This is a genomic window from Pseudomonas imperatae (assembly GCF_057128625.1).
Genome location: NZ_JBSKHP010000013.1, coordinates 115,344 through 168,521 on the forward strand (window position 1 = coordinate 115,344; position 53,178 = coordinate 168,521).

General features: G+C 65.3%; 59 protein-coding genes and 1 riboswitch (1 of these 60 cut by a window edge). Of the genes, 36 read left to right on the top strand and 23 right to left on the bottom strand.

Annotation, left to right across the window (positions count from 1 at the left end; all coding sequences use genetic code 11):
- Window positions 1-154 precede the first annotated feature (154 nt).
- Both ACWKWX_RS17750 and hemH read left to right on the top strand, forming a co-directional pair.
- Entirely contained in the window at window positions 155-1,057 is a 903-nt protein-coding gene (locus ACWKWX_RS17750) for a TIGR01777 family oxidoreductase (protein ID WP_483828480.1), read from the top strand.
- Window positions 1,058-1,071: 14 nt separating this feature from the next.
- Window positions 1,072-2,094 (top strand): ferrochelatase, encoded by a 1,023-nt coding sequence (gene hemH / locus ACWKWX_RS17755; RefSeq protein ID WP_473005410.1) that lies wholly within the window; start codon window positions 1,072-1,074, stop codon window positions 2,092-2,094.
- Window positions 2,095-2,165: 71 nt separating this feature from the next.
- Here the strand turns inward: hemH and ACWKWX_RS17760 are convergent, their stop codons facing one another.
- Complete coding sequence (locus ACWKWX_RS17760) at window positions 2,166-3,428, bottom strand: uracil-xanthine permease family protein (protein WP_416422531.1); 1,263 nt, start codon at window positions 3,426-3,428, stop codon at window positions 2,166-2,168.
- Between the two features lie 2 nt (window positions 3,429-3,430).
- Window positions 3,431-4,069: a uracil phosphoribosyltransferase gene (upp, locus tag ACWKWX_RS17765; protein ID WP_416422532.1), complete on the bottom strand. Its 639-nt coding sequence runs from the start codon at window positions 4,067-4,069 to the stop codon at window positions 3,431-3,433.
- Window positions 4,070-4,233: 164 nt separating this feature from the next.
- On the opposite strand from upp, the gene ACWKWX_RS17770 reads away from it, so the two are divergent.
- The 3 genes from ACWKWX_RS17770 to ACWKWX_RS17780 all read left to right on the top strand — a co-directional run bounded on the left by ACWKWX_RS17770 (window position 4,234) and on the right by ACWKWX_RS17780 (window position 5,959).
- The gene (locus ACWKWX_RS17770) at window positions 4,234-4,791 is read left to right on the top strand and encodes a hypoxanthine-guanine phosphoribosyltransferase (RefSeq protein ID WP_416422533.1); all 558 of its coding nucleotides are present in this window, start codon (window positions 4,234-4,236) and stop codon (window positions 4,789-4,791) included.
- A 279-nt stretch (window positions 4,792-5,070) separates the two neighbouring features.
- Window positions 5,071-5,541, top strand: a complete 471-nt coding sequence (locus ACWKWX_RS17775) for a hypothetical protein (RefSeq protein ID WP_476295102.1) — start codon at window positions 5,071-5,073, stop codon at window positions 5,539-5,541.
- 130 nt (window positions 5,542-5,671) lie between these two features.
- A complete protein-coding gene (locus ACWKWX_RS17780) occupies window positions 5,672-5,959 on the top strand; it encodes a PA4642 family protein (RefSeq protein WP_476295100.1) in 288 nt (95 codons plus the stop codon).
- A gap of 54 nt (window positions 5,960-6,013) precedes the next feature.
- Here ACWKWX_RS17780 and mqo read toward each other — a convergent pair whose 3' ends face one another.
- Window positions 6,014-7,528, bottom strand: coding sequence for a malate dehydrogenase (quinone) (gene mqo, locus ACWKWX_RS17785; protein WP_416422536.1), 1,515 nt, complete (start codon window positions 7,526-7,528; stop codon window positions 6,014-6,016).
- Between the two features lie 778 nt (window positions 7,529-8,306).
- Here mqo and ACWKWX_RS17790 point away from each other — a divergent pair.
- Entirely contained in the window at window positions 8,307-8,891 is a 585-nt protein-coding gene (locus ACWKWX_RS17790) for a YajG family lipoprotein (RefSeq protein WP_416422537.1), read from the top strand.
- Window positions 8,892-8,957: 66 nt separating this feature from the next.
- Here ACWKWX_RS17790 and ACWKWX_RS17795 read toward each other — a convergent pair whose 3' ends face one another.
- Together ACWKWX_RS17795 and ACWKWX_RS17800 are read right to left on the bottom strand one after the other, a co-directional pair.
- Window positions 8,958-9,164, bottom strand: coding sequence for a hypothetical protein (locus ACWKWX_RS17795; RefSeq protein ID WP_416422538.1), 207 nt, complete (start codon window positions 9,162-9,164; stop codon window positions 8,958-8,960).
- 161 nt (window positions 9,165-9,325) lie between these two features.
- Entirely contained in the window at window positions 9,326-10,492 is a 1,167-nt protein-coding gene (locus ACWKWX_RS17800; protein ID WP_483828481.1) for a 1-acyl-sn-glycerol-3-phosphate acyltransferase, read from the bottom strand.
- 102 nt (window positions 10,493-10,594) lie between these two features.
- Here ACWKWX_RS17800 and ACWKWX_RS17805 point away from each other — a divergent pair, with 102 nt between their 5' ends.
- Genes ACWKWX_RS17805 through ACWKWX_RS17815 form a run of 3 tightly spaced genes read left to right on the top strand, consistent with a single transcriptional unit; the run spans window position 10,595 to window position 11,700 of the window.
- Window positions 10,595-10,783 (top strand): CPXCG motif-containing cysteine-rich protein, encoded by a 189-nt coding sequence (locus ACWKWX_RS17805; RefSeq protein WP_008371118.1) that lies wholly within the window; start codon window positions 10,595-10,597, stop codon window positions 10,781-10,783.
- Window positions 10,783-11,043 (top strand): putative signal transducing protein, encoded by a 261-nt coding sequence (locus tag ACWKWX_RS17810; RefSeq protein ID WP_416422540.1) that lies wholly within the window; start codon window positions 10,783-10,785, stop codon window positions 11,041-11,043. Before ACWKWX_RS17805 ends, ACWKWX_RS17810 begins: the two co-directional genes overlap by 1 nt.
- 36 nt (window positions 11,044-11,079) lie before the next feature.
- On the top strand, window positions 11,080-11,700 hold the full coding sequence (locus ACWKWX_RS17815; protein ID WP_483828482.1) for an SOS response-associated peptidase: 621 nt from the start codon (window positions 11,080-11,082) through the stop codon (window positions 11,698-11,700).
- A 60-nt stretch (window positions 11,701-11,760) separates the two neighbouring features.
- On the opposite strand, the gene ACWKWX_RS17820 is transcribed toward ACWKWX_RS17815, so the two are convergent.
- The 3 genes from ACWKWX_RS17820 to ACWKWX_RS17830 all read right to left on the bottom strand — a co-directional run bounded on the left by ACWKWX_RS17820 (window position 11,761) and on the right by ACWKWX_RS17830 (window position 14,614).
- The gene (locus ACWKWX_RS17820; RefSeq protein ID WP_027979127.1) at window positions 11,761-12,348 is read right to left on the bottom strand and encodes a TMEM165/GDT1 family protein; all 588 of its coding nucleotides are present in this window, start codon (window positions 12,346-12,348) and stop codon (window positions 11,761-11,763) included.
- Between the two features lie 89 nt (window positions 12,349-12,437).
- Window positions 12,438-12,560: riboswitch (yybP-ykoY riboswitch) on the bottom strand.
- Window positions 12,561-12,602: 42 nt separating this feature from the next.
- The gene (locus tag ACWKWX_RS17825; RefSeq protein ID WP_416422542.1) at window positions 12,603-13,598 is read right to left on the bottom strand and encodes a methyltransferase; all 996 of its coding nucleotides are present in this window, start codon (window positions 13,596-13,598) and stop codon (window positions 12,603-12,605) included.
- 50 nt (window positions 13,599-13,648) lie between these two features.
- Window positions 13,649-14,614, bottom strand: coding sequence for a 2-hydroxyacid dehydrogenase (locus tag ACWKWX_RS17830; RefSeq protein WP_483828483.1), 966 nt, complete (start codon window positions 14,612-14,614; stop codon window positions 13,649-13,651).
- Window positions 14,615-14,745: 131 nt separating this feature from the next.
- On the opposite strand from ACWKWX_RS17830, the gene ACWKWX_RS17835 reads away from it, so the two are divergent.
- The 8 genes from ACWKWX_RS17835 (at window position 14,746) to ACWKWX_RS17870 (ending at window position 23,460) form a co-directional block, all read left to right on the top strand.
- Window positions 14,746-16,035, top strand: coding sequence for an NAD(P)/FAD-dependent oxidoreductase (locus ACWKWX_RS17835; RefSeq protein ID WP_483828484.1), 1,290 nt, complete (start codon window positions 14,746-14,748; stop codon window positions 16,033-16,035).
- A gap of 12 nt (window positions 16,036-16,047) precedes the next feature.
- Window positions 16,048-16,605, top strand: coding sequence for a helix-turn-helix domain-containing protein (locus ACWKWX_RS17840; protein WP_473005413.1), 558 nt, complete (start codon window positions 16,048-16,050; stop codon window positions 16,603-16,605).
- Between the two features lie 21 nt (window positions 16,606-16,626).
- Window positions 16,627-17,973, top strand: coding sequence for a glutamine synthetase family protein (locus ACWKWX_RS17845; protein ID WP_483828485.1), 1,347 nt, complete (start codon window positions 16,627-16,629; stop codon window positions 17,971-17,973).
- Window positions 17,974-18,150: 177 nt separating this feature from the next.
- Window positions 18,151-18,780, top strand: a complete 630-nt coding sequence (locus ACWKWX_RS17850) for a LysE family translocator (RefSeq protein WP_483828486.1) — start codon at window positions 18,151-18,153, stop codon at window positions 18,778-18,780.
- Window positions 18,781-18,906: 126 nt separating this feature from the next.
- Window positions 18,907-20,589 carry a fatty acid--CoA ligase gene (locus ACWKWX_RS17855; RefSeq protein WP_473005415.1) on the top strand — a complete coding sequence of 561 codons (1,683 nt, stop codon included), beginning with the start codon at window positions 18,907-18,909 and terminating at the stop codon, window positions 20,587-20,589.
- A 126-nt stretch (window positions 20,590-20,715) separates the two neighbouring features.
- On the top strand, window positions 20,716-21,885 hold the full coding sequence (locus ACWKWX_RS17860) for a phospholipase effector Tle1 domain-containing protein (protein WP_483828487.1): 1,170 nt from the start codon (window positions 20,716-20,718) through the stop codon (window positions 21,883-21,885).
- Between the two features lie 139 nt (window positions 21,886-22,024).
- Window positions 22,025-22,669, top strand: a complete 645-nt coding sequence (locus ACWKWX_RS17865) for an MBL fold metallo-hydrolase (protein WP_416422550.1) — start codon at window positions 22,025-22,027, stop codon at window positions 22,667-22,669.
- Between the two features lie 104 nt (window positions 22,670-22,773).
- Complete coding sequence (locus ACWKWX_RS17870; RefSeq protein WP_416422551.1) at window positions 22,774-23,460, top strand: YiaD family glycine zipper/OmpA-like lipoprotein; 687 nt, start codon at window positions 22,774-22,776, stop codon at window positions 23,458-23,460.
- Window positions 23,461-23,562: 102 nt separating this feature from the next.
- Here ACWKWX_RS17870 and ACWKWX_RS17875 read toward each other — a convergent pair whose 3' ends face one another.
- From ACWKWX_RS17875 to ACWKWX_RS17885, 3 genes are read right to left on the bottom strand one after another with little or no spacing between them, the layout of a single operon-like run.
- Window positions 23,563-24,450: a 1-acylglycerol-3-phosphate O-acyltransferase, YihG family gene (locus ACWKWX_RS17875; protein ID WP_416422552.1), complete on the bottom strand. Its 888-nt coding sequence runs from the start codon at window positions 24,448-24,450 to the stop codon at window positions 23,563-23,565.
- The gene (pta, locus tag ACWKWX_RS17880) at window positions 24,447-26,558 is read right to left on the bottom strand and encodes a phosphate acetyltransferase (protein WP_416422553.1); all 2,112 of its coding nucleotides are present in this window, start codon (window positions 26,556-26,558) and stop codon (window positions 24,447-24,449) included. The genes ACWKWX_RS17875 and pta overlap by 4 nt, the downstream gene beginning before the upstream one ends.
- A 58-nt stretch (window positions 26,559-26,616) precedes the next feature.
- Window positions 26,617-26,832, bottom strand: coding sequence for a DUF3565 domain-containing protein (locus tag ACWKWX_RS17885; protein WP_483828488.1), 216 nt, complete (start codon window positions 26,830-26,832; stop codon window positions 26,617-26,619).
- Between the two features lie 91 nt (window positions 26,833-26,923).
- Between ACWKWX_RS17885 and ACWKWX_RS17890 the strand changes: the two genes are divergently transcribed.
- From ACWKWX_RS17890 to ACWKWX_RS17900, 3 genes are all read left to right on the top strand, one after another.
- Window positions 26,924-27,409, top strand: a complete 486-nt coding sequence (locus ACWKWX_RS17890) for an FKBP-type peptidyl-prolyl cis-trans isomerase (RefSeq protein ID WP_268145453.1) — start codon at window positions 26,924-26,926, stop codon at window positions 27,407-27,409.
- A gap of 156 nt (window positions 27,410-27,565) precedes the next feature.
- Window positions 27,566-28,048: a glutathione peroxidase gene (locus ACWKWX_RS17895; RefSeq protein WP_416422554.1), complete on the top strand. Its 483-nt coding sequence runs from the start codon at window positions 27,566-27,568 to the stop codon at window positions 28,046-28,048.
- Window positions 28,049-28,173: 125 nt separating this feature from the next.
- Window positions 28,174-29,277: an NADH:flavin oxidoreductase gene (locus ACWKWX_RS17900; RefSeq protein ID WP_483828489.1), complete on the top strand. Its 1,104-nt coding sequence runs from the start codon at window positions 28,174-28,176 to the stop codon at window positions 29,275-29,277.
- Here ACWKWX_RS17900 and ACWKWX_RS17905 read toward each other — a convergent pair.
- Window positions 29,246-30,448, bottom strand: a complete 1,203-nt coding sequence (locus ACWKWX_RS17905) for a glycosyltransferase family 4 protein (protein WP_483828490.1) — start codon at window positions 30,446-30,448, stop codon at window positions 29,246-29,248. The genes ACWKWX_RS17900 and ACWKWX_RS17905 overlap by 32 nt on opposite strands.
- A gap of 124 nt (window positions 30,449-30,572) precedes the next feature.
- Between ACWKWX_RS17905 and ACWKWX_RS17910 the strand changes: the two genes are divergently transcribed.
- Window positions 30,573-31,148: a hypothetical protein gene (locus tag ACWKWX_RS17910; RefSeq protein WP_416422557.1), complete on the top strand. Its 576-nt coding sequence runs from the start codon at window positions 30,573-30,575 to the stop codon at window positions 31,146-31,148.
- Window positions 31,149-31,228: 80 nt separating this feature from the next.
- Here the strand turns inward: ACWKWX_RS17910 and cysZ are convergent, their stop codons facing one another.
- Entirely contained in the window at window positions 31,229-31,957 is a 729-nt protein-coding gene (cysZ, locus tag ACWKWX_RS17915) for a sulfate transporter CysZ (RefSeq protein ID WP_416422558.1), read from the bottom strand.
- A 225-nt stretch (window positions 31,958-32,182) separates the two neighbouring features.
- Between cysZ and ACWKWX_RS17920 the strand changes: the two genes are divergently transcribed.
- Window positions 32,183-32,782, top strand: a complete 600-nt coding sequence (locus ACWKWX_RS17920) for a peroxiredoxin (protein ID WP_416422559.1) — start codon at window positions 32,183-32,185, stop codon at window positions 32,780-32,782.
- Window positions 32,783-32,904: 122 nt separating this feature from the next.
- Window positions 32,905-33,867: a thioredoxin-disulfide reductase gene (gene trxB / locus ACWKWX_RS17925; protein ID WP_416422560.1), complete on the top strand. Its 963-nt coding sequence runs from the start codon at window positions 32,905-32,907 to the stop codon at window positions 33,865-33,867.
- Window positions 33,868-34,032: 165 nt separating this feature from the next.
- Here trxB and ACWKWX_RS17930 read toward each other — a convergent pair whose 3' ends face one another.
- From ACWKWX_RS17930 to ACWKWX_RS17955, 6 genes are all read right to left on the bottom strand, one after another.
- Window positions 34,033-34,374, bottom strand: a complete 342-nt coding sequence (locus tag ACWKWX_RS17930) for a HopJ type III effector protein (protein ID WP_483828491.1) — start codon at window positions 34,372-34,374, stop codon at window positions 34,033-34,035.
- Window positions 34,367-34,663, bottom strand: a complete 297-nt coding sequence (locus tag ACWKWX_RS17935; RefSeq protein ID WP_416422562.1) for a DUF1244 domain-containing protein — start codon at window positions 34,661-34,663, stop codon at window positions 34,367-34,369. Before ACWKWX_RS17935 ends, ACWKWX_RS17930 begins: the two co-directional genes overlap by 8 nt.
- 14 nt (window positions 34,664-34,677) lie before the next feature.
- Window positions 34,678-35,049 carry a dihydroneopterin triphosphate 2'-epimerase gene (gene folX, locus ACWKWX_RS17940; protein WP_483828492.1) on the bottom strand — a complete coding sequence of 124 codons (372 nt, stop codon included), beginning with the start codon at window positions 35,047-35,049 and terminating at the stop codon, window positions 34,678-34,680.
- Window positions 35,049-35,609: a GTP cyclohydrolase I FolE gene (folE, locus tag ACWKWX_RS17945; protein WP_416422563.1), complete on the bottom strand. Its 561-nt coding sequence runs from the start codon at window positions 35,607-35,609 to the stop codon at window positions 35,049-35,051. Before folE ends, folX begins: the two co-directional genes overlap by 1 nt.
- 26 nt (window positions 35,610-35,635) lie before the next feature.
- Window positions 35,636-36,343, bottom strand: coding sequence for a dihydromonapterin reductase (gene folM / locus ACWKWX_RS17950; RefSeq protein ID WP_473005424.1), 708 nt, complete (start codon window positions 36,341-36,343; stop codon window positions 35,636-35,638).
- 141 nt (window positions 36,344-36,484) lie between these two features.
- Complete coding sequence (locus ACWKWX_RS17955) at window positions 36,485-37,045, bottom strand: antibiotic biosynthesis monooxygenase (protein ID WP_416422565.1); 561 nt, start codon at window positions 37,043-37,045, stop codon at window positions 36,485-36,487.
- Between the two features lie 215 nt (window positions 37,046-37,260).
- On the opposite strand from ACWKWX_RS17955, the gene ACWKWX_RS17960 reads away from it, so the two are divergent.
- Entirely contained in the window at window positions 37,261-38,214 is a 954-nt protein-coding gene (locus ACWKWX_RS17960; RefSeq protein ID WP_416422566.1) for a MerR family transcriptional regulator, read from the top strand.
- 6 nt (window positions 38,215-38,220) lie between these two features.
- Here the strand turns inward: ACWKWX_RS17960 and ACWKWX_RS17965 are convergent, their stop codons facing one another.
- Both ACWKWX_RS17965 and ACWKWX_RS17970 read right to left on the bottom strand, forming a co-directional pair.
- Complete coding sequence (locus tag ACWKWX_RS17965; RefSeq protein ID WP_416422567.1) at window positions 38,221-38,826, bottom strand: PilZ domain-containing protein; 606 nt, start codon at window positions 38,824-38,826, stop codon at window positions 38,221-38,223.
- A 62-nt stretch (window positions 38,827-38,888) separates the two neighbouring features.
- Window positions 38,889-39,347, bottom strand: a complete 459-nt coding sequence (locus ACWKWX_RS17970; RefSeq protein WP_416422568.1) for a PAS domain-containing protein — start codon at window positions 39,345-39,347, stop codon at window positions 38,889-38,891.
- A 142-nt stretch (window positions 39,348-39,489) separates the two neighbouring features.
- Between ACWKWX_RS17970 and ACWKWX_RS17975 the strand changes: the two genes are divergently transcribed.
- From ACWKWX_RS17975 to ACWKWX_RS17995, 5 genes are all read left to right on the top strand, one after another.
- Window positions 39,490-39,948 (top strand): flavodoxin, encoded by a 459-nt coding sequence (locus ACWKWX_RS17975; protein ID WP_483828493.1) that lies wholly within the window; start codon window positions 39,490-39,492, stop codon window positions 39,946-39,948.
- A gap of 284 nt (window positions 39,949-40,232) precedes the next feature.
- Entirely contained in the window at window positions 40,233-41,141 is a 909-nt protein-coding gene (locus tag ACWKWX_RS17980) for an alpha/beta fold hydrolase (RefSeq protein WP_416427537.1), read from the top strand.
- Window positions 41,142-41,270: 129 nt separating this feature from the next.
- Entirely contained in the window at window positions 41,271-42,176 is a 906-nt protein-coding gene (locus ACWKWX_RS17985) for an SDR family oxidoreductase (protein WP_416422570.1), read from the top strand.
- A gap of 369 nt (window positions 42,177-42,545) precedes the next feature.
- On the top strand, window positions 42,546-44,225 hold the full coding sequence (locus tag ACWKWX_RS17990; protein WP_483828494.1) for a DUF1302 domain-containing protein: 1,680 nt from the start codon (window positions 42,546-42,548) through the stop codon (window positions 44,223-44,225).
- Window positions 44,226-44,577: 352 nt separating this feature from the next.
- A complete protein-coding gene (locus tag ACWKWX_RS17995) occupies window positions 44,578-44,721 on the top strand; it encodes a hypothetical protein (RefSeq protein WP_483828495.1) in 144 nt (47 codons plus the stop codon).
- Here ACWKWX_RS17995 and ACWKWX_RS18000 read toward each other — a convergent pair.
- Entirely contained in the window at window positions 44,700-45,479 is a 780-nt protein-coding gene (locus tag ACWKWX_RS18000; protein WP_483828496.1) for an IclR family transcriptional regulator, read from the bottom strand. The two genes, ACWKWX_RS17995 and ACWKWX_RS18000, sit on opposite strands and share 22 nt — an antisense overlap.
- Window positions 45,480-45,594: 115 nt before the next feature.
- Here ACWKWX_RS18000 and hmgA point away from each other — a divergent pair, with 115 nt between their 5' ends.
- Genes hmgA through maiA form a run of 3 tightly spaced genes read left to right on the top strand, consistent with a single transcriptional unit; the run spans window position 45,595 to window position 48,831 of the window.
- Entirely contained in the window at window positions 45,595-46,905 is a 1,311-nt protein-coding gene (gene hmgA / locus ACWKWX_RS18005) for a homogentisate 1,2-dioxygenase (RefSeq protein WP_483828497.1), read from the top strand.
- Window positions 46,902-48,185, top strand: a complete 1,284-nt coding sequence (fahA, locus tag ACWKWX_RS18010; protein WP_473005432.1) for a fumarylacetoacetase — start codon at window positions 46,902-46,904, stop codon at window positions 48,183-48,185. Before hmgA ends, fahA begins: the two co-directional genes overlap by 4 nt.
- A gap of 10 nt (window positions 48,186-48,195) precedes the next feature.
- A complete protein-coding gene (gene maiA / locus ACWKWX_RS18015; protein WP_473005433.1) occupies window positions 48,196-48,831 on the top strand; it encodes a maleylacetoacetate isomerase in 636 nt (211 codons plus the stop codon).
- Here maiA and ACWKWX_RS18020 read toward each other — a convergent pair.
- A complete protein-coding gene (locus ACWKWX_RS18020; RefSeq protein WP_416422577.1) occupies window positions 48,820-49,641 on the bottom strand; it encodes a SirB1 family protein in 822 nt (273 codons plus the stop codon). The two genes, maiA and ACWKWX_RS18020, sit on opposite strands and share 12 nt — an antisense overlap.
- 192 nt (window positions 49,642-49,833) lie before the next feature.
- Here ACWKWX_RS18020 and ACWKWX_RS18025 point away from each other — a divergent pair, with 192 nt between their 5' ends.
- The 4 genes from ACWKWX_RS18025 to ACWKWX_RS18040 form a co-directional block, all read left to right on the top strand.
- The gene (locus tag ACWKWX_RS18025) at window positions 49,834-50,853 is read left to right on the top strand and encodes a Leu/Phe/Val dehydrogenase (protein ID WP_416422578.1); all 1,020 of its coding nucleotides are present in this window, start codon (window positions 49,834-49,836) and stop codon (window positions 50,851-50,853) included.
- A 106-nt stretch (window positions 50,854-50,959) separates the two neighbouring features.
- On the top strand, window positions 50,960-52,057 hold the full coding sequence (pdhA, locus tag ACWKWX_RS18030; RefSeq protein WP_483828498.1) for a pyruvate dehydrogenase (acetyl-transferring) E1 component subunit alpha: 1,098 nt from the start codon (window positions 50,960-50,962) through the stop codon (window positions 52,055-52,057).
- Entirely contained in the window at window positions 52,050-53,036 is a 987-nt protein-coding gene (locus tag ACWKWX_RS18035) for an alpha-ketoacid dehydrogenase subunit beta (protein WP_416422580.1), read from the top strand. Before pdhA ends, ACWKWX_RS18035 begins: the two co-directional genes overlap by 8 nt.
- Window positions 53,037-53,046: 10 nt before the next feature.
- Window positions 53,047-53,178, top strand: partial view of a dihydrolipoamide acetyltransferase family protein gene (locus ACWKWX_RS18040; protein WP_416422581.1) — the 5' end (the start) only. Its footprint extends 972 nt past the window's final position; the window shows 132 of its 1,104 coding nt (coding positions 1-132); it begins with the start codon at window positions 53,047-53,049; the stop codon falls past the right edge of the window.

Genomic DNA, 53,178 nt, shown 5'->3' on the forward strand with positions numbered 1-53,178 from the left:
GACAAACCTGTACAATAATCATTGTTAGTATAAGTTACTGTCGTCCTTTTTCCGTTTGCTCTGTGTCTATGTGAGAGCAGTCCGTGGGCAAAAGTGCCGTCTCTCTTAAAAATAGACTAGCGATTTGCCTTCAACGCTACACGAGGAAGCAGTCATGCACATTTTGCTGACCGGCGGTACGGGCCTTATCGGTCGCAGGCTCTGCCAGCACTGGCTGGCGCAGGATCACCGCCTCACGGTGTGGAGTCGCCAGCCGACGAGCGTGGCGCGTTTGTGCGGCCGCGAGGTGGCAGGTATCGGCCGTCTGGACGAGCTGGGTGAAGAGACTGTCGACGCGGTCATCAACCTCGCCGGCGCGCCCATCGCCGACCGGCCATGGACGGAACGCCGTCGCCAGCTGCTGTGGAAAAGCCGCGTCGGCCTCACCGAGCAACTGATCGCCTGGCTGGAGCAGCGCCAGCAGCGCCCCCCGGTGCTGATATCCGGCTCGGCGGTGGGCTACTACGGTGACGGCGGCGAACGCGAGCTTACCGAGCAGTCGCAACCGGTGCGCAAGGACTTCGCCAGCGACCTGTGCATTGCCTGGGAGGAGACGGCCCAGCGTGCCGAAGAGTTGGGCATACGCGTGGTGCTGGTGCGCACCGGGCTGGTGCTGGCCAGCGAGGGCGGCATGCTCAAGCGCCTGAAGGTGCCGTTCAAGCTGGGTGTGGGCGGGCCCATCGGCAGTGGCCGGCAGTTCATGCCCTGGGTGCACATCGACGATCAAATCGGCCTGATTGATTTTCTTTTGCACAAGGACGACGCCAGCGGTCCTTATAATGCCTGTGCGCCAGAGCCGGTGCGCAACCGCGAGTTCGCCCGGCGCCTGGGTCGTGCCCTGCACCGGCCCGCGTTCATGCCCTTGCCGGGGCTGGTGCTGCGGGTGGGCCTGGGCGAGATGTCGGATTTATTGCTGGGCGGCCAACGTGCCCGCCCGGTGCGTTTACTGGCGGCAGGGTTTACCTTCCGTTTCAATGATCTGCAATCGGCGCTGGGCGACCTCGTCCCGCGCCTCTGAAATTAGGACGTTGCATGACCGATCACGCTCTGCTGCTGGTCAACCTGGGTTCGCCAGCTTCCACCTCCGTGGCCGACGTGCGCCGCTACCTCAACCAGTTCCTGATGGACCCGTACGTCATCGACCTGCCCTGGCCGGTGCGGCGGCTGCTGGTGTCGCTGATCCTGATCAAGCGCCCGGAGCAGTCGGCCCACGCCTACGCCAGCATCTGGTGGGACGAAGGCTCGCCCCTGGTCGTGCTCACCCGCCGCCTGGAAGCGGTGATGCGCGAACAGTGGAGCCACGGCCCGGTGGAAATCGCCATGCGCTACGGCGAGCCGTCCCTGGACACCGTGCTCACCCGCCTGGCTGCCCAGGGCGTGCGCGACATTACCCTGGCGCCGCTGTACCCACAGTTCGCCGACAGCACCGTGACCACGGTCATCGAGGAAGCGAAAAAGGTGGTGCAGGAGAAAAAACTGCCGGTGCGCTTCAAGCTGCTGCAGCCGTTCTTCGACCAGCCCGAGTACATCGACGCCCTGGTGGCCAGCGCCAAGCCGTACCTGGACGCGCAGCCGTTCGACCACCTGCTGCTGAGCTTCCACGGCCTGCCCGAACGCCACCTGACCAAGCTCAACCCCGGCCACGACGTGCGCCGTCCCGACTGCTGCGCCGAGTCCAGCCCCGAAGTGCTCGCCAACTGCTACCGCGGCCAGTGCATGCGCAGCGCCGCCGCCTTCGCGGCAAAAATGGGCTTGCCGGACGGCAAGTGGTCAGTGTCGTTCCAGTCGCGGCTGGGCAAGAACAAGTGGATCGAACCCTACACCGAGGCACGCCTCGACGAACTGGCCAAGCAGGGCGTGAAACGCCTGCTGGTGATGTGCCCGGCGTTCGTCGCCGATTGCATCGAGACGCTGGAAGAGATTGGTGACCGCGGCAAGGAGCAGTTTGTCGAGGCGGGGGGGGAGGAGTTGGTGTTGGTGCCTTGCTTGAATGACAACCGGCAGTGGGGGGAGGCGTTGAAGGTGCTTTGTGAGCGGGCGCCAGTGTTGGCGTAGAAATGAAAACGCCGCTATCCCCTCAATGGCGGATAGCGGCGTCGAATGCAGCAAAGCATTAGGTCAGCAAATCACTCCCCAACCTTCTCCTTCCACTCCCCATGCCCCGGCAGGATCAGGTTCAGCGCAATCGCCACCACGGCGCACAGCGCAATCCCTTTCAGGCCAAAGTCATGCGGCCCGGTACCGGTACCGATCAGCACGCCACCGATGCCGAACACCAGGGTCACCGAGATGATCACCAGGTTGCGCGCCTCGCTGAGGTCGATCTTGTGGCGGATCAGGGTGTTCATGCCCACTGCGGCGATGGAGCCGAACAGCAGGCAGAGGATACCGCCCATCACTGGCACCGGGATGCTTTGCAGCAAGGCGCCGAATTTGCCGATGAACGCCAGGCTGATGGCGAAGATCGCCGCCCAGGTCATGATTTTCGGGTTGTAGGCCTTGGTCAGCATCACCGCGCCGGTCACTTCGGCGTAGGTGGTGTTGGGCGGGCCGCCGAACAGGCCGGCGGCGGTGGTGGCGATGCCGTCGCCCAGCAGGGTGCGGTGCAGCCCCGGGGTTTTCAGGTAGTCGCGGCCGGTGACGCTGCCCACGGCGATCACGCCGCCGATGTGTTCGATGGCCGGCGCCAGGGCGACGGGCACGATGAACAGGATGGCCTGCCAGTTGAACGCCGGCGCGGTGAAGTGCGGCAGCGCCAGCCAGGAGGCGGCGGCGATCTTCGCGGTGTCGACCACGCCGAAGGCGAACGACAGGCCGAAGCCCACCAGCACGCCGGCGATGATCGGCACCAGGCGGAAGATGCCCTTGCCGAACACGGCGACGATCAGGGTGGTGAGCAGCGCCGGCATGGAGATGAACATGGCGGTGCTGTACGGCAGCAGTTCGGTGCCGTCACCGGCCTTGCCCATCGCCATGTTGGCGGCGATCGGGGCCATGGCCAGGCCGATGGAGATGATCACCGGGCCGATGACCACGGGCGGCAGCAGGCGGTCGATGAAACCGGTGCCCTTGATCTTCACGGCCAGGCCCAGGAAGGTGTAGACGAAGCCGGCCGCCATTACCCCGCCCATGGTCTCGGCCAGGCCGAACTGGCCCTTGGCGAGGATGATGGGGGTAATGAAGGCGAAGCTCGAGGCCAGGAACACCGGCACCTTGCGCCCGGTGACGATCTGGAACAGCAGAGTCCCGAGACCTGCGGTAAACAGCGCGACATTGGGATCCAGGCCGGTGATCAGCGGCATCAACACCAGCGCGCCGAATGCCACGAAGAGCATTTGCGCACCGGAGAGGATCTGGCGCCACAGCGGGTCGTTGAACTCGTCGGCCATGCTCAAGCGTCCTTCTGCTTGGTGCCGAAGATCTTGTCGCCGGCGTCGCCCAGGCCAGGAATGATGTAACCGTGTTCGTTCAGGCGCTGGTCAACCGAGGCGGTGTAGATTTTCACGTCCGGGTGGGCCTTCTCGACCACGGCGATGCCTTCGGGCGCAGCCACCAGCACCATGGCGCGGATGTCCTTGCAGCCGGCTTTCTTCAGCAGGTCGATGGTGGCGACCATGGAACCACCGGTGGCCAGCATCGGGTCGATGATCATGGCCAGGCGCTCGTCGATCTCGGGCACCAGTTTTTCCAGGTAGGTGTGGGCTTCCAGGGTCTCTTCGTTGCGGGCAACGCCCACGGCGCTGACCTTGGCACCGGGGATCAGGCTGAGCACGCCTTCGAGCATGCCGATGCCGGCGCGCAGGATAGGCACGACGGTGATCTTCTTGCCGGCGATTTTCTCGACCTGGACAGTACCGCACCAGCCGTCGATGTCGTACGTTTCCAGCGGCAGGTCCTTGGTGGCCTCATAGGTCAGCAGCGCGCCGACTTCCTGGGCGAGCTCGCGAAAGTTCTTGGTGCTGATGTCGGCACGGCGCATGAGGCCGAGCTTGTGGCGGATCAGCGGGTGGCGAATCTCGAGGATTGGCATGGGGAAAGGCTCCGGGCGGGCAAAAAAACCGCGCTAGATTAATCTATTCGGATGGCACTGTCGTGCAGACATACTGGACGTTAGTCCAGAAAAGCTTGATCTGTCCCGAACGGATGCGTACCTTTGCCCGCTTTTCTCAGACCACCCCCCCTTTGGAGAGCGTCATGTCCGCTGATCTCGAGCATATCCGTCAAGTCATGGACGAGGCCGACTGCCTGTACACCGAAGCCGAAGTAGAGGCTGCCATCGTTCGTGTTGGCGCGCAGATCACGGCCGAGATGGCCGACAGCAACCCGGTGGTCTTCTGTGTGATGAACGGCGGCCTGATCTTCGCCGGCAAGCTGCTCACCCAGCTGAAGTTCCCGCTGGAAGCCAGCTACCTGCACGCCACCCGCTACCGCAATGAAACCAGCGGCGGCGACTTGTTCTGGAAGGCCAAGCCTGAAGTGTCGTTCATCGACCGCGACGTGCTGATCATCGACGACATTCTCGATGAAGGTCACACCCTGAGCGCCATCATCGACTTCTGCAAGCACGCCGGCGCCCGCGCCGTGCACACGGCCGTGCTGATCGACAAGGACCACGACCGCAAGGCCAGCCCAGGCCTGAAGGCCACCTATTCGGGCCTGCCGTGCATCGACCGCTACATCTTCGGTTATGGCATGGACTACAAGGGCTACTGGCGCAATGCCGCGGGCATCTACGCCGTAAAAGGCATGTAACCCGCCCGTAGCAGCGGCCAAAGGCCGCGTCACCGGCGCCGCCGCAATGCCTGGCACACCGCGTTCGGCCCGGACGCGGCCTGGCGGCCGCTGCTACGAGGGGTTGTGTAGCAGCGGCCAAAGGCCGCGTCACCGGCGCCGCCGCAATGCCTGGCACACCGCGTTCGGCCCAGACGCGGCCTGGCGGCCGCTGCTACGGGGAATTGTGTAGCAGCGGCCAACGGCCGCGTTACCAGGAGGGTGTGCTAGAGTGCTGGGCTGCCTTCCAGGAGCTCGCCCATGCGTTCGATGATTGCCGCACTTGTCCTGCTGTCCAGTCTGCCCCTCGCCGCCGCCCCCCTGCACGCCCAGTTCCTGCCGCCCGATGACCTGGGCCTGCGCAAGGAACAGCCCGAGCAACAGCAATTGCTGCAGATCACCGATTTTTCCGTGGTGGTGGGCAACCAGCGGCTATCCAACCAGCAGCCCATTCCGGTGACTTCCTCGGTGCTGGTGCGGCTCAAGGGCAAGCCACTGAACAAGGGCGCCACCATCGGCCAGGTGCTGCTGACCTTCGACGCCGAAAGCAAAAGCCTGAAGAAGCCCAGCTATGACGACGCCAGCAAGACCCTCACGCTGAATTACCCGCTGGGCCAGTACCGCACCATCATGGACCTGCTGCGCAACGACACCGTGTACGTGCAGTTCCTGACCTACCCCAATGGCCACATCTGGGCCGACCTGCACACGGGCGCCGTTCACGCGCGTTGAGCCGCCTGGCGCGCGGGGGTAAACTCGCTGTCTTTGTGGGAGCTGACTTGCCAGCGAGCTTTTCGGGCGCCCTGAAAAGCTCGCTGGCAAGCCAGCTCCCACCTCCCAGAGCAGCGAGTTGGAGTGGGCAATGCGTAAAGACAAGAAGCAGCTGATTGGTGACGAGATCGGCGACGAGCAGGTCAAGTTGTTCCTGGAATTCGAACCGGTCGACGCCACTTCGCCGTCGCTGCACAAGCTGATCAAGGCCTACCGCGGCCTGCGCGTGGACGATTTCGAGCGCTTCGTGGGGTTCTTCCTTGAAGCCGGCTACGACCTGGACGGCAAGGACGAGCACGGCAACGACTTCATCGCCCTGATCCGTGACCAGCGCAACGCGCCGGACTACATCGAGATCATCGAGAAAGCTCGCGGCTGATTTCCGTCAGCGCAAAAAAAAACGCCCCGAGGGGCGTTTTTTCATGGGCGGCGTTTACGCCAGGTGCTGCTCGGCGGTGTTCGCCTGCGGTGCCAGTTCCAGCGCGGCGTCGCTCTGGGCGCTGACCCGGCGGTACAGGGCCGCGTCGGTTTCCAGGGCTTTCTCGCGGGCCGGGAAGATTTCCTTGAGCTTGGTGGTCCAGGCTTCGGAACGGTACTTCTCGGGGAAGCAGCGCTCGATCAGTTCCAGCATGATCGACACAGTCACCGAAGCGCCCGGCGAGGCACCCAGCAGGGCCGCCAGCGAGCCGTCGGCCGCCGACACCAGTTCGGTACCGAACTGCAGCACGCCGCCTTTTTTCGCGTCTTTCTTGATGATCTGCACGCGCTGGCCGGCCACTTCCAGGCGCCAGTCCTCGGCCTTGGCCTCGGGGTAGAAGCGGCGCAGGGATTCCAGGCGCTGCTCCATGGACTGCATCACTTCGCTCATCAGGTACTTGGTGAGGTCCATGTTGTCCCGCGCCACGGCCAGCATCGGGCCGATGTTGCCGGCACGTACCGACTTGGGCAGGTCCATGAACGAGCCGTGCTTGAGGAACTTGGTGGTGAAGCCGGCGTACGGGCCGAACAGCAGGGAGGTCTTGCCGTCGACGACGCGGGTGTCCAGGTGCGGCACGGACATGGGCGGCGAGCCCACGGCGGCCTGGCTGTAGACCTTGGCCTGGTGGTGCTTGACCACCTCGGGGTTGTCGCAGCGCAGCCACTGGCCGCTGACCGGGAAGCCGCCGAAGCCCTTGCCTTCCTCGATGCCCGACTGCTGCAGCAGCGGCAGGGCAGCGCCACCGGCGCCCAGGAAGACGAACTTGGCGTCGACCTTACGGCTGTTGCCGCTGTTGACGTCCTTGATGGTGACGGTCCAGCCGCTGCCGTTGCGGGTCAGGTCGGTGACGCGCTTGCAGTACTTGACCTGGGCATCCGGGCCGGCAGCCAGGTGCTTGAGCAGCTTGTTGGTCAGGGCGCCGAAGTTGACGTCGGTACCGTGCATGACGCGGGTGGCGGCGATGGCCTGGTCGGCAGGGCGACCAGGCATCATCAGCGGCATCCACTCGTTCATCTTGGCCTTGTCTTCGGTGTACTCCATGTCGGCGAAGGCGTGATGCTGTTTCAGCATCTCGTAACGCTTCTTCAGGAAGTCGATGCCTTTGTCACCCTCGACGTAGCTCAGGTGCGGGACCGGGTTGATGAAGGCACGGGCCGAACCGAAAGTACCCTGCTTGGCCAGGTACGCCCAGAACTGCTTCGACACCTCGAACTGGGCATTGATGTGCACGGCTTTCTTGATGTCGACCGAACCATCCTTGGCCTGCGGCGTGTAGTTCAGCTCGCAGAGGCCCGCGTGGCCGGTACCGGCGTTGTTCCACGGGTTGGAACTTTCCGCGGCACCGGAGTCCATCAGCTCGACGACTTCCAGCTTGATCGTCGGGTCCAGCTCTTTGAGCAGTACGGCCAGGGTGGCGCTCATGATGCCGGCCCCTACCAATACCACGTCGACTGCTTCGTTATGCGCCATTAACGCGTCTCCAAAATCTTCAGCACCAAATTGACAGCACGGCGTCCCGGTACACATCAGCAGGCCAGGAGTGCCATGTCCGACTCTTCGCAAAAAACGCAAGCTTGTGCGGACGCTACCAACCGGTCCAACAAGTCCCTATGAACTCATTTTCGGGCCCGGTGGGCAATTCGACTTAGGTCAATGCGCCCGCGTTGCCAGTGATCGACCTCAGGCTCCTGACAGGCAGGCGCGGCAGTGCCGACCGTACGGTGCTGAACCGGACGTTGTTAATGCATGTACAGATGCAAAACTGTTCATTTGCTCGCCACACTCTTGTGAAGTAGTGAAAACCGTTTTTTTCACGCTCTTTTGGAGTCGTGAACCTCAAAAAGGCTGCCATGAAGACGCGGGCAGCGGCAGGTCCAGCGAAGGGCGAAAGTGCCGAAAGCATCGGGCACACCGGCTTCAATTGGCCTGTGTGGGCGGCTCTCTGTGGGCTTTGGAGGGCTGGATGCGAGGCATCAGCGGTGTTGCGGGGCCCGATCAGGAGACGTCCTTATAATCGGGGGGAGATTATAACGATGAAACGCGCAGAAAAGATCTTTATTCGTGGAGTTTTCTTGCGCGAATCGTCAAGCGGTGGCCGCGTGACCGATTATCGCACCCTTCCGGGGTTTGACCGGCCCTGGCTACATGACTTTTCCTACATTTGCGCGGGTAGGTTGAATGCTGGTTCCTGACAGGCCCGCACCGTTATACTGGCACCCTATCAATGCCTATTCCTGGAGAGATGAGCATGCTGCAACGCCTGTTGTTCGGTTTGATCGCTGTGACCACCCTGACGCTGGCCGGTTGTGCCAACAGTCCGCAGCAACTCAGCCCGCAACCCGTGCTGAACGCGCAGCTGGCGCCCGTTGGCCAGGGCCAGCCGGTGGTGGTACGCGTGGTGGATGGTCGTCCTTCGCCAACCCTGGGCACCCGTGGTGGCCTGTACCCGGAAACCAGCGCGGTGACCGTCAACGCCAACGACGTGATCCCCAAGCTGCAAGCCCAGGCTGAAGCCGCCGTGCGCCTGCTGGGCTACACCCCGTCGGCCAACAACGGCAGCGCGCCGGTGCTGACCGTGACCCTGGCCAGCCTCACCTACCAGTCGCCGAAAGAAGGCATGTACGTGACCGAGGCCACCATCGGCGCCAACTTCCGTGCTGACGTCAACAACAACGGCCGCCACTATGCTGGCGCCTACGGTGCCTCGCTGAACCAGCGTTTCGGCATGGCGCCGAACGTGGACACCAACACCAAGCTGGTCAGCGACGTGCTCAGCGACGCCCTGACCCGCCTGTTCAAGGACCCGAGCATCGGCCGCACCCTGGGCAACTGATCCAGGCGTCGTCACGAAAAAGCCCGCGCTCCTTCACAGGGGCGCGGGCTTTTTCATGGCCGGGGTTCAGGCGGCTTCGGCGTACAGCTCCAGGAAGCTGATGCCGGTGTCGGCGTCCAGCTCCGGGCAGTCGTCGTGGGGGCAGCCGGCCAGGGCGCAATAGACGAGCCAGTGGCGGTCGTGAACGTTGAACGATAAACCGTTGATCAGAGCTTCCTGCTCTTCACTCTGGGTAACCAGATACAGACGATCCTGATTCTGTGCATGCAACATGACCAGCTCCGTGTCGTGGGTGAGGGTGCACAGAGTGACGGGTTCTGATGACGGCGGTGTGACGCAGGTCAATGCATCGATGTGCTGGCCTCATCGCGACCAAGGTCGGCTCCTACCAAGGCCTGCGTAGGAGCCGACCTTGGTCGCGATGGGGGCGTGCGTTACAGCGGCAGGCCGGCTTTTACGCGGTACTGGTTGCGCACCGGGGTGGCGTATTGCAGCACCAGGTAGGGGCGCTGCTCGACCGGGCAGGCTTCCAGGCGGCGGGCCCATTCGGCGCGGGCCTTGTCCAGCTCTTCGGCGCCGAACACGTCGCTGGCCGCAGGTACGGCCAGGCTCGGGTCGGCGTCGGCCCATTGCGCGTAGGCCAGGTAATGCACCGGGAACAGGCGGTAGCCGGCGAGGATCTGGCGGTCGATCTCGGCCGCCAGCAGCTTGGTGTCCTCGAACGCCTGGCTGATGGGCGGGGCGAAGTTGATGTGCACGCGGCCTTTGTAGCCGGTGATGCCCTGGGCGATGCTGATGTCGTCCTCGCCCGGCGCCTTCTTGTAGGTGCCGGTGGTGGCGCGGGTGTACAGCTCGCGGGCCTTGGCCAGGTCGCAGGGGTCGTATTCGTAGCTGATCGACACCGGGGTCAGGTTCAGCGACTGGATCACCTCGCCGAAGGCTTCGTCCTTGCGGCTCATGTGGAACATCTTCAGGATCGCCGAGTCGGTGCGGTCGTCACCGTCCTTGGCGCGGCCCTCGGCCTGGGCGATCCAGATGGACTGGCAGTCGGTGCGGATCGAGTGGTTGATGTACGCCGACAGCAGTTGGTAGGCCGCCAGCTTCTCGCGGCGGCCGCTGATGGAGCGGTGCACGATGAAACTCTTGTTCAGGCGCATCAGGTCGCTGACGAAGGGCTTCTGCAGCAGGTTGTCGCCAATGGCGATGCGCGGCGTGGGCAGCCCGGCGTGGTACACGGCGTAGTTGACGAAGGCCGGGTCCATGACGATGTCGCGGTGGTTGGCCAGGAACAGGTAGGCACTGCCGGACTTGAACTGCTCGACGCCGGTGTAGGTCACACCGTCAGTGGCACGATCGATGGTGTGATCCACGTAGACTTCGACTTTATCCTGCAAGGTCGCGACACTTTCGATGCCGGCGAACTCACGGCGCAGCCGATGAGCTATAAGAGGTTTGAGCAGCCAGCCGAATGCACCGGCCAGGCGCGGGAAGCGGAAGTGGGTGAGGATATCGAGGAACGCCGGGTCGCTGAGCAGGCGTGCCAGAACGGCAGGGACCTCGGCGTCGTCGTACGGTCGGATGGCATCGAATTCGCCCATCATGCTCTCTTGTTGGAAACGGCTAGGGTAATGAAGTAAGGGCATATCAATAGCCCTTCAAATAGACCGGCGATTATACGCACAAGTCACTACCGGGAGACGGTCATGCTGTTCCAGGAAAGCGAAGACATCGAGTGCCCCTACTGTGGTGAAACGATTCCGGTGCTGCTGGACTTGTCTGGCGGCGATCAGGAATACGTGGAAGATTGTTCCGTGTGTTGCAAACCCATCCGCTTCATACTGCAAGTGCACGATGATGAGTGGATGCTCGACGTCAAAGGCGAGAACGATTGATGCAACGTATCTATGACCCGGAAAGCCTGCTGGAAGCGGAAATGCTGTTGGGCATGCTCGACAGCGAGGGCGTGGCCGCGCACCTGGTGGGGCGCGACCTGGTAGGCGGCATCGGCGACCTGCCGGCCATCGGCCTGCTGGGCCTGACCGTGGCCAATGACCAGGCCGAGCACGCACGCCAGCTCATCGCCGCGTACAATGCCGCCTTGCCGCTGCCGGGCGAAGAGCCGGATAGTTTCCAGGGCGTGCTGGTGTGTTGAGCTGCGCGCCCGTCATCTGAAGAGTCTTGTTGCCCCATGTGTGGACGTTATGCGCTGTTTCGCTGGTCGCCGGCCTTTGCCGCCTTGCCCGGCTTTCCTGCCGACCAGCAGGCGCAATGGAACATTTCCCCCGGTGATTCGGTGCTGATGCAGCGCAACCTCGACGGCCTTCTGCAACTGGACCGCGCCCGCTGGGGGCTGACCCCGCCGTGGCTCACCGACCTGTCGCGCACCCCGGCCCAAGGCCGCGCCGAAACCCTGGCCGAACAGCCAATGTTTCGTGATGCGCTGCGCCTGCGTCGCTGCCTGCTGCCGGCCAACGGCTTCTACGAATGGCGCGGCACGGTGCGCAAGCGGCCGTTCTGGCTGACGCCAGGGGAGGGCAGCTCGCTGTTTTTCGCGGCGGTGTGGGAGGCGTATCCGGTGCAGGAGCAGGTGTGGCTGAGCACCGCGGTGGTGACCCAGGCGGCCATGAGCCAGCGCCGGCCGTTGATTCTCGATGCCGCGGGGCAGGCAGCGTGGCTGGACCCCGCAACGCCGTTGCCGGCGCTGCAGTCATTGCTGGCCAGCAACCCCGTCGCCTTGCGCGAGCGGCCGCTGGCCAACCTGGTGAACGATCCGAAGCTCAATGCGCCGGAGTGCTTGACCCCGGCGTAAATGACGCCCCCCCCACCCGTAGCAGCTGCCGAAGGCGGCGTCACCAGGCAACCCGAATCGTCAGCCCACCCAGCCGCTGACCTGCATGGCCTTGTACACCGCCACCACCGCCAGCACGAAGAACGCACAGGCCGCCAGGCGACGAATCAGGGTGAGCGGCAGTTTCTCGGCGGCGAAGTTGCCCGCCAGCACCACCGGCACGTTGGCCAGCAGCATGCCCAGGGTGGTACCAAGGATCACCAGCAGCAGGTGCGGGTATTGCGCCGCCAGCATCACGGTAGCGACCTGGGTCTTGTCACCGATTTCCGCCAGGAAGAACGCGATCAGGGTGGTCAGGAACGGCCCGAACTTGCGCGCGGTGCTGGCCTCGTCGTCGTCCATCTTGTCGGGCACCAGGGTCCACAGCGCGGTGGCGGTGAAGCTGGCGGCCAGGATCCAGTGCAACGTTGCATCCGAGAAGAAACTGCCGAACCAGGCCCCCACGGCGCCGGCGGCGGCATGGTTGGCGAGGGTGGCGGCGACGATACCGGCAATGATCGGCCATGGCTTGCGGAAGCGCGCAGCCAGGATCAAGGCGAGCAATTGGGTCTTGTCGCCGATCTCCGCCAGGGCAACGATCGCGGTAGGGACAAGAAGTGATTCCAGCATCAGGATTTCCTATGGGGGCGGGTCGACACGGCTATGACACGTACAGCCTCCCCGCCCCGGGTAAGGTGTGCGTGTCATAGGTCTTGTCAAACCCTGAGCCTGTCTGATGCAGGCTGTGAGGTCGCATGCGCCATGGTCTGTGGACCAAGTATGTTGACGCATGCCATGCAAGCTGTTTGCTTGCGGGAGACTACTCCCCTAGGACGGAGCGGATTCTGCCTAGGGAATTTCATTTGGGCAAGCGAAGAATTTAATCAGCGCGTTGCCTGGTAAATCTTGAAACCCTGGCCTTCGGCGCGCACGTGGCAGCTGCCCAGGTGCTCTTCGATCAGCGGTTGGTAGCGCAGGAAGCTATTGGCAACAATGCGCAGTTCGCCGCCTTTTTTCAGATGTTGTGCCGATTTTCGCAGCAGGTTTTCCGATGCCTGGTAGTTGGTGTGCACCCCGGTGTGGAAAGGCGGGTTGCTGACAATCGCGTCCAGGTACAGGGGCGCCGCGTCGATGCCGTCGCCGGTGATCACCTCGCCTTCCAGGCCGTTTGCCGCCAGGGTCATGCGGCTACTGGCCGCAGCGAAGGCGTCCACGTCCAGCAGGGTCAGCTGGCTGTCGGGGTAGCGACGCTTGAGGCTGGCACCCACCACGCCGGCGCCGCAGCCGAAGTCCAGCACGTGGCCGCGCGGCAGGCCGTCCAGGTGCTCCAGCAGCAGCGCGGTGCCGCGGTCCAGGCGGCCGTGGCTGAACACGCCGGGCAGGGTGATGACCGTCAGCGGGCCGTCGGCCAGGGGCAGTTCGTAGCGCTGGGCCAGGCTGTGCAGCTCGATGGCGGCGGGCGCCGTGTCGATGTTGACCTGCCACAGCTGGCAGTGGCGGGCGCTGTCCAGCTTGCGTGGCTTGCCCAGCGCCTGCAACTGCTTGGCCGCGCCTTCGATGCCACCGCGTTTTTCCCCTACCAGGAACAGCGGCTTGCCGCCCAGGCGCGAGGCCAGGGCGTTGAGCAGGTAGTTGGCCAGCTCCCGGGACTTGGGCAGGAACAGCACGGCGGCGTCGAAGTCGCCGGCCGGCGCCTCGGTGCCGAAGTGGCTGCGGGCACCGAAGCGGGCGTTCAGGGCATTGTGGTCGCCGGCGTGCCAGCACCAGCCGTGGGCGTCGGGCAGCGTGCCGAGCAGGTCGTCGGCGGGCAGGCCTGCCAGCAGCAGGCGGCCCTGGAACAAGTCGGCCTGGCGAAGCAGCACTTCACTGCGCGGGTCCATGGTGGGGGCTCCTGGTCAAAAACCGGCGATTCTACCAGAGCCGCCCGGGGTCAGTTGACCTGGCGCAACGGCGTGCCGCTGAAATGCGCCGTGGCGTTTTCCACCACCTGGCCGACGATGCGCTGCCGCGCCTCGCGGCTGCCCCAGGCGCTGTGCGGGGTTACGATCAGCCGCGGGATATCGTCGGCCAGCAGCGGGTTGCCGTGCACCGGCGGTTCCACGCTGAGCACGTCGGTGGCGGCGCCGCCCAGGTGGCCGGCGCGCAGGGCATCGGCCAGCGCCTGTTCGTCGATCATGCCGCCACGGGCGGTGTTGACCACGAACGCGCCGGGCTTGAGCAGCGCCAGCTCGGCGGCGCCGATCATGTTGCGGGTGTGCTCGTTGAGGGGGCAGTGCAGGGTCAGTGCGTCGACCTGCGGCAGCAGCTCGGCCAGCGCCAGGCGGTCTTCGCGCGGCGGCCGGCCGGGCAGTTGCCCCAGCAGCACGCGCATGCCGAACGCCTCGGCCAGGCGCGCCACCGCGCTCCCCAGCTCGCCGTGGCCCAGCAGGCCCAGGGTCTTGCCTTCCAGCTCGACGATGGGGAAGTCCAGCAGGCAGAACTGGCTGGAGCGCTGCCATTGGCCGGCGGCGATAGCCTTCTGGTAGTCCGGCAGGCGGGTGGCCAGGGCCAGCAACAGCATCAGCGTGTGCTGGGCCACCGACGGCGTGCCGTAGCCCTGGCAGTTGCACACGGCGATGCCGCGGGCGCGGGCGGCGGCCAGGTCGACGTTGTTGGTGCCGGTGGCGGTGATCAGGATCAGTTGCAGGTCGGGGCAGGCGGCGATGGTTTCGGCGTCCACCACCACCTTGTTGGTGATGATCACCTGGGCGTCGCGGCAGCGTTCGATGACTTCTGCGGGGCGGGTGGAACCGTGCAGGTCCAGCGGGTTGAAGGCCTGGTGCAGGGGGGTTAGGTCGAGGTCGCCCAGGTCCAGCGAGCTGTAGTCGAGAAACACGGCGCGGCGCAGATCGGTCATCGGTCGGACTCCATGTGAGGTAGGTTTCACGCGGGAAAAATCCTACACGAATTTTCCGGTGGATTTGCTTTGTGAAAATTCAGTGCTAGATTTTCATGAAAATTATCCAATAAAAATTCACGGGCCGGTCCATGTTCAAACAATCCGCGCAGCACGTGCAAAGCTATTACGCCCAGACCTACCCCCAGGGGCTGCCCTTGCGCCCGCGCCTGGAAGGCACACTTGAGGCCGATGTGCTGATCATCGGCGGCGGCTTCAGTGGCCTGCACACGGCACTGCGGCTGGCCCTGAGTGGCCAGCGGGTGGTGGTGCTGGAGGCCAGCCGCCTGGCGTGGGCGGCGTCCGGGCGCAACGGCGGCCAGGCGCTGCTGGGCTGGTCGTGCGACATGGCCCCGCTTGAGCGCGGGCTGGGCCTGGCCGGGGCGCGCGAGCTGTGGGACACCATGGTCTGGGCCAGCCAGGAATTGCGCGAGCTGCCCGGCCGCCATGGTTTCGACGTCGACTACCGCCTGGGCAGCCTGTGGGCGGCGGTGCGCGACAGCCGCGTGCAGCAGCTGCGCGACGCCCAGCGCGAGGCGCGCGAGAAGTGGGGCGACGACCAGGTGCGCTTCATCGACCGCGACGAGCTGCCCCAGTGGATCGACAGCCCACGTTACAAGGCCGCGCTGCTCGACCCGCGCGGCGCCCACCTCAACCCGTTGAAACTGGCCCAGGGCCTGGCCGGCGCCATCGAGCAGGCCGGCGGCCGCCTGTTCGAACAGAGCCAGGTGCTGGGCTACCGCCGCCACGGCGAGGGGTTCGTCGCCCGCACCGAGCACGGTGAAGTCAGCTGCGACGTGCTGGTGCTGGCCTGCAACGCCTATCTGGACGGCCTGGACCGCAGCATTTCCAGCCGCGTGCTGCCGGTAGGCTCGTACCAGGTGGCCACCGAACCGCTGGCCCCGGCGTTGGCGCAGTCGCTGCTGCCGCGCAACAGCTGCGTGATCGACAACCAGTTCGTGCCGGACTATTTCCGCCTGACCCCGGACCACCGCCTGCTGTTCGGCGGCGGCTGCACCTACCTGGGCGGCATTCCCAAGGACGTCGCCACGGCCACCCGGCCGTACCTGGAGCGCGCGTTCCCGCAGCTCAAGGGCGTGGCGCTGGACTACGCCTGGGGCGGCCATATCGACATCAGCATGAAACGCACCCCCGACGTCGGCCGCGATGGCCAGTGCTACTGGCTGCAGGGCTTCTCCGGCCACGGCGTGCTGCCCACCCTGGCGGCAGCGAAGGCGGTAACCGACGCCATCGGCGGCGACGCGCGGTTGCTGCGCCTGTACCAGGCGCTCGACAATCCGCGCTTTCCCGGTGGCCGCTGGCTGGCCGCCCCCCTGGAAGCCGCCGGCAAGGCCTGGTACCGGCTTCGTGACGTAATTTGACGGGCATCTCCCATGAACATGCAGGCAGAAATCGACAGCCTCGCGATCCTGATTCGCGACCTCCGCAAGCACAAGAACCTCACCCTGGGCGAGCTGGCCAAGCGCATCGACCGCTCGGTGGGCTTTCTGTCCCAAGTGGAGCGCGGGCTGTCGCGCCCGACGGTGGCCGACCTCACCGCCATCAGCGAGGCGCTGGGCGTGCCCACTACCTATTTCTACGCGCCGGAGCGCCCGCGCGCGCGCCAGTGGGTTACCCGCCCCAGTGACCGCCGCACCCTGTACTACGCCGGCGGCATCACCGACGTGCTGGCCTCGCCGACCATCGCCGGCGGCTTTTCCATGCTTGAAAGCCACCTGGCGCCGGGCGCCACCAGCGGTGACGGGCACCTCAACGACAGTTCCGAGCAGGGTGGGTTCGTGCTCGAAGGCGAGCTGACCGTATGGCTGGACGGCGACGCCGAGCCGGTGACCCTGCACGCCAACGACAGCTTCCAGCTGCCGCCCCACGCCCAGTTTCGCTACGCCAACTGTACCGACCAAGCCACCCGCGTGTTGTGGGTGTTCAACTGATCGATAACAAGGATAAAAACGATGAGCCCCGCCACGCCCGACCTGCTCAGTGAAGTGCGCGCCTTCCGCGCCAGCCATCCGCAGGTGCGTTACGTCGACCTGATTGCCCTGGACATCCCCGGGCACTTCTACGGCAAGCGTTACCCGGTGGAAATGCTGGAAAAGGTCGCGGCCGGTGGCCCCCTCAAGCTGCCGCAGAACTGCGTGCTGCTGGGCGCCCAGGGCGGGCTGCATGCCATTGGCGATTACTGCTTCAACGACGGCGACCCGGACGCGCCGCGCCGGCTGATTCCCGGCACCCTCAAGCCGGTGAGCTGGGAAGGCCAGCCCCTGGGGCAGATGCTGATCAGCTCGGATGGCACCGCCGCGCCTATCGAGTTCGAACCGCGCGAGGTGCTGGCGCAGGTGATGCAGCGCCTGGCGCGCAAGGGCATTCGCCCGGTGGTGGCCTTCGAGCTGGAGTTCTACCTGTTCGACCGCGCGCTGAAGGACGGCCTGCCGCAATTCCCCCGCGACGCCAGCACCGGCGATGCAGACGACCAGCCCAACATGCACATCGAGCGCCTGTCGCGCTACGCCGCGGTGCTCCATGACATGGTCGAGACCGCCAACCAGCAAGGGGTGGAGGCCAACGTCATCACCGCCGAACTGGGCCCGGGCCAGTTCGAGATCAACTTCGCCCACTGCGACGACGGCCTGCGCGCCGCCGACTGGGCCGCGCTGTTCGCCCGCAGCACCCGCGGCGTGGCGCTCAAGCATGGGCACCGCGCCAGTTTCATGAGCAAACCCTACCTGCACGCGCCCGGCAGCGGCATGCACGTGCACGTCAGCCTCTACGACGCCGCCGGCAACAACCTGCTGGCCGCCGATGACCAGCGGCCGCTGCGTCACGCGGTGGCCGGTTGCCTGGCGCTGCTGCCCCATTGCATGCCGATCTTCGCGGCCAACCACAACGCCTTCCGCCGCTACGGCGCCATGGTCAACGCCGCCAGCCGCGCCAGCTGGGGCTTCGAGGACCGCGACGCGTGCATCCGCATCCCCGAGTCCGACCCGCGCAACCTGCGCATCGAACACCGCCTGGCCGGGGCCGACGCCAACCCGTACCTGGTGCTGGCGGCTATCCTCACCGGCATGGAGCACGGCCTGGAGGCGGGCCTGGAACCCATCGCCCCGCTCAATGAAAACCGCCAGAGCGGCATCGACTTTCCCAAGGACATGCTCGACGCCGTGCGCCACATGCAGGGCCATGCGGCGGTGCGCGAGGGGCTGGGTAGTGAATTTGTCATGGTTTATTGCGAAAACAAGCGCCAGGACCACCTGGCGTTCCTCGACGAGATAGCTGCGCGCGAATACCGCTGGTTCCTCTGAAAAACACGCCGCCCCGCCCTGCGTAGCCGCTGCCGCAGGCTGCGCTGGCCTTGTGCCTCACTGCAGATTTCCAGTGTACATAAAGGCCAGCGCAGCCTGGCGGCAGCGGCTACAAGGGTTTTTTGTTATCTTCGGGGTTTTGTAACTGCCTATGACAAAAGCCCTTGGAGGCCCCTGATGTACTGGACGGAATTTCTCACCGTTGCGCTGATTCACCTGCTGGCCGTCGCCAGCCCCGGCCCCGATTTCGCCGTGGTGGTGCGTGAAAGCGTGACCCACGGCCGGCGCGCCGGCACCTGGACGGCCCTGGGCGTGGGCTCGGCGATTTTCCTCCACGTGGGCTATTCGCTGCTGGGCATCGGCCTGATCGTGTCGCAGTCCATCGTGCTGTTCAACGCCCTGAAATGGCTGGCCGCCGCCTACCTGCTGTACATCGGCTTCAAGGCCATTCGCGCCAAGCCCGCAGCGCCAGGCGCCGAGACCTTCAAGGCCGAGCCGCAGCAGCGCAGCCCCAAGGCTGCCTACGTCGCAGGTTTCATGACCAACGGCCTGAACCCCAAGGCCACGCTGTTCTTCCTGTCGCTGTTCACCGTGGTCATCAATCCCCACACCCCCTTGCTGGTGCAGGCAGGCTATGGTGTATATCTGGCATTCGCCACCGCGGCCTGGTTCTGCCTGGTGGCCATGTTGTTCAGCCAGCAGCGCGTGCGCGACGGCTTCGCCCGCCTGGGCCACTGGTTCGACCGTGGCATGGGCGCGGTATTGATCGCCCTGGGCGTGAAAATTGCTCTGACTGAAATGCACTGAAGCCCCCGGGGGCATGGCAGGCTGGATGCCATCATCGGAAATAATTTCCAATGATTATGCTGTGCCCCGCAGGGTCTAAAGTGTGAAAGTATTTGCCATGCATTTGCACTCAGAATAGGGATCCTCATGATGCAGACTCGCGTTATTCCGCCGGCCGATGGTGCTTACCAATACCCTCTGTTGATCAAGCGGCTGCTGATGTCGGGCAGCCGTTACGAGAAAACCCGCGAGATTGTCTACCGGGATCAGTTGCGCTATAGCTATGCAACGCTCTCCGAGCGCATCGCGCGCCTGGCCAACGTGCTGACCGAGGCGGGGGTAAAGGCGGGCGACACCGTGGCAGTGATGGACTGGGACAGCCATCGCTACCTGGAGGCCATGTTCGCCATTCCGATGATTGGCGCGGTGGTGCACACCGTCAACGTGCGGCTTTCCCCCGAGCAGATCCTGTTCACCATGAACCACGCGGTGGACAAGCTGGTGCTGGTCAACAGCGACTTCGTCGGCCTGTACCAGGCTATCGCGCCGCACCTGACCACCGTCGAGAAGACCCTGCTGCTGACCGACGGCGCGCAGAAGACCGCCGAGTTGCCCAACCTGGTGGGCGAGTATGAGCAACTGCTGGCCGCGGCCAGTCCGAAATACGACTTCCCCGATTTCGACGAGAATTCGGTGGCCACCACCTTCTACACCACCGGCACCACCGGCAACCCCAAGGGCGTGTACTTCACCCACCGCCAGCTGGTGCTGCACACCCTGAGCCTGGCCACCGTCACCGGCAGCCTCGACAGCACCCGCTTCATGGGCACCAACGATGTCTACATGCCCATCACGCCAATGTTCCACGTGCATGCCTGGGGCGTGCCCTACGTGGCCACCATGCTGGGCATCAAGCAGGTCTACCCGGGCCGCTACGAGCCGGAAATGCTGGTGGAGCTGTGGAAGCGCGAGAAGGTCTCGTTCTCCCACTGCGTGCCGACCATCCTGCAGATGCTGCTCAACTGCAAGACCGGCCAGGGCCAGGACTTCGGCGGCTGGAAGATCATCATCGGCGGCAGCTCGCTGAACCGCGCGCTGTACGAGGCCGCAAAAGGCCGCGGCATCCAGCTGACCGCAGCCTACGGCATGTCCGAGACCTGCCCGCTGATTTCCGCCGCGCACATCAACGAAGAGCTGCTGGCGGGCCTTGAAGACGAGCGCACCACCTACCGCATCAAGGCCGGCGTGCCGGTGCCGCTGGTGGAACCGGCGATCATCGACGCCGACGGCAACTTCCTTCCCCACGACGGCGAGACCCAGGGCGAGCTGGTGCTGCGCGCACCCTGGCTGACCATGGGCTACTACCGCGAGCCCGAGAAGGGCGCCGAACTGTGGAAGGGCGGCTGGCTGCACACCGGTGACGTGGCCACCCTGGACGGCAACGGCGCCATCGACATTCGCGACCGCATCAAGGACGTGATCAAGACCGGCGGCGAGTGGGTGTCGTCGCTGGAGCTGGAAGACCTGATCAGCCGTCACCCGGCGGTCAAGGAAGTGGCCGTGGTCGGCATCGCCGACGCCCAGTGGGGCGAGCGGCCGTTCGCGCTGCTGGTGGTGCGCGAAGGCCAAAGCGCTGATGCCCGCGCCCTCAAGGACCACCTGCAGCCGTTCGTCGAGCTGGGCCACATCAACAAGTGGGCCATCCCCAGCCAGATCGCCGTGGTGCCGGAAATTCCCAAGACCAGCGTCGGCAAGCTGGACAAGAAGAAAATCCGCCTCGACATCGCCGAGTGGCAGGCCAGCAACAGCAGCCTGCTGTCCACGCTGTAACGCCTGGCCCGAAGCCGCTGCCACTGGCAGCGGCTTCGGGTCTCCTACACGCTGTGCTGAACCGGCTGGCAGCCGGCTTCCTGCCACCTCCATACATTCAGTCTTTTGCCACGCAAAAGGATATGTATGGAACCTTCTTCCTCCCCATTCGCGCAGGTCACCCGCGTCGGGCTGTTCTTCGACGGCACCGGCAACAACGCGGCCAATGCGCCTTGCGCTGACACCCCGCCGGCCAACCGCAGCGGCAGCCATGCCACGGCCCCCACCAACATCTTCAAGCTCAGCCAGCTGTATAGCGGCCCGGGGGTAAAAGCGTTGTATATCCCGGGCATCGGCACCCAGGCCGGCCGGCCCGACAGCCTGTTGGACAGCGCCCTGGGGCGCGGGCATTCAGGCGTGCTGGCACGGGCCGAGCAAGGCCTGAATGCCATTCGGCAGCTAAACGGCAAGCCGGTGATCGTCGACCTGTTCGGCTTCAGCCGCGGTGCCGCGGCCGCGCGCCATTGTGCCAACCTGCTTCTGCAGGTGCCGGGCGTCAGCGTTGGCTTCATCGGCCTGTTCGACACCGTGGCGGCGGTAGCGGGCCCCGTGAACCTGCAACTGCACCTGGCCCCGGCACGCTTTGCCAACGTGGTGCACCTGGTGGCGCGCGACGAGCACCGGGCGCACTTCCCCTTGGCCCAGGTGTGCGCCGGGCATGTGGAAATCGAAGTGCCGGGGGCGCATGCCGACGTCGGCGGTGGCTATTTCGCGTTGGAGCGGGAGCAGCTGTTGGTGGGGCGCATGCAGGCGCTGACGGTGGCGGCGGGCACGGCGGTCGAGGTGACCTCGATCTATCGCGAGGCCCAGCGAATCAGGGCGGGATGGTTGAGCCGGGGCTGGCCAGCGGACTGCCTCAAGGTACTCGCACCGGCACCGACGCCGGTGCTCGACCGTCAGCAGCCTGCGCAACAGCGGGTGTATGCCGGCGTGCAGTTGGAGCGCGAGGTGCGCGGGGAGTTGTCGCAGGTCTACTTGCGCGTCATGCGCGAATGGGCGGTTGTCCGCGGGGTGCCGCTGGCGCCAGTGGCGAGTGCGCTGCCGGCGAAGCTTGAACCGCTGTGCCAGGGTTTCCTGCGCGGCTATTTTTCCCTGTCGCGGGTGGAGGAGGAATGGTTGCGGCTCCAGTACATCCACCTTTCGGCCCACTGGACCCCGCCGGCGATAGTGCAAGGCAATCAGCCGCGCTCGGGGGCCACGGCGTTGTATATCAATGCCCCGGCGGCCAACGGCAGGCGTGTGCGCCGGCGTTACTGACGCAGCCCGTAGCAGCGGCCGCCAGGCCGCGTCACGAGCGCCGCGTACTTCGTTTGGCTTATGACGCAGCCTTCGGCAGCTGCTACGGGTGGGGGTGTACGGGGTAGAATGCAGGCATCGAACGGCAGCAGAAAGAACCATGAACGCTACCCACCCTACGTTGATCCGCGAAACCTTCCCCGTCGGCCCCCTGCAGTGCAACTGCACCATCATCGGCGACCCCATCAGCAAAAAGGCCATCGTCGTCGACCCGGGCGGCAACCCCGACCTGATCATGGCACGCCTGGACGCCCATGGCCTGAAAGTGGTGAGCATCATCCACACCCATGCTCACCTGGACCACTTCCTGGCCTCGGGCCAGTTGAAGGAGAAGACCGGGGCCACGCTGCACCTGCACAAGGACGACCAGTTCCTGTGGGACAACCTGGAGATGCAATGCCAGATGTTCGGCGTGCCCTACACGCCAGTGCCGCCGCCAGACCGCTGGCTGGGCGATGACGAAGAGCTGGCCTGCGGCTGCGGTGTGGCGCTGCATACGCCTGGGCACACGCCAGGGTCGATGAGTTTCTGGTTCGCCGACGCCAAGCTGCTGATCGCCGGGGACACGCTGTTCCGCCGTGGCATCGGCCGCACGGATTTGTGGGGCGGCGATCAACGGACTATCGTTCGTTCCATCAAGGAGCGTTTGTACCGCCTGGACGAAGACGCCACGGTGGTCACCGGGCACGGCCCGGACACGCGCCTGGGGGACGAAATGCGCGAGAATCCATTTGTTCGTGTCTGAATGTTACTTCACGGAATTCTGACCATTTAAGGTGTCTAATTGGCGCAGCAGTCTGCTCGTCAACAGCCGCTGTTTTACCACTGCAAGTACAGGAGTTTCCTGAAATGTCGCGTCGCCTGATTATTGCTGCCACCGCCGTTGCCCTGCTGGCCGGCTGTGCCTCGCAAAACAACCCGTATGACAACCAGAGCCAGGGTTCTGGCGTGAACAAGACCGCCACCTACGGCGGCCTGGGCGCCCTGGCCGGCGCGGTGGCAGGTGCTGCCATCGACCACAACAACCGCGGCAAGGGCGCGCTGATCGGCGCGGCACTGGGCGGTGCCGGCGGCGCCGGTTATGGCTACTACGCCGACAAGCAGGAGAAGGCCCTGCGTGCCTCCATGGCCAACACTGGCGTGCAGGTACAGCGTGAAGGTGACCAGATCAAGCTGATCATGCCGGGCAACATCACCTTCGCCACCGACTCGTCGTCGATCGCGCCAAGCTTCTACTCGCCGCTGAACAACCTGGCCGGTTCGTTCAAGCAGTACAACCAGAACCTGATCGAGATCGTCGGCTACACCGACAGCACCGGCAGCCGCCAGCACAACATGGACCTGTCCCAGGCCCGTGCCCAGAGCGTGGCCACCTACCTGACCTCCCAGGGCGTGGATCCGTCCCACGTGTCGGTGCGCGGTGCCGGCCCTGACCAGCCTATTGCCAGCAACGCCGATGCCAACGGCCGTGCGCAGAACCGCCGGGTAGAGGTCAACCTCAAGCCGCTGCCGGGTGCGCAGTACCAGCAGCAGTAAATGAAAAATCCCGCCTCATGGCGGGATTTTTTTGTGGGAGCTGGCTTGCCAGCGAGCTTTTGGGCCCATCGAAAAACTCGCTGGCAAGCCAGCTCCCACCTGTCAGTGTTTCATCTTGTCCAGCGCTTCATCTTTCGCCACCCACAGCTCGTTCACCCACTGCTGGAACTGCGCCCGGTACTGCACGTCCTGGTCGTAGCTGCGGCCGATGAACTGCGCCGGGATGGCGATCTCTTCCAGCTGCACCGTCACATTGCGCACCCGCCCGCACAGCAGGTCCCAGAACCCTGGGCGGCCGCCCGGGTAGTCGATGGTGACGTTGACGATGGACTCCAGCTGCTCGCCCATGGCATCCAGCACGAAGGCGATGCCACCGGCCTTGGGCTTGAGCAGGTGCCTGAACGGCGACTGCTGCTGGGCGTGCTTGGCCGGGGTGAAGCGCGTGCCCTCGGCGAAGTTGAAGATGGCCGTGGGCTTGCCGGCGAACCGGGCGCAGGTGCGGCGCGTGGTTTCCAGGTCCTTGCCCTGCTTCTCCGGGTGCTTGGCCAGGTAGGCCTTGGAGTAGCGTTTCATGAACGGGAAGCCCAGGGCCCACCAGGCCAGGCCTATCACGGGCACCCAGATCAGTTCCTGCTTGAGGAAGAACTTCAGCGGCCGGATGCGCCGGTTGAGCACGTACTGCAGCGCCAGGATGTCGACCCAGCTCTGGTGGTTGCTGGTGATCAGGTACGAGTGCTGGTAGTCCAGCCCCTGCAGGCCACTGACCTGCCAGCGGGTGCGGCACAGCAGTTTCATCCAGCCCTTGTTCAGGGTGATCCAGGCTTCGTGGATGTGACGCATCAGCACGTCGGTCACGCGCTGCGCCGCCGGGAAGGGCAGGCACAGCTTGAACAGGCTGACGATGAACAGCGGGGTGCAGCACAGCACGGTGTTGCACGCCAACAACAGCGAGGCGATCACGCCTCGCACTGGCGCCGGAATCGGTTTCATGGGGTTTCCTGGTTAGCCACGCGGCGGTGAGCCTGGATGGCGGTGAGGGCGATGGTGTAGACGATGTCGTCGACCTGGGCGCCGCGCGGCAGGTCGTTGACCGGCTTGCGCAGGCCTTGCAGCATGGGGCCCAGGCTGACGCAGTCGGCGCTGCGCTGCACCGCCTTGTGGGTGGTGTTGCCGGTGTTCAGGTCGGGGAACACGAACACCGTGGCGCGCCCGGCCACCTCGCTGTTGGGGGCCAGCTGGCGGGCGATGGTCTCGTTGGCGGCGGCGTCGTACTGCAGCGGGCCGTCGATCAGCAGGTCGCGCTGGGCCTCGCGGGCCAGCAGGGTGGCTTCGCGGACCTTCTCGACGTCGTCGCCGCTGGCCGAGTCGCCACTGGAATAGCTGATCATCGCCACCCGCGCAGGAATGCCGAAGGCCTCGGCGGAGTCGGCGCTCTGCCGGGCGATTTCCGCCAGCTCGCCGGCGCTGGGGTGCGGGTTCATCACGCAGTCGCCGTACACTAGCACCTGGTCGGGGAACAGCATGAAGAACACCGAGGACACCAGGCTGCAGCCCGGCGCGGTCTTGATCAGCTGCAGGGCCGGGCGGATGGTGTTGGCGGTGGAGTGCACCAGGCCCGACACCAGGCCGTCGACCTCGTCGAGGGCGAGCATCATGGTGCCGATCACCACGTTGTCTTCCAGCTGCTGCTCGGCCATGGGCGCGTTCAGGCTCTTGCTCTTGCGCAGCGCCACCATGGGTTCCACGTAGCGCTCGCGCACCACTTCCGGGTCGAGGATCTCCAGCCCCTCGGGCAGCACGATGCCCTGGGCGCTTGCCACCGCGTGCACGTCCGCAGGCTTGGCCAGCAGCACGCAACGGGCGATGCCGCGGGCCTGGCAGATGGCCGCCGCCTGCACCATCAGCGGCTCGGCGCCTTCAGGCAGGACGATGCGCTTGTTGGCGTGCTGGGCGCGCTGGATCAGTTGGTAGCGGAACACTGCCGGCGACAGCCGCAGCTCGCGCGGGGTGCCGCAGCGCTGGTGCAGCCAGTGGGCGTCGAGGTGGCTGGCGACGAAGTCGGTGATGATCTCCGCGCGCTCGCGGTCATCGATGGGTATTTCCTTGTTCAGCTGGTTGAGCTGGGTGGCGGTGTCGTAGGAGCCGGTGCTCACCGACAGCACCGGTAGCCCGGCCTGCAGCGCACCGCGGCACAGCTCCATCAGGCGTGGGTCGGGCAGGGTGTCGCTGGTCAGCAGCAGGCCGGCCAGGGGCACGCCGTTGAGGGCGGCCAGGCTCACCGCCAGGATGATGTCGTCGCGGTCGCCGGGGGTCACCACCAGCACGCCGGGCTTGAGCAGCTGCAGGGTGTTGAGCACGGTGCGCGCGCAGATGATGATTTTCGACATGCGCCGGGTTTCATAGTCGCCGGCGTTGATCACCTGGGCGCCCAGCAACTCGGCCACGTCGCGGGTGCGGGGGGCGTTGAGGTCGGCCTGGTAGGGAATGCAGCCCAGCAGGCGGAAGTCGCCGCCACGCAGCAGCGGCGAGTGTTCCTTGAGGCGCGCGGCGAAGGCTTCCAGGCTCTCGTCGGTGCGCACCTTGTTGAGGATCACCCCGAGCACCTTCGGGTCGCGCGGGCCGCCGAACAATTGCGCCTGCAACTCCACCCGGCCGGACAGCTCGGCCAGCACTTCGGTCTCGCTGGCGGCGGACACCAGGATCACGTCGGCGTCCATGCTCTTGGCCAGGTGCTGGTTGACCCGCGCCGCGTAGCTGGCGTGGCGGGTGGGCACCATGCCCTCGACAATCAGCACGTCCTTGCCCACCGACGCCTGCTGGTACAGGGTGATGATTTCCTCCAGCAGTTCGTCCAGCTGGCCGTCGCCCAGCATGCGCTCGACGTGGGCCAGGCCCAGGGGCTTGGGTGGGTTGAGGCCGTGGGTGCGCGCCATCAGTTCGGTGGAACGTTCCGGGCCGGTGTCGCCGGGGTGCGGCTGGGCGATGGGCTTGAAGAAACCGACGGTCAGGCCGGCACGCTCCAGGGTGCGCACCAGGCCCAGGCTGATGGAAGTGAGGCCGACGCCGAAATCAGTTGGCGCGATAAAAAATGTCTGCATGCGAGCTTCCCGAATGAGCACTGCGCGGGCGTCGGCCTATGGCTGGCCGATCGCGAAATCAGTTGCCAAGGGTATCGTTATCCTCCAGCCGTGCACACCAGCCGCAGCGAAAGCTTTTGCCTATTTGTTGTGCGCGTTGTTGCGGGTCCAGCACCCACGGGCGCGACTGCCAGGGCGGCTGGTGGCGCAGGTGCTGGGTGTGGCCGCAGGACAGCACGGCGACCCAGTCGCCGTGTTCGTCGCGGATGAAATCTACGATTGTGGTGGTGTTCATCGGTTCCGTTGGTCCGGGTTGCGTTCGCTTTCGGGCGACGCCTTGGTTACACTTGTTCGTTCTACATTCTTATGCAAAAAGGTGTCGCCCCATGCCGATCGCTGCCAACAAGGCTGTCTCCATCGACTATACCCTGACCAACGACGCTGGTGAGGTCATCGACAGCTCCGCCGGCGGCGCGCCGCTGGTGTACCTGCAAGGCGCAGGTAACATTATTCCAGGCCTGGAAAAGGCCCTGGAAGGCAAGGACGTCGGTGAAGAACTGACCGTTGCCATCGAACCTGAAGAAGCCTACGGCGAGTACTCGGCCGAACTGGTCAGCACCTTGAGCCGCAGCATGTTCGAAGGCGTCGACGAACTGGAAGTGGGCATGCAGTTCCACGCTTCCGCGCCGGACGGCCAGATGCAAATCGTCACCATCCGTGACCTGGACGGCGACGACGTCACCGTCGACGGCAACCACCCGCTGGCCGGCCAGCGCCTGAACTTCCAGGTCAAGATCGTCGCCATCCGTGACGCCAGCCAGGAAGAAATCGCCCACGGTCACGTGCACGGCGAAGGTGGTCACCACCATTAATCCGCGCGCGTAAGCCCGGATAGCCAAAAGGCGTCCGTTCGGGCCTGATGAAATCTCGCAAGAGTGTTCATCGGGCTTGGACGGGCGCCTTTTTTGTCTGCTAGTGTTTCGCACAGCGCCTTTGCGCCACAGGGATATGGAATAGGGGAGTTAGTCATGAGTATTTTCCACGACCTTAAACTGCAGGCGCTCGACGGCCAGGAACTGCCCCTGGCGCCCTTCAAGGGCAAGGTGGTGCTAGTGGTCAACGTGGCGTCCAAATGTGGCCTGACGCCGCAATACGCCGCCCTGGAGAACCTGTACCAGACCTTCAAGGACAAGGGGTTCAGTGTGCTGGGCCTGCCGTGCAACCAGTTTGCCGGGCAGGAACCGGGCAGCGAGCAGGAGATCCAGCAATTCTGCAGCCTCAACTACGGGGTGACGTTCCCCCTGAGCGCCAAGCTGGAGGTGAACGGCCATGGCCGCCACCGCCTCTACCAGCTGCTGGCGGGCGAGGGTGCGGAGTTCCCCGGTGACATCACCTGGAACTTCGAGAAGTTCCTGGTGGGCAAGGACGGCCGCGTGCTGGCGCGTTTCTCGCCGCGCACCGCGCCGGACGATCCCACGGTGGTCCACGCCATCGAAAAAGCCCTGGGCTGAGGCCCACGCGGCCGGGCCCTCGTGCCCGGCTAGCGGCGCTTATCACTGCAATCAATAGTGCTGTCAGCCACGCTGGCGGCGTTTTATGCTGCGGGTCTTTGAGCCATCTTTCAGAGGATCTGCGCATGTCGGTCAACGCTCTGTTCAAGCCGTTCCAGTTGGGTGCCCTGCAGCTGCCGAGCCGCGTGGTGATGGCGCCCATGACCCGTTCGTTCTCGCCCGGTGGCGTGCCAACCGCCAAGGTGGTGGAGTACTACCGCCGTCGCGCCGCCGCCGGCGTCGGCCTGATCGTCACCGAAGGCACCACCGTGGGCCACAAGGCCGCCAACGGCTACCCGCACGTGCCGCGCTTCTACGGCATCGACGCGCTGGCAGGCTGGAAGCAAGTGGTGGACGCGGTGCACGCCGAGGGCGGCAAGATCGTTCCGCAACTGTGGCACGTGGGCAACGTGCGGCGCCTGGGCACCGAGCCTGACGCCGCAGTGCCGGGCTACGGCCCCCAGGGCAAGGTCAAGGACGGCAAGGTGCTGATCCATGGCATGAGCCACCAGGACATCGCCGACGTGATCGCCGCGTTCGCCCAGGCCGCTGCCGACGCCAAGGCCATCGGCATGGACGGCGTGGAGATCCATGGCGCCCACGGCTACCTGATCGACCAGTTCTTCTGGGAAGGCACCAACCAGCGCGATGACGAATACGGTGGCAGCCTGGCCAAGCGCTCGCGCTTCGCCATCGAGCTGGTCCAGGCCGTGCGCGCTGCCGTGGGGCCGGGCTTCCCGATCATCTTCCGCTTCTCGCAGTGGAAACAGCAGGACTACAGCGCGCGCCTGGTGCAGACCCCGGAAGCCCTGGGGCAATTCCTGCAGCCACTGGCCGACGCCGGGGTGGACATTTTCCACTGCTCGACGCGGCGTTTCTGGGAGCCGGAATTCGAAGGTTCCGACCTCAACCTGGCCGGCTGGACCCGCCACCTCACCGGCAAGCCGACCATCACCGTGGGCAGCGTTGGCCTGGACGGCGAGTTCCTGCAGTTCATGGTCGACACCGACAAGGTGGCGCAGCCCGCCAGCCTGGAAAACCTGCTGCAGCGCCTGAACGCCGAGGAGTTCGACCTGGTGGCGGTGGGCCGTGCCTTGCTGGTGGACCCGGACTGGGCCGCCAAGGTGCGTGACGGCCGCGAGCAGGACATCCTGCCCTTCAGCCGGGAAGCGTTGACGAGCCTGGTTTGATCGCAAACCCGCCCATGCGTTGCGCGGCGGCCTGACAGGCGCCGCGCAGCTGGGTTTCGAATTGCTCGATGATTGCCGCCCAGCCCTGGCGGCTGGCGTGCTGGCGTGCATTGAGGCGGATGCGGCGCAGGGTTTCGCTGTCTTCCAGCAGCCAGCCGGCGGCGTCGATGAAGGCTTCTTCGTCGCCCGGCATGGCCAGGGCGCCGTTGTGGCCGTGGCGAATGTGCTGGCCGGCGGCGGCCTCGTCGTAGGCCACCACGCCCAGGCCCGAGGCCAGGGCTTCGAGCACCACGTTGCCGAAGGTCTCGCTGAGGCTGGGGAACAGGAACACGTCGCCGCTGGCGTAGTGCATTGCCAGCTCCTCGCCCCGTTGCGCGCCACAGAAAATCGCCTCGGGCAGCTCCTGTTCAAGTTGCGCCCGTTGCGGCCCATCACCGACGATCACCAGCCGCAGGCGCTGCAGTGGGTAATGCAGTTGCAGGGTCTGCAGGCTGCGTTTGAGCAGGCCGAGGTTCTTTTCCGGCGCCAGCCGGCCCACATGGATCAAGGCAATGTCGTCTGGCCCCAGCCCCCAGCTGTCGCGCAGGGCCTGGCTGCGCCGTGCCGGGTTGAACAACTGGCTGTCCACCCCGCGCGACAGCAGTGCCAGGCGCTCGAAGCCGCGGCGTTCCAGGCTGTGGCGCTGGGTGGCGCTGGGCACCAGGGTCAGTTGGGTGCGGTTGTGGAACCAGCGCAGGTAGCCGGTGAGCAGGCGCGTCAGCAGGCCCAGGCCATAGTCGCGGGTGTATTGCTGGAAATTGGTGTGGAAACCACTGACCACGGCGATCTTGAGGCGCCGCGCCGCGCGCAGGGCGTTCAGGCCCAACGGGCCTTCGGTGGCGATGTACAGCACGTCGGGGCGCACCCGGCGCCAGCGCCGCAGCAGCTTGTGCATCGACGCCTGGCCCCATTGCAGGCCGGGGTAGCCAGGCAGTGGCCAGCCGCGGCAGAGCATCAGTTCGTCGTCTGCCCCATTCCGTTCGTCGACGTTTTGCCGTGGCCGCACGATCTCGACGTGGTGGCCGCGGGCCCGCAGGCCATCGCTCAGGCGGCCAAGGGTATTGGCCACACCGTTGATTTCGGATGGAAAGGTTTCGGTAACCAGGGTGATGCGCAGCGGTGGTGTGGTCATGGAACCAGTGTCGGATCAGGGGATTGCGGGCGTATTTCACCCCCGTGACGAATTCATGACGCCTACGCCCGGCGATAAATCGCCTAGTGTTTAGAGACAACCTGCGCGCAACCGGGTGATCGCCATGACCGATAACCTTTACGCGCCGCCTCAGGCGGATCTGCGTATGCCAGCGGTCAGGGAGCCCGCGTTCTACACCGTCTCGGATGGCAAGTTTTTCACCTTGTTTTTCGCCAGCCTGGGGCTTTACCTGGTGTATTGGTCATGGAAGAACTGGCGCCGCTACCAGCGCGCCACCGGTGCCAAGGTCTCGCCCCTGGCCCGCGGCCTGCTGCCGCTGTTCTTCACCCACGCCCTGCTGTTTCGCGCCGAGGACCTGCTGCAGGCGCGCGGCATGCACGCCATCGAGCCGCCCGAAGTGTGGGCCAACCGCTTTGTGGTGGCGACGGTGCTGGGGCTGCTGTTCAACGGCATGGCGCGGGCGGGCATTGGTTACCCGTTGACCGACCTGGGCTGCCTGGCGGCGCTGGTGGTGCAGGGGCTGGCGGTGTGCAAGGGGCAGCAGTTGCTGAACTTTGCTGCGGACGACCCGTTGGGCGAGGCCAACTCCCGGCTGCACTGGGTGGATTATGTGTGCATGGTGCCGGGGATATTGTTGTGGGTGTTTATCCTGCTGGCGTATTGGGCCGATACGCCGTAACGGCTTTTGTGGGAGCTGGCTTGCCAGCGAGCTGTGCGGGCCTCAAAAGCTCGCTGGCAAGCCAGCTCCCACATTACGGCTCAACCGCGTTCCCGCACCCAGAACAGGGTGGCGCCGGCTACCGCCGCCGGCATCATCAGCAGGTTCACCACCGGTATCAGCAGCACCAGGTAGACAATCCCGCCAAACCCCAGGCTCTGCCAGCGCTTCTGGCGCAGCCAGGCGAGCATGTCGGGCCAGCTCATCTTGTGGTTGTCGGCCGGGTAGTCGATGTACTGGATGGCCATCATCCACACGCCGAACAGCAGCCACAGCGGCGCCGCTACCACGTTCACCACCGGGATCAGCGACAGCACGAACAACGCCAGGGTGCGCGGCAGGAAATAGCCCAGCTTGCGCAGCTCGCGGTTGAGGGTGCGCGGCACCTCGCGGGCCAGCTCGGCCCATTTGAACGGAGGGAAATCGTCCTGCCCACGCACCACCACTTCCACTTTTTCCGCCAGGAAGCTGTTGAACGGCGCGGCGACAATGTTGGCCACCAGGGTGAAGCAGAAGAACACCATCAGCACCACCAGCGCCACGAACAGCGGCCAGAGGATATAGCTGAGGAAGCCCAGCCACGACGGCAGCGTGGGCATCAGGTGGTCGACCCATTGGCGGAATTCATGGCCGGCGAAATAGATAAGCCCGGCGAACAGCACCAGGTTGATGGCCAGCGGCAGCAGGACGAAGAGTCGCAGGCCGGGGCTGAGGACCAGTTTCAGGCCTTCGCGCAGGTATTGCGGGCCGGACAGGACAGGCGCGTGCATGGTGTGCTCCGAGTTGAAAACTGGCCGACATTACCGGCTTTGGGCCCTGTGGGAAAGTGAAGCAATGTGCTGTAACAAAGCCTTCGAGTGCCAGGTCCGATCGGATAGAGCGGGGCTATGAGGTGGATTGTGAATCGATATTTCCTTACCCTTGGCCCCCTCGCTACAGTGCGCACATCAAATTTCTTAACCCTTTTCCTCAATTTTGCATTTCAAGGAGTTTCCATGACCATTCTCGTCAACAAGCAGGCCCCTGACTTCGACGCCCCGGCCGTACTGGGCGACGGTTCGATCGTCGACAGCTTCAAGCTGTCCTCGCTGCACGGCAAGTACATCGTGCTGTTCTTCTGGCCGCTGGACTTCACCTTCGTCTGCCCATCGGAAATCATTGCCCACAACAACCGCATCGCCAAATTCCGCGAGCTGGGTGTTGAAGTGGTTGGCGTGTCCATCGATTCGCAGTTCACCCACTACGCCTGGCGCAGCACCCCGGTGGAGAAGGGTGGCATCGGCGAAGTCGAGTTCACCATGGTGGCCGACGTCAAGCACGAGATCACCCGTGCCTACGGCATCGAGCACGAAGACGGCGTGGCCCTGCGCGCTTCGTTCCTGATCGACCAGAAAGGCGTGGTACAGCACCAGGTGGTCAACAACCTGCCGCTGGGCCGTGAAGTCGACGAAATGGTGCGCCTGGTCGAAGCCCTGCAATTCACCGAACAGTATGGCGAAGTCTGCCCAGCCGGCTGGCGCCCAGGCCAGAAAGGCATGAAGGCCGACGCCCAAGGCGTGGCCGACTACCTGGCCGAGAACGCCACCAGCCTGTAAGCGGTTTCCAGGACGGGTGAGCAATAGCCTTCCCCAAGGTTTCAGCCGTCCTTTTTTAATTCCAGCCGGTTCGCCGGCCTCGGGCCCCCGGCGTACAATGTCGGGGTCCATAGGAGTCAGCCATGTCTGAAGCACGTCATTCCCGAGTGATCATCCTCGGTTCCGGCCCTGCCGGTTACAGCGCTGCCGTCTACGCAGCCCGCGCCAACCTCAAGCCGCTGCTGATCACCGGCATGCAGGCCGGCGGTCAACTGACCACCACCACCGAAGTCGACAACTGGCCGGGCGACGTCCACGGCCTGACCGGCCCGGCGCTGATGGAGCGCATGCGCGAGCACGCCGAGCGTTTCGAGACCGAGATCATCTTCGACCACATCGAAGGCGTTGACCTGGCCAAGCGCCCGTTCACCCTGACCGGCCAAGGCACCAGCTACACCTGCGACGCGCTGATCATCGCCACTGGCGCCAGCGCCCGCTACCTGGGCCTGCCGTCGGAAGAAACGTTCATGGGCAAGGGCGTTTCGGCCTGCGCCACCTGCGACGGTTTCTTCTACCGCAACAAGCCGGTCGCCGTGGTGGGCGGTGGCAACACGGCCGTGGAAGAAGCGCTGTACCTGGCCAACATCGCCAGCAAGGTCACCCTGGTGCACCGCCGCGAGACTTTCCGCGCCGAGAAGATCCTGATCGACAAGCTGCACGCCCGCGTGGCCGAAGGCAAGATCGAGCTCAAGCTCAACGCCACCCTGGACGAAGTGCTGGGTGACAACATGGGCGTGACCGGTGCGCGCCTGAAGAACAACGACGGCAGCTTCGACGAGCTGAAAGTCGACGGCGTGTTCATTGCCATCGGCCACACCCCGAACACCTCGCTGTTCGAAGGCCAGCTGGCCCTGAAGGACGGCTACATGGTGGTCAGCGGCGGCCGTGAAGGCAACGCCACCGCTACCAGCGTCGAGGGCGTGTTCGCCGCCGGCGACGTGGCCGACCACGTGTACCGCCAGGCCATCACCTCGGCCGGCGCCGGCTGCATGGCTGCGCTGGACGTGGAACGCTACCTGGACGGCCTGCAGAACGCTTCGTTCTAATCAAGCCAGGGGCGGGGCGGGCTTGATGTGGGAGCTGGCTTGCCAGCGAGTTTTTGAGCATTGAAAAGCTCGCTGGCAAGCCAGCTCCCACAATTGCAAACTGCCTTGCCTGCAGCCAGGCATAAAAAAACCGGCCATCAAGGCCGGTTTTTTTGTGGGCAGGTATCAGCCCTTGCGCGCCAGCGGCTGCGCGGCAAACTTCACCCCGGCCAGGCCGTGGGCGATCAGGTTGCGGATGTTGCCGTGGTCGCTGCCTTCAGGCGTGGCCACTACCGAACGGTAGTGCTCGCCGAACGCCAGCAGCGCTTCCTGGTCGCTCAGGCCTTCCAGCACGGCCAGGCCCAGGGTCTTGCACGAGCCTTCGTTCTGGCCGGCGGCGTTTTCCAGCGCACCGTTGCTGAAGGCCTGCGGCTGGTAGTCGTAATGCGCGGCCACGAACGCCAGGGTGTCGGCGAAGACGTGTTCGCCGGTGGCGAGGCTGGCGCGCAGGGTATTCAATTCAGTCATGCTGTTTTCCTTTGGCGAACGCCGCTTGCTGTTCGGCGCTGGCTTCTTGCTGATAAAGAGTCTTCCACTGGTTGTACGGCATGCCGTACACGACTTCACGGGCGTCATCCAGGCTGACCTCGATGTGACGCTCGTCGGCCTCGGCCTTGTACCACTTGGACAGGCAGTTGCGGCAGAAACCGGCCAGGTTCATCAGGTCGATGTTCTGCACGTCGGTGCGCTTGCCCAGGTGCTCCACCAGGCGGCGGAAGGCCGCGGCTTCAAGTTCCAGGCGTTGTTGATCGTTCATGGTGCGGTTTCCGTTCAGCGGCGTGCCGCGAGGGTGATCGACACCGACTCGGCAAAGCGCAGGGCATGGGGTTTATCGACTTCGACTTCGGCGTACAGCACGGCCTGGTTGGCCATCACCAGGTCCAGCAGTTCCTGGGTAAGACGTTCCAGCAGGGCAAAGCGGTTGCCCTCCACGTGCTGGATCACCGCCTTGGTGATGGTGCGGTAGTTCAGCGCGTGGTCGATGTCGTTGTCACGCACCGCTTCCTGGGCCGCATACAGGATGGTCAGGTTGATCAGCACATCCTGCTTGTTGAGGATCTCGTCCTCGTTGATTCCGATGAAGGTGCGCAGGCACAGGTCCTTGACCCGGATGCGCGCCATTCCTGGCTCCAGTTGTGGCATTACTTGCTCCGTCCAATCAATTGCAGGAATTCCTGGCGGGTGGTGCTCGAGTCGCGGAAGGCACCGAGCATCACCGAGGTGTTCATCACCGAATTCTGTTTTTCCACGCCGCGCATCATCATGCACATGTGCTTGGCCTCGATCACCACGGCCACGCCGGCGGCGCCGGTCACGTCACGCACCGCCTCGGCGATCTGGCGGGTGAGGTTCTCCTGGATCTGCAGGCGCCGGGCGAACATGTCGACGATGCGCGCGATCTTCGACAGCCCCAGCACCTTGCCGGTGGGGATGTAGGCCACGTGGGCCTTGCCGATGAAGGGCAGCAGGTGGTGCTCGCACAGCGAGTACAGCTCGATGTCCTGGACGATCACCATCTCGTCGTTGTCGGAGGCGAACAGCGCACCGTTGACGATCTCCTCCAGGGTCTGGCCGTAGCCGTGACACAGGTACTGCATGGCCTTGGCCGCGCGCTTGGGGGTGTCGAGCAGGCCCTCGCGGTCCGGGTCTTCACCCAGGTCCTGGAGGATCGCGCGGTAGTGTTGCGGCAGGCTGGGGTTCATGGAAGCTACTTCCTCGCGCGGGGCGCTTATTTTACGTGCCGGCCGCCGTTGACGGTCAAGGTAGTGCCGGTGACATAGGGGTTGTCGAGCAGGTAGCGCAGGCTCTGGTACACCACCTGCGGCCCTGGCTCGATGCCCATGGCCGACTTGGCCAGGGTCTTGGCGCGGTACGCCGCGTCGTCGTCTTCATTGAACATCAGCAGCGCCGGGGCGATGCCGTTGACCTTGATGCGTGGCGCGTACTTGGCGGCGAACGACAGGGTCAGGCTGTCCAGGCCGGCCTTGCTGGCGCAGTAGGCGATGTGCTTGCTGCTGCCCTTGCGGGTCACGTCATCGCTGATGTGCACGATGTCCGCCACTTCACTGGCATGCAGCAGGTCGGCGCAGTGCAGGTTGATCAGGTAGGGCGCGAGCATGTGCACGCTGACCATCTGTGCGAAGGCCTGGGCTTCCTCGCCCGGCGTTTCTGCCTGCCAGGCCGATGCATTATGAACGATGGCACGCAGCCCGCTGGTGTGTTTCTTCAGCAAGGCGATGAACGCGAGGATACCCGCCTCGCTGGAGAAATCCCCGAACAACGTCACCGCGCCGCGCTCGCGCAGGCGCGCCAGGCTGTCGCGCTCGCTGCGGTAGCTGACGATCACCGGCTGGCCGTCGTCCAGCAGGCGCTCGGCGCAGTGCAGGCCGACGCGCTGGCTGGCGCCGGTGATGAGAATAGGGGCGGGGCGGGGCATGCAGTGGCTCGCGGCAGGTGTCTATCCGGAACTTATACCACTGGCGGGCCAGTGCACAACCGCCCCGTAGCAGCGGCCGCAAGGCCGCGTCCCAGGCACCGCGGTACACCGGGCGCGCGCTGACGCAGCCTTCGGCAGCTGCTACGAGGGTTGGTGGACGGCGGCGGGGCGCTGTGGCACTGCGTGCAACCAGTTATGTAGCAACCGCGTGGACAGCGGAATGAAGAAGTACACCATGATTGGCGTCAGGGCCAGGGTGCTGACCATGATGCGCGGCACCAGGCTCAGCTCGCCCAGCAGCGGGCCCAGGACGAAGTTGAACAGCAGCGACACCGGGAAAAACGCCAGCCAGATGGCTACCGCCTGCTTCCAGCGCGGCGGCCGTATGTGGCCAGTGTCGCCGAACCAGCCGTCGATGCCGCTGACCCGGTGTTCGTGGGGCTGGGCGAACAGGCCGCTGCCACGGGCCAGCCAGGCGCTGCGCGAGGCCGAGTGTTCCCAGGCGTGCAGGGTGGTTTCGTCGGCGAAGCGGAAGATGATCTGGAATTCGTCGTCATCGGGGGGCGGGGCCAGCACGCCGGAGCCCAGGTAGCCGGGGAAGTCGGTGGCCAGTTGTTCGCCTTCGCGCAGCCAGGCGATCAGGTCGTGGTAGCGGCCATTGGCGACGCGACGCGCAACCATCAGGGTGACGGGGGTAGACATTGTGTATCTCCGTTCAGTACGGGCCTCCCGGGTAGGGCGCGCCTCTCGCTGCAGGGCCGGGGTGGTGGCCTGCATGCAAATTCAAGCAAGGATTATTCCTGAACGGCGAAAATGCGCCAGTGCTGTTTCGCTGACGCCAGATATCCGTGCAATTGGGTAGATCGTGCCAACCAAGGTACAATGCCCGCTGACCCCACGCCTTGGCGCCCGTACCGATGTCAGATTTCGTTCCAGCCACTTCTGCCGCCGCCCAAACGTCGCGCCAGGAGCTGTTTCCCATCCGCGAGGTAGCGCGCCTGACCGGCATCAACCCGGTGACCCTGCGCGCCTGGGAGCGCCGTTATGGGCTGATTCGGCCCACGCGCACCGAAAGCGGGCACCGCCTTTACTCCCAGGCTGACATCGACGAGGTGCGCAGCATCCTCGGCTGGATCGAGCGCGGCGTGGCGGTGAGCAAGGTCGGCAAGATCCTCGCGCGCAGCCACTCGTCCAAGGCGCAGCCGGAGCCGCTGGAGCGGCCGCTGGCCAGCAGCGAGTGGGGCGAATGGCAGGCGCAGGTACGCCAGGCCGTACACGCCTTCGACGAGCGCCGGCTGGAACAGGTCTACGGCCAGATATTCGCCAGCTACCCCGTGGTGGTGGCGTTCCAGGACGTCTTGATGCCCGTCTGGCAGGCGTTGCTGCTGCGCCAGGACGCGTTCGGGCAGGCCAGCGAATGGTTGCTGCTGGACAGCTTCCTGCGTGGGCGCACCTTGCAGCGCTTGCAAATGTTGCGTCATCAGCAGCAGGAAAGCACCGTGCTGCTGGCGGCCATTCCGGGCCAGTGCCACGAACTGGAGCTGCTGGTGGCCGGGCTGATGCTGGCCAGCAGCGACGTGGCGGTGCAGGTGCTGGCGCCGGGGCAGCCACTGGAGGAGTTGAGCCTGGTGTGCGAGAAACTGGCGCCCCAGGCCATGGTGCTGTTCTCCAACCACCCGCCAGCCCCGGACACGCCCAAGCGCCTGCGCAAGGTGGGCCTGGCCCTGGACTGCCCGCTGATGTTGGCCGGCGAGGCTAGCGACCTGATGCAGGACGCGTTGGTGAATACCGAGGTGGCGTGCCTGGGCAGCGACGGGCGCCTGATGCAGCGCCGCCTGCAGCAATACCTGGCAGGGCACCTGGATACCTGAGGCGGCCTACGCGTGCAGTTGCGGGTGGGCGCGGCGGTGCTGGGCGAGGATGTACTGGCGCAGGCGTTCAGTGTCCTGCGGGTTGTCCTGGCTCAGGCGGTAGGCGTAGTGGCCATGTTCGGTCTTGCGCCGCAGGGTGCCGCGCAGGGGCATCGGCTCGTGGCCTTCGGGGTTGAACCACAGTGAGAAGCGGCGCGGCGGGTTGCGCCCGTTGCGCATTTCCAGCAGCACGCCTTCGAAGGAAATTTCCAGCACCTGGTAATCGGTGATGCGGCCCTTTTCGTCTTCCAGCACCACCGGCTGGTTCAGCGCCATGCGCCACGGCCGCACCATGGGGCCGTCCTCGTAGATGCTGGGCGCGCCCAGCTTCAGGTGCACGGCGTGGAATTCGTCTTCCACCAGTTGCAGCGGGAAACTCATCTGCTGGTTTTCGAACTGGGCCTGGATGGTCACCTGTTCGTTGGCCACCAGGCGCGCCAGCAGGTCACGGATCTGCGTGCCGCCATTGACCAGCAGGCTCGCCGTGGTATCACGCACGTTGAGCTGCGGGTTGTGCTGCATGGTTCGAATGAAATCCAGCTCATCCTGGGTAAGGAGGGCGTCAACTGGCATGATCGAGCTCGAAGGCGAATAAGGCGGTTGTTCGGTCAGTAGACAGCACCCTCGGCGGTTAGTTAGCGCCGTTGGTCGTTTTCCAGGGCCATGATCCGCGCCCGTGCTTCATCCAGTTCGCGTTGCAGCTGCGCCACGCGCTCCTGGGCTTCCACCTGCTCGGTCACATCCTTCTGGATGCCGATGAAGTAGGTGAGCTTGTCGCTTTCGTTGTACACCGGAGTGATCGACAGCTCGTTCCAGAACGCCGAGCCGTCCTTGCGATAGTTGCGCAGGCGCTGGCGGCACGGCTGGCCATGGTCGATGGCCTGGCGGATCAACGCCAGCGCGGCTTCATCGCGTTCGCCATTCTGCAGGAAACGGCAATCGCGGTAGAGAATTTCATTGGAACTGTAGCCGGTCAATCGTTCGAAGGCCGGGTTGACGTAGATGAGGATGTTGTCGTCGCCCTCCTGTTCGGCCACGACGATCCCGTCATTGGACGCATCCATCATCCGTTGCAGCAGCTTGGCGTTGATCATTTCAGGCATTCCACGACAGTTCACGGGCCATTCTAGAGCAACCGGGGCGTGCGCACACCCTGCGTCTGGCAGATGGCCACACTGCGTCCCAGGGCCCTGGCCTGTTACTATCGCGGTTTTGACCCTGCCCAGGACCCAAGCAATGAAAGTCGCCATCCTGTCCGGCTCCGTATACGGCACTGCTGAAGAAGTGGCCCGTCACGTGAAGTCGCTGCTCGACGCCGCCGGTTTCGAGACCTTCTACAACCCCCGCGCCAGCCTCGAGGAGCTGCTGGGCGCCGCGCCCCAGGCTTTGCTGGCGGTGACGTCGACCACGGGCATGGGCGAGTTGCCGGATAACCTGCAGCCGCTGTATTCGCAGCTGCGCGATCAACTGCCGGCGGCCCTGCGCGGCCTGCCGGGCGCGGTGATCGGCCTGGGCGACGCCAGTTATGGCGACACCTTCTGCGGCGGCGGCGAGCAACTGCGCGAGCTGTTCGCCGAGCTGGGCGTGCAGGAGGTGCAGGACATGCTGCGCCTTGATGCCAGTGAATCGGTGACCCCGGAGACCGATGCCGAGCCGTGGGTGGCGCAGCTGATCGAGCGCCTGCGCGCCGCCTGACCCTGGTCGCTGAAACGATTAGTTTCAGCGCGTATGGGATCCATTATCTGCTTGATTTTGCTGGTGACTCACAAGGCCAATAAGCTGGCTGCCAACGCAATTACCCCCGGCGGGAGGGCTGGTTAAACTCCTGCCAGGAGAGCACAGAAAGTGCCGAGGTAATGTCCGTGACCACAGCTCATGTTCCCTCGACTTCGATTGCCCGCGACCGGGCGCATCGCGAGCCGCCAGCGCCTTCGCCGGCAGCCCAGGCGGCACTCGGGCAGGCACGCGCGGCCACGCCACTGGCCGAGATACCCTTGACGGTATGGCGCACCCGCGGGCAGACCTTCGATTTTCGCGGCCACGCCATTCGCTACTGGGTAGCGGGGCGCGGCGAGCCGCTGTTGCTGCTGCACGGCTTTCCTACCGCCAGCTGGGACTGGCACTACCTGTGGCAACCGTTGGCCAGCCGCTACCGCCTGATCGCCTGCGACATGCTGGGGTTCGGCGACTCCAGCAAGCCCGTGGACCACGCCTATAGCCTGATCGAGCAGGCTGACCTGCAACAGGCCCTGCTGGCGCACCTGAACGTGCAGCAACCGGTGCACCTGCTGGCCCATGACTATGGGGACAGCGTCGCCCAGGAACTGCTGGCCCGGCACCAACATGGCCTGGCGCGCATCGCCAGCTGCGTATTCCTCAATGGCGGCCTGTTTCCCGAGGCCCACCGCGCCCTGTTGATCCAGAAACTGCTGATCAGCCCCCTGGGCTGGCTGGTGAGCCGCAGCTTCAGCCGCGAGACCCTGGTCAACAACGTGCGCCAGATCTACGGCCCTGATACCCGCCCCAGCGAAAGCGCCATGGACGACTGGTGGAGCCTGATTCGCGCCAACCAGGGCACACGCGTGCTGCACCGGTTGTGTGGCTACCTGGTGGAGCGGCGCCTGCGCCGTGACCGCTGGGTGACGGCCATGCAACACGCCGGCGTGCCGCTGCGCTTCATCAATGGCGTGCTCGACCCGGTGTGCGGCAGGCCCATGGTGACCCGCTACCGCGAGCTGATCCATCGCGCCGACACGGTTTCCCTGCCCGGCATCGGCCATTACCCACACACCGAAGCACCGGTACAGGTGCTCAAGCACTACCTGGCGTTCCGTGACCAGTTGCAGGCCCAAGCCGCTGCAAGTGAACGCCGGCGGCTCTATTCCTGAAGCCGGGGCGGGGGATCATCCCCCAGCCTTATCGTGGCGTATTCAGGTAGGGGCGTCTTTATTGTGACTGGAACGCTCGTGCACGACACTGCCGCCATGCCCCCCTTTTGTGCTGCCAGGAGTAGTGCCATGAGCGACGCGGTCCGTTTCGAAGATAAAGTGGTGATTGTCACTGGCGCCGGCGGCGGCCTGGGGCGTGCCCACGCCTTGCTGTTCGCCCGCCATGGCGCGCGGGTGGTGGTCAATGACTTGGGTGGCTCCACCCACGGCGAAGGTGCCAATGCCTCCGCCGCCGACCGCGTGGTGGCGCAGATACGCGAGGCTGGCGGCACCGCCATTGCCAGCCACGAGTCGGTCACCGACGGTGACAAGATCGTCCAGCAGGCGCTGGACAGCTTTGGCCGCGTCGACGTGCTGGTGAACAACGCCGGCATCCTGCGCGACAAGAGTTTCCACAAAATGGACGACAGCGACTGGGACCAGGTGTACCAGGTGCACGTGCAGGGCGCCTACAAACTCACCCACGCCGCCTGGCCACACCTGCGCGAGCAGAACTTCGGCCGGGTGATTTTCACCTCGTCCACCTCGGGCATCTACGGCAACTTCGGCCAGGCCAACTACGCCATGGCCAAGCTGGGCCTGTACGGCCTGACCCGCACCCTGGCGCTGGAAGGGCGCCGCAACAATATCCTCGTCAACGCCATTGCGCCCACCGGCGGCACGCGCATGACCGAAGGGCTGATGCCGCCTGAAGTGTTCGCCTTGCTCAAGCCTGAACTGGTCAGCCCGTTGGTGGTTTACCTGGGCAGCGAGCAATGCCAGGACACGGGTGGTTTATATGAAGTGGGGGGAGGCTGGGTCGGCAAAGTGCGTTGGGAACGCAGCCTGGGCGTGGGCTTCGACCCACAACAGGGCATGAGCGTGGAGGATATTGCAAAAGAGTGGGCGAATATCGGCAACTTTGACAATGCCGTGCACCCCGCGGATAACATTGAAGCGCTGCGGGAAATGATGGCGCATCTCCAGCAGTATTAAAACTTGCGTACCAGAATACTGTAGCCGCTGCCCCCAGGCTGCTTCGGTGTGGCACAGGGCCAGCGCAGCCTGCGGCAGCGGCTACAGGCTGGCAGTAAAACGCGGAAATAAAAAAGGCCGCTGTAACACAGCGGCCAAATAAGACGTTAGATCAAGGAGCTTCAAATCAACGTCGGTGAACAAGGTGTCGCCAAAGCCAGGCAGGCCGGGGATCAGCATCGGACAATACACAATGAAGATTAATTCATCATTAACCCTTGGGGTTCGGGTTAGTTCCCTTGGCGACTGAAGAAATACTAAGCGTTAGTTGTGGATTGAAAAATAGCAGTTTGCGACAATGACTGTTACCGCCACTGTAATAGTCCCGTCATGTCGCCAAAACACACGCCGTTCAAAGTGCTTTTCCTCGCAGTCAGCGTTGCCGCCGCGGTGCCGGGCACGGCGTTGGCGCTGCCGTTCAACGTCGGTGACGTGGAAGGGCAGATCGACACCAACCTGAGCTTTACCAGCGACTGGGGCCTGCGCAACGCCGATCACCACCTGGTCGGCGCCAGCAACGGTGGCACGGGGCATTCCAGCCTGGGCGACGACGGCCGCCTGAACTTCAACCGCGGCCAGGCCTTTTCCAACCGCCTGCAGGTGGAGCACGCCCTGACCCTGCAGTACGGTGACAGCGGCGTGTACGTGCGCGGCCGCTACTGGTACGACTTCGCCCAGCAGGACGGCAGCCAGGACTTCAAGTCCATCAGCGACCGTGGCCGCGAGGAAGGTGCCCGTGCCGCCGGCGGCCAGTGGCTGGACGCCTACGTGTACCACCACTACAGCATCGGCGACCAACCGGGCACCGTGCGCGTGGGGCGGCAGATCGTCAGCTGGGGCGAGAGCGAGTTCATCGGCAACTCCATCAACAGCATCAACCCGGTGGACCTGTCCACCTTGCACCAGCCCGGCGAAACCGTCAGCGACAGCCTGTTGCCCACCAATTTGCTGTACGTGTCCCAGAGCCTCACCGACGCCCTGACCCTGGACGCGTTCTATCAGCTGCAATGGGATGCCTCCCAGGCGGAGAACTGCGGCACCTACTTTGCCGACGACATCACCGCCCGCGGCTGCAGCCGTGGTTTCACCGTGGCCTCTTCACTGCCGGCGCAGCAAGGCCAGGGCTATGAAGTGACCAGCGAAGGCGTGGTGGTGCCACGCGGCCACGACCAGCGCGCCCGCGACGGCGGCCAGTGGGGCACGGCGCTGCACTGGCAGGTGGGCACCGTGGACTACGGTTTCTACTTCATGAACTACCACAGCCGCCAGGCGTTCATCGAGACGCGCAATGGCAGCGGCGCAATCCCCGCGGGCCTGGGCACGCTGACCAACAGCCAGGCCGCCGATGCCGCGCTGCTCGGTGGCAGCTACAACCTGCAGTACCCGCAGGACATCCAGCTGTACGGCGCCAGCTTCTCGACGTTGCTGGCCGGCGGCAGCAAGTGGCGTGGCGAGCTCAGCTACCGCCCCAACGCGCCGGTGCAGCGCAACCTGGCTGACCTGACCCAGGCGCTGTACGGGCCGGCCGAGCAGGTCAACAGCGGTTACGAACGCAAGGCCATTACCCAGTTGCAGAGCAGCCTGAGCCAGGACTTCGACGAAGTGCTGGGTGCCCAGCGCCTTTCGCTGGTAGGCGAGGCGGGCTGGGTGCACGTGGACAATGTATCGAGCAGCGACCGCCTGGGGCGTGATGCGGTGTATGGCACGGCGGGCAGCCACGGCTTTGTGACCAGCAACGCCTGGGGCTACCGGGCCAAGGCAGAGCTGCAATACCCGGATGTGTTTCAGGGCGTCAGCCTGACCCCCAGCGTGGCCTGGTCCCACGACGTCAACGGCTACGGTCCCAATGGCCTGTTCAATGAAGGGGCGAAGGCCGTCACCCTGGGCGTGTTGGCAGACTATCAGCACACCTACACCGCGACTGTTGCCTACACGCAATTTTTTGGCGGGCATTACAACGTGCTCACCGATCGGGATTACTTGAGCATGGGCGTGGGTTTGAAGTTTTAACGAGGTTCATCCAATGGGTATTACCCAGGCGCCTGCCGGCAGTATTACCCCTCGGGTTTGAGCAATATTTATTGCTGCTGGGCTTCAGGTGTCGTTTCTAATTAGCTCGATCAAGACGGACTTATTTTTTGATCAGTCAGTGGCTAATTTCACAAGGAACGACATATGGACGCAACACCGAAGTCTGCTGCGCAGGTATATCCCGAGGATCCACATTTGCTGGCGTGCAACCAGGCGCTATTGAAAATCAAGGCGTTGGTGCAAAGAGCCCCCACCCTGCAAACCGTCGCCCAGGCCTTACTCTCGTCGCACTGGCCGAAGTTGTTGGCGTATCTGGATATCCGCGATATTCATGTCGATGACTGCACGGGATCGGCATCCTTATAACACCTCGGAGCGTTACGCCAGCGAGCTGCTCGACTTTCTGAAAGACAGCACCCTGCCCGAGTCGGAACCCCTCAAGCCGTTCGACAATCAGGTGCCGCTGGGCTGGTAGCCCAGCCGCCAACTCACTGCCTGGCTGGCAGCCAGCAGCCGCTGCGCCGCCGGGCCGTGTTCATCGGCATGGAACATGGACGTCGGGCCGACCACTGTCAGCACCGCGCTGATACGGCCCAAGGCATCGAACACCGGAGCTGACAACGCGTCCACGCCCGGCAGCAGCAAGCCATGCACATGGTGCAGGCCATGTTCGCGGATTGCCGCGAAGGTGGCTTGCAGCTCACTGCTGGCCTTGCCTTCGGCGTGCATCAGGTCCAGCGTCTCGCGCGCTGGCAGGTACGCACCAAACACCAGCCCCGTGGAAGAGCCGAGCAGCGGCAGCACCGAACCCACTTGCGTCACTACCGTCACCGCACGCACCGCCGCTTCCACCTGCACCACGGTGGCGCCACGGTTGCCCCAAACTGCCAGGAAACAGGTCTGGTTCAGTTCGTCGCGCAACTCGGACAGTGGCAGCGCCGCCAGTTTCAGCACGTCCAGGCTGCCCAGCGCCGCCAACCCCACCCGCAGCGCTTCGCGGCCCAGGCCATAGTGGTTGGTGGCGGGGTTCTGCTCGGCGAAGCCACTGGCGATCAGCGCCTGCAGATAGCGGTGCACTTTGCTGGCAGGCATCTGCACGTGTTCGGCCAGGCGCGACAGCGAGGTGGACGGCGACAGTTCGGCCAGGGCCTTGAGAATGTCAGTGCCCACTTCGGCCGAACGGACTTTCTGCTTGTTGTTGCTCTCGGTGGCGGGCGGGGTCGGCGTGGGCATGGTCTGGGCGGTCCGTGGGCAAGTGGGCGTCTTTATAGCTTGACGCTCCCTGGCAATCAAATTACGTTATTCGTAATCGGATTACGATAAAAATAACAATCGCCCCGGAGGTTTCATGGACCTGGATCCTGGCACTGCCGCGCCCCGCTACCAGAGCGGTTTCGGCAACGAGTTCAGCAGCGAGGCGCTGCCCGGCGCCTTGCCGGCCGGCCGCAACTCCCCGCAAAAGGCCCCCTACGGCCTGTACGCCGAGCAGTTCTCCGGCACCGCCTTTACCGTCCCGCGCAGCGAAGCCCGGCGCACCTGGTTGTACCGCATCCGCCCCTCGGCGCTGCACCCACGTTTCGAACCGTTGGCGCGCCAAGTGCAGGGCGGGCCGCTGGCCGAGCCCACGCCCAACCGCTTGCGCTGGGACCCGCTGCCCATGCCCACTGCGCCCACGGACTTCCTTGATGGTTGGGTGGTCATGGCCGCCAACGCCCCGGCGGACGCGCCCAGCGGCACCAGCCTGTACCACTACGCGGCCAACCGCGACATGACCCGCGTGTTCTACAACGCCGACGGCGAGCTGCTGCTGGTGCCGGAGCAGGGCCGGCTGCGGCTGCTGACCGAGCTGGGGGTGCTGGACATCGAGCCGCTGGAAATCGCCGTGATTCCCCGCGGACTGAAGTTCAGCGTGGCGCTGCCCGACGGCAACGCCCGTGGCTACCTGGCAGAAAACCATGGCGCGCCGCTGCGCCTGCCCGACCTGGGGCCCATCGGCAGCAACGGCCTGGCCAACCCGCGTGACTTCCTGGCGCCAGTGGCGCATTACCAGGACAGCAGCGCCCCGGTGGCCCTGGTGCAGAAATTCCTCGGCCGCCTGTGGGGCTGCGAGCTGCAGCACTCGCCCCTGGACGTGGTCGCCTGGCACGGCAACAACGTGCCGTACAAATACGACCTGCGGCTGTTCAACACCCTGGGCACGGTCAGCTACGACCACCCGGACCCGTCTATCTTTACCGTATTGACCTCGCCCAGCAGCGTGCACGGTATGGCCAACATGGACTTCGTTATTTTCCCGCCGCGCTGGATGGTGGCGGACAACACCTTCAGGCCGCCCTGGTTCCACCGCAACCTGATGAACGAATACATGGGCCTGATCCAGGGCGCCTACGACGCCAAGGCCGAAGGCTTCGTGCCCGGCGGCGCTTCGTTGCACAGCTGCATGAGCGCCCACGGCCCGGACGCCGAGACCTGCGCCAGGGCGGTGGCGGCCGAGCTGGCGCCGGTGCGCATCGAACAGACCATGGCGTTCATGTTCGAGACCAGCCAGGTGCTGCGCCCCAGCCGCCATGCGCTGGCCTGCGAGCAATTGCAGCAGCGTTATGACGCCTGCTGGGCGAGCTTGCCCAGCACCTTCAACCCGAACCGGAGAGACGCATGAACCCGCACCACAGCTGGCTGGCCAGCGCCAACGACCACGCCGATTTCCCCCTGCAGAACCTGCCCCTGGGCGTGTTCAGCCCCCAGGGCGGGCGCCCGCGTGCCGGGGTGGCGATCGGTGATTCGATCCTCGACCTTGAGGCGCTGCTGGCCACCGGCCTGTTGCAGGGCGAGGCCGCCACGGCGGCGCTGGCCTGCGAAGGCGGCCAGCTCAATGGCTTCTTCGCCCTTGGCCGCCAGGCGCGGGTGGTGCTGCGCGAGCGCCTGACCCAGCTGCTGGCCCAGGGCAGTGATAACGTCGGCGTGGTGCGCGACTGCCTGCACCTGGCCAGCGACTGCGAGCTGCACCTGCCGGCCCGGGTGGGGGACTACACCGACTTCTACGTAGGCATCGAGCACGCGAAAAACGTTGGCAAGCTGTTCCGCCCCGACAACCCGCTGCTGCCCAACTACAAGTACGTGCCCATCGGCTACCACGGCCGCGCGTCCACCCTGCGGCCGTCGGGCACGCCGGTGCGGCGGCCGAAAGGCCAGACCATGCCGGCCGGGCACAAGGAACCCAATTTCGGCCCCTGCGCGCGGTTGGACTTCGAGCTGGAGCTGGGCATCTGGATCGGCCCGGGCAACGCCATGGGCGAGGGCATCGCCATCGACCGTGCCGACGAGCACGTGGCCGGCTACTGCCTGCTCAACGACTGGTCGGCGCGCGACATCCAGGCCTGGGAATACCAGCCACTGGGGCCGTTCCTGTCCAAGAGCTTCATCACCAGCCTGTCGCCGTGGGTGGTGACGGCCGAGGCCCTGGAACCCTTCCGTTGCGCCCAGGCGCCGCGCCCCGAGGGCGACCCACAGCCGCTGCCGTACCTGTGGGACGCGCGCGACCAGAAAAGTGGCGCGCTGGACATCGAACTGGAAGTGCTGCTGCTCACCGAGCGCATGCGCGAGCAGGGCCTGCCCGCCGAACGCATCGCCCTGAGCAACACCCGCAGCATGTACTGGACCGTGGCCCAGTTGGTCACCCATCACAGCGTCAACGGCTGCCAGTTGCAGCCCGGCGACCTGTTCGGGTCCGGCACGCTCTCGGGCGCACAGCCGGGGCAGCACGGCAGCCTGCTGGAGATTACCCACGGCGGCAAGGAGGCGCTGGCCCTGGCCTCGGGGGAAAGCCGGCGCTTCCTGGAAGACGGCGACGAGGTGATCCTGCGCGCGCGTTGCGTGGCGCCGGGGCAGGTGTCCATCGGCTTCGGCGAGTGCCGCGGGCGCATCATCGCGGCGGCGTGAGGGCTGGGCCATGCAACTGTATACCTACTACCGCTCGACTTCCTCGTACCGGGTGCGCATCGCCCTGGCACTCAAGGGCCTGGCGTATGAGTCGCTGGCGGTCAACCTATTGGCCGGCGAACAGCGTGCACCCGCTTACCTCGCCGTCGACCCACAGGGCCGAGTGCCGGCGCTGCGGGTCGAGGGCGGGCAGGTGCTGATCCAGTCCGGGGCGATCATCGAGTACCTGGAGGAGCGCTATCCCCAGGTGCCGCTGCTGCCGGGCGATGCGCTGGCGCGGGCCCGTGCGCGCGGCATCGCGGCGCTGATTGGCTGCGACGTGCACCCGCTGCACAACGTCAGCGTGCTCAACCGGCTGCGCGGGTTGGGGCAGGATGAGGCGCAGGTACAGGACTGGATTCGCGCCTGGATCAGCGATGGCCTGGCGGCGGTGGAGCAGTTGCTGGAGGACAGTGGCTGGTGCCTGGGGCCGCAGCCAGGCCTGGCGGACGTCTACCTGATTCCCCAGCTGTACGCGGCCGAGCGGTTCAGCGTGGCGCTGGCGGCCTGGCCGCGTATTCAGCGGGTGGCGGCGCTGGCGGCCGGGCACCCGGCGTTCGCCCAGGCGCACCCGGCGGCCCAGGCCGACGCGCCGTCAGTGCAGTGACGAAGGCGCCGGCGGCAGCTCGCCCAGGCGGGCGGTCAGGCGCAGGCGCTGGATCGGGTCTTCGCTGAGCAGCAGCGCGTACTCCAGGTCAAAGCGCTCGCCGCGCGGGCAGTCCAGGTGCTGGTAGATACCGGCGCGGGCAATGTAGTCGGCGGCGGTAGGCGAACCCAACACCAGCACCCGCTCGGCGTCCTTGAGGGCGGCGACGTAGTCGTCATGGGTGCTGTGCAGCTGCCGCAGGTTGCGTGACAGGCGTTGCAGCATCTGCCGCGGGTCGGCCTGGGCCAGGTGCTCGGCCACCAGCGGCACCTGCGGGCCGAACTGGCGGCCCAGCAGTTCACGGGTGTCGGCTGGGTACAGGCGGCGGCCACCGCAGGGGTCCAGCTGGTGATCGGCGCCAGGCACCCGCAGCAGGAAGTGCCCGGGAAAATTCACCCCCATCAGCGGGATGTCCAGGCGCCGGGCCATTTCCAGGGCCAGCAGGGCCAGGGCCAACGGCTGGCCGCGCTTGCGTTCCAGCACCTTGTTCAGCAGCGCCGCCTGGGGGCGTAGCGGGTGGAAGTCGTCCTGCACGAAGCCCAGGGCATTGAGCCGGCGCAATAACGGCTGGGCCAGTTCGGCAACCGGCAGCATGGGCAGGCCGATGCTGATCTGCAGTTGCAGCTCGCGCAGCGCCTCGTCGCACTGCCGGGGGTCGAACCCCGGATCATGTTCGGCAGCCAGCCACAACGCGGCCTCGAAGGTCGCGGGCGGGCTTTGCGCAAGGCACTCCAGGCAAGCCTGGCGGGCGGCGTCGAGAACGGGTTTCATCTTTCCACTTGTAGCCCTGCGGCGCGCTTTCGTCCAGTACGCCCATGCACGCCAACCCGTAGCAGCGGCCGCAGGCCGCGTCTCTGTTTTCCCGTACCACCGCATTGGGACCTGACGCAGCCTGGCGGCAGCTGCTACGGGGTGGCGGGCAGCAGCTACACTGGTTAACACAACAAGATCGGGAGCCGTTCGATGTTCGCTCTCATGCAAAGCACCCGCACCCACGCGCTGCACCTGGCCGTCGACCCGGCCACGGGCCTGCGCGCCGTGGTTGCCATTCACGACTGCCGCGCGGGCCCCGCGATTGGCGGCTGCCGTTACCTGGCCTATCCCGATGACGAAAGCGCCATGGTCGATGCCATTCGTCTGGCCCAGGGCATGAGCTTCAAGGCCGCGCTGGCCGGCCTGCCGTTCGGGGGCGGCAAGGCGGTGATCATCCGCAGCCCCCACGTGGAAAACCGCGCCGGCCTGTTCGAGGCGTTCGGCCGCTTCATCGAGACCCTGGACGGGCGCTTCATCACCGCCATCGACAGCGGCACCTCCACCGCCGACATGGACTGCGTGGCCCAGCACACCCGTCATGTCACCAGCACCACCGCCGCCGGCGACCCGGCACCGCATGCGGCCATGGGTGTGTTCGCCGGCATCCGCGCCACCGCCATGGCGCGCCTGGGCACCGATAACCTGGAGGGTCTGCGCATTGCCGTGCAGGGCTTGGGCAACGTCGGCTACGCGGTCGCTGAACAGCTGCACGCGGCCGGCGCCGAGCTACTGGTCAGCGACCTGGACGCCGGCAAGGTGCAACTGGCCATGGAGCAATTGAACGCCCACCCGGTGGCGGCGGAGGCGCTGCTCAGCACCCCCTGCGATATTTTCTCTCCCTGTGGCCTGGGCTCCATCCTCAACGGCCAAAGCGTCTCGCAACTGCGCTGCGCCGCGGTGGCTGGCGCTGCCAACAACCAGCTCACCAGCCTGCAGGCCGCCGATCAGCTGGAAAAGCGCGGCATCCTCTATGCCCCCGATTACGTGATCAATTCCGGCGGCTTGATCTACGTGGCGCTCAAGCACCAGGGCGAGGAGGTCGGCACCATCACCGCGCACCTGGCGCGCATCGCCACGCGCCTCACCGAAGTGTTTGCCCATGCCCAGGCCGAGAAGCGCTCACCGGCGCGGGTGGCCGAGGCCCTGGCGGAGAAACTGATCTACGCCTGATTTGGCGAGCCGGCGCCTTACCGGCGCCAGCTCCTTGAACGACCTGCGGCCACAAGCGGCGGGTCATGACCGCTACACGTACCCCGTGTGGACCAGGAGTTGTGCAATGACCTCCAACAAGATCAAGCTTCCCTATACCCGTTACCTATCCCCCGACGGCCGCCTGCTGGGCGCCTTGCCGGCCTGGGCCGACGATTTCAACCTGCTGACCCGCCTGTACCGGCAAATGGTGCTGACGCGCCTGTTCGACCAGAAGGCCGTGGCCCTGCAACGCACCGGGCGCATCGGCACCTACGCGCCTACCCTGGGGCAGGAAGCCATAGGCGTGGCCATCGGCAGCCTGATGCACGCCGAAGACGTGCTGATTCCCTATTACCGCGACACCGCCGTGCAACTGATGCGCGGCGTGCGCATGGAAGAAATCCTGCTGTACTGGGGCGGTGACGAGCGCGGCAGCGACTACGCCGAGCCTGCGGTGGCCCAGGACTTCCCGCTGTGCGTGCCCATCGCTACCCAGGCCCTGCACGCCTGTGGCGTGGCCAGCGCGTTCAAGATTCGTGGCGAGCACCGGGTGGCCGTCACCACCTGCGGCGACGGCGCCACCAGCAAGGGCGACTTCCTCGAAGCGCTCAACGTCGCCGGCGCCTGGCAGCTGCCGGTGGTGTTCGTGATCAACAACAACCAGTGGGCCATCTCGGTGCCGCGGCGCATCCAGTGCGGCGCGCCGACCCTGGCGCAGAAGGCCATCGGCGCCGGTTTCCATGGCGAACAGGTGGACGGCAACGACATCTTCGCCGTCTACGACCGCATGCAGGTGGCGCTGGAGCGCGCCCGTCACGGCAAGGGCCCGGTGTTGCTTGAATGCCTGAGCTACCGCCTGGGCGACCACACCACCGCCGACGACGCTACCCGCTACCGCAGCGCCGATGAGGTCAAGCAGGCCTGGCAGGAAGAGCCGATCAAGCGCCTGCAATCGTTCATGGCCGGGCAGGGCGTGTGGGACGAGGGCCGCGAGCAGGCGCTGATCGCCGAATGCCAGGGCCTGGTGCAACAGTCGGTGGCCAACTTCGAGGCCGCCGGCACCCAGGCGCCCGAGTCGGTGATGGACTACGTCTACGCCAAGTGGCCGGCGGTGCTGGCTGACCAGCGCGCGGACTTCCTCGAACGGGTGGCACGCCGCCAGGGAGGGGCCGACCATGAGTAACGACAAGATCAGCCTGCTGGAGGCAGTGAACCTGGCCATGCACCGGGCCATGGCCGAGGACGAGAACGTGGTGGTGCTGGGCGAGGACGTGGGCGTCAACGGCGGCGTGTTCCGCGCCACCCAGGGCCTGCGCGAGAGCTTCGGCTTCAAGCGCGTGATCGACTCGCCGCTGGCGGAAACCATGCTCGGCGGCCTGGTCATCGGCATGGCCGCCCAAGGCCTCAAGCCCATCGTCGAGATCCAGTTCATGGGCTTCATCTACGCCACCATGGAACACCTGGTGTCCCACGCCAGCCGCCTGCGCAACCGCACCCGCGGGCGCCTGAGCTGCCCGATGGTGCTGCGCACGCCCATGGGTGCCGGCATTCGCGCGCCCGAGCACCACAGCGAAAGCACCGAGGCGCTTTTCGCTCACATTCCCGGCCTGCGGGTGGTCATCCCTTCGTCGCCGGCGCGCGCCTACGGCTTGTTGCTGGCGGCCATCGACGACCCGGACCCGGTGCTGTTCCTGGAGCCCACGCGTCTGTACCGCATGAACCCGCAACCGCTGGCCGACGACGGCAAGCGCCTGCCGCTGGACAGCTGTTTCACCCTGCGCGAAGGCAGCGACCTGACGCTGATCAGCTGGGGCGCCAGCGTGCATGAAACCCTGCAGGCCGCCGATGCCCTTGCCGAGCGCGGCGTGTCGGCAGAGGTCATCGACGTGGCCTGCGTCAAGCCGCTGGACCTGGACACCCTAGAGGCCTCGGTGCGCAAGACCGGCCGCTGCGTGATCGTCCACGAGGCACCGCGCTCCTGCGGCGTGGGCGCAGAGATCGCCGCCAGCCTCTACGAACGCGCTTTGCTCGACCTGCAGGCGCCCATCCAGCGTGTCACCGCCCCGGACATCCCACCGCCGCTGTACAAGCTCGAGCAGCTGTACATCCCGGCGGTGCCGGACATTCTTGACGCCTGCGACACCGTGCTGAATTTCGCCTGAGGAGGCTGCGATGAAATATTTCAAACTGCCCGACCTGGGCGAAGGCCTGCAAGAGGCCGAAATCGTGCAATGGCACGTCAAGGCCGGCGACAGCGTCAAGGCCGACCAGTTGCTGGTGTCGGTGGAGACCGCCAAGGCGCTG

Excerpts from the sequence above, each read along its gene's own strand:
- ACWKWX_RS17890 (WP_268145453.1), top strand. The coding sequence starts at position 26,924 with ATGCCGATCGCTGCCAACAAGGCTGTCTCCATCGACTATACCCTGACC.
- ACWKWX_RS17960 (WP_416422566.1), top strand. The coding sequence starts at position 37,261 with ATGTCAGATTTCGTTCCAGCCACTTCTGCCGCCGCCCAAACGTCGCGC.
- ACWKWX_RS18020 (WP_416422577.1), bottom strand. The coding sequence starts at position 49,641 with ATGAAACCCGTTCTCGACGCCGCCCGCCAGGCTTGCCTGGAGTGCCTT.
- ACWKWX_RS17970 (WP_416422568.1), bottom strand. The coding sequence starts at position 39,347 with ATGATCAACGCCAAGCTGCTGCAACGGATGATGGATGCGTCCAATGAC.
- ACWKWX_RS18025 (WP_416422578.1), top strand. The coding sequence starts at position 49,834 with ATGTTCGCTCTCATGCAAAGCACCCGCACCCACGCGCTGCACCTGGCC.
- ACWKWX_RS17905 (WP_483828490.1), bottom strand. The coding sequence starts at position 30,448 with ATGACCACACCACCGCTGCGCATCACCCTGGTTACCGAAACCTTTCCA.
- ACWKWX_RS17900 (WP_483828489.1), top strand. The coding sequence starts at position 28,174 with ATGTCGGTCAACGCTCTGTTCAAGCCGTTCCAGTTGGGTGCCCTGCAG.
- maiA (WP_473005433.1), top strand. The coding sequence starts at position 48,196 with ATGCAACTGTATACCTACTACCGCTCGACTTCCTCGTACCGGGTGCGC.
- ACWKWX_RS17750 (WP_483828480.1), top strand. The coding sequence starts at position 155 with ATGCACATTTTGCTGACCGGCGGTACGGGCCTTATCGGTCGCAGGCTC.
- ACWKWX_RS17935 (WP_416422562.1), bottom strand. The coding sequence starts at position 34,663 with ATGAACGATCAACAACGCCTGGAACTTGAAGCCGCGGCCTTCCGCCGC.
- ACWKWX_RS17770 (WP_416422533.1), top strand. The coding sequence starts at position 4,234 with ATGTCCGCTGATCTCGAGCATATCCGTCAAGTCATGGACGAGGCCGAC.
- ACWKWX_RS17815 (WP_483828482.1), top strand. The coding sequence starts at position 11,080 with ATGTGTGGACGTTATGCGCTGTTTCGCTGGTCGCCGGCCTTTGCCGCC.
- cysZ (WP_416422558.1), bottom strand. The coding sequence starts at position 31,957 with ATGCACGCGCCTGTCCTGTCCGGCCCGCAATACCTGCGCGAAGGCCTG.
- ACWKWX_RS17810 (WP_416422540.1), top strand. The coding sequence starts at position 10,783 with ATGCAACGTATCTATGACCCGGAAAGCCTGCTGGAAGCGGAAATGCTG.
- ACWKWX_RS17820 (WP_027979127.1), bottom strand. The coding sequence starts at position 12,348 with ATGCTGGAATCACTTCTTGTCCCTACCGCGATCGTTGCCCTGGCGGAG.
- hmgA (WP_483828497.1), top strand. The coding sequence starts at position 45,595 with ATGGACCTGGATCCTGGCACTGCCGCGCCCCGCTACCAGAGCGGTTTC.
- ACWKWX_RS17985 (WP_416422570.1), top strand. The coding sequence starts at position 41,271 with ATGAGCGACGCGGTCCGTTTCGAAGATAAAGTGGTGATTGTCACTGGC.
- ACWKWX_RS17780 (WP_476295100.1), top strand. The coding sequence starts at position 5,672 with ATGCGTAAAGACAAGAAGCAGCTGATTGGTGACGAGATCGGCGACGAG.
- ACWKWX_RS17790 (WP_416422537.1), top strand. The coding sequence starts at position 8,307 with ATGCTGCAACGCCTGTTGTTCGGTTTGATCGCTGTGACCACCCTGACG.
- upp (WP_416422532.1), bottom strand. The coding sequence starts at position 4,069 with ATGCCAATCCTCGAGATTCGCCACCCGCTGATCCGCCACAAGCTCGGC.
- ACWKWX_RS17835 (WP_483828484.1), top strand. The coding sequence starts at position 14,746 with ATGTTCAAACAATCCGCGCAGCACGTGCAAAGCTATTACGCCCAGACC.
- ACWKWX_RS18035 (WP_416422580.1), top strand. The coding sequence starts at position 52,050 with ATGAGTAACGACAAGATCAGCCTGCTGGAGGCAGTGAACCTGGCCATG.
- ACWKWX_RS17975 (WP_483828493.1), top strand. The coding sequence starts at position 39,490 with ATGAAAGTCGCCATCCTGTCCGGCTCCGTATACGGCACTGCTGAAGAA.
- pdhA (WP_483828498.1), top strand. The coding sequence starts at position 50,960 with ATGACCTCCAACAAGATCAAGCTTCCCTATACCCGTTACCTATCCCCC.
- hemH (WP_473005410.1), top strand. The coding sequence starts at position 1,072 with ATGACCGATCACGCTCTGCTGCTGGTCAACCTGGGTTCGCCAGCTTCC.
- ACWKWX_RS17775 (WP_476295102.1), top strand. The coding sequence starts at position 5,071 with ATGCGTTCGATGATTGCCGCACTTGTCCTGCTGTCCAGTCTGCCCCTC.
- ACWKWX_RS17795 (WP_416422538.1), bottom strand. The coding sequence starts at position 9,164 with ATGTTGCATGCACAGAATCAGGATCGTCTGTATCTGGTTACCCAGAGT.
- ACWKWX_RS17995 (WP_483828495.1), top strand. The coding sequence starts at position 44,578 with ATGTCGATGACTGCACGGGATCGGCATCCTTATAACACCTCGGAGCGT.
- ACWKWX_RS17910 (WP_416422557.1), top strand. The coding sequence starts at position 30,573 with ATGACCGATAACCTTTACGCGCCGCCTCAGGCGGATCTGCGTATGCCA.
- ACWKWX_RS17825 (WP_416422542.1), bottom strand. The coding sequence starts at position 13,598 with ATGGACCCGCGCAGTGAAGTGCTGCTTCGCCAGGCCGACTTGTTCCAG.
- trxB (WP_416422560.1), top strand. The coding sequence starts at position 32,905 with ATGTCTGAAGCACGTCATTCCCGAGTGATCATCCTCGGTTCCGGCCCT.
- ACWKWX_RS17895 (WP_416422554.1), top strand. The coding sequence starts at position 27,566 with ATGAGTATTTTCCACGACCTTAAACTGCAGGCGCTCGACGGCCAGGAA.
- ACWKWX_RS17850 (WP_483828486.1), top strand. The coding sequence starts at position 18,151 with ATGTACTGGACGGAATTTCTCACCGTTGCGCTGATTCACCTGCTGGCC.
- ACWKWX_RS17990 (WP_483828494.1), top strand. The coding sequence starts at position 42,546 with ATGTCGCCAAAACACACGCCGTTCAAAGTGCTTTTCCTCGCAGTCAGC.
- ACWKWX_RS17920 (WP_416422559.1), top strand. The coding sequence starts at position 32,183 with ATGACCATTCTCGTCAACAAGCAGGCCCCTGACTTCGACGCCCCGGCC.
- ACWKWX_RS17930 (WP_483828491.1), bottom strand. The coding sequence starts at position 34,374 with ATGACTGAATTGAATACCCTGCGCGCCAGCCTCGCCACCGGCGAACAC.
- folE (WP_416422563.1), bottom strand. The coding sequence starts at position 35,609 with ATGAACCCCAGCCTGCCGCAACACTACCGCGCGATCCTCCAGGACCTG.
- ACWKWX_RS18000 (WP_483828496.1), bottom strand. The coding sequence starts at position 45,479 with ATGCCCACGCCGACCCCGCCCGCCACCGAGAGCAACAACAAGCAGAAA.
- fahA (WP_473005432.1), top strand. The coding sequence starts at position 46,902 with ATGAACCCGCACCACAGCTGGCTGGCCAGCGCCAACGACCACGCCGAT.
- pta (WP_416422553.1), bottom strand. The coding sequence starts at position 26,558 with ATGCAGACATTTTTTATCGCGCCAACTGATTTCGGCGTCGGCCTCACT.
- ACWKWX_RS17845 (WP_483828485.1), top strand. The coding sequence starts at position 16,627 with ATGAGCCCCGCCACGCCCGACCTGCTCAGTGAAGTGCGCGCCTTCCGC.
- ACWKWX_RS17855 (WP_473005415.1), top strand. The coding sequence starts at position 18,907 with ATGATGCAGACTCGCGTTATTCCGCCGGCCGATGGTGCTTACCAATAC.
- ACWKWX_RS17760 (WP_416422531.1), bottom strand. The coding sequence starts at position 3,428 with ATGGCCGACGAGTTCAACGACCCGCTGTGGCGCCAGATCCTCTCCGGT.
- ACWKWX_RS17860 (WP_483828487.1), top strand. The coding sequence starts at position 20,716 with ATGGAACCTTCTTCCTCCCCATTCGCGCAGGTCACCCGCGTCGGGCTG.
- mqo (WP_416422536.1), bottom strand. The coding sequence starts at position 7,528 with ATGGCGCATAACGAAGCAGTCGACGTGGTATTGGTAGGGGCCGGCATC.
- folX (WP_483828492.1), bottom strand. The coding sequence starts at position 35,049 with ATGCCACAACTGGAGCCAGGAATGGCGCGCATCCGGGTCAAGGACCTG.
- ACWKWX_RS17840 (WP_473005413.1), top strand. The coding sequence starts at position 16,048 with ATGAACATGCAGGCAGAAATCGACAGCCTCGCGATCCTGATTCGCGAC.
- ACWKWX_RS17805 (WP_008371118.1), top strand. The coding sequence starts at position 10,595 with ATGCTGTTCCAGGAAAGCGAAGACATCGAGTGCCCCTACTGTGGTGAA.
- folM (WP_473005424.1), bottom strand. The coding sequence starts at position 36,343 with ATGCCCCGCCCCGCCCCTATTCTCATCACCGGCGCCAGCCAGCGCGTC.
- ACWKWX_RS17965 (WP_416422567.1), bottom strand. The coding sequence starts at position 38,826 with ATGCCAGTTGACGCCCTCCTTACCCAGGATGAGCTGGATTTCATTCGA.
- ACWKWX_RS17865 (WP_416422550.1), top strand. The coding sequence starts at position 22,025 with ATGAACGCTACCCACCCTACGTTGATCCGCGAAACCTTCCCCGTCGGC.
- ACWKWX_RS17955 (WP_416422565.1), bottom strand. The coding sequence starts at position 37,045 with ATGTCTACCCCCGTCACCCTGATGGTTGCGCGTCGCGTCGCCAATGGC.
- ACWKWX_RS17885 (WP_483828488.1), bottom strand. The coding sequence starts at position 26,832 with ATGAACACCACCACAATCGTAGATTTCATCCGCGACGAACACGGCGAC.
- ACWKWX_RS17875 (WP_416422552.1), bottom strand. The coding sequence starts at position 24,450 with ATGAAACCGATTCCGGCGCCAGTGCGAGGCGTGATCGCCTCGCTGTTG.
- ACWKWX_RS17830 (WP_483828483.1), bottom strand. The coding sequence starts at position 14,614 with ATGACCGATCTGCGCCGCGCCGTGTTTCTCGACTACAGCTCGCTGGAC.
- ACWKWX_RS17800 (WP_483828481.1), bottom strand. The coding sequence starts at position 10,492 with ATGATGGGCGAATTCGATGCCATCCGACCGTACGACGACGCCGAGGTC.
- ACWKWX_RS17870 (WP_416422551.1), top strand. The coding sequence starts at position 22,774 with ATGTCGCGTCGCCTGATTATTGCTGCCACCGCCGTTGCCCTGCTGGCC.